The 57,161-nt window shown below is 66.4% G+C and carries 48 protein-coding genes (1 of these 48 running past the window's edge); 17 read left to right on the top strand and 31 right to left on the bottom strand.

What is annotated here, in order from left to right:
* From HV798_RS27745 to flhD, 6 genes are all read right to left on the bottom strand, one after another.
* Window positions 1-819 (bottom strand): Hpt domain-containing protein (locus HV798_RS27745; protein ID WP_175216603.1); only part of this gene is annotated, 819 nt, incomplete at its 3' end.
* 29 nt (window positions 820-848) lie between these two features.
* Window positions 849-1,229: a response regulator gene (locus HV798_RS27750; protein ID WP_175193820.1), complete on the bottom strand. Its 381-nt coding sequence runs from the start codon at window positions 1,227-1,229 to the stop codon at window positions 849-851.
* A 2-nt stretch (window positions 1,230-1,231) separates the two neighbouring features.
* Window positions 1,232-2,221 (bottom strand): flagellar motor protein MotB, encoded by a 990-nt coding sequence (gene motB, locus HV798_RS27755; RefSeq protein WP_175193821.1) that lies wholly within the window; start codon window positions 2,219-2,221, stop codon window positions 1,232-1,234.
* Window positions 2,222-2,232: 11 nt separating this feature from the next.
* Window positions 2,233-3,102 (bottom strand): flagellar motor stator protein MotA, encoded by an 870-nt coding sequence (motA, locus tag HV798_RS27760; protein WP_025138911.1) that lies wholly within the window; start codon window positions 3,100-3,102, stop codon window positions 2,233-2,235.
* 117 nt (window positions 3,103-3,219) lie between these two features.
* Window positions 3,220-3,801, bottom strand: coding sequence for a flagellar transcriptional regulator FlhC (flhC, locus tag HV798_RS27765; RefSeq protein WP_025138912.1), 582 nt, complete (start codon window positions 3,799-3,801; stop codon window positions 3,220-3,222).
* A 30-nt stretch (window positions 3,802-3,831) separates the two neighbouring features.
* Entirely contained in the window at window positions 3,832-4,155 is a 324-nt protein-coding gene (gene flhD / locus HV798_RS27770; protein WP_006219025.1) for a flagellar transcriptional regulator FlhD, read from the bottom strand.
* A gap of 430 nt (window positions 4,156-4,585) precedes the next feature.
* Here flhD and HV798_RS27775 point away from each other — a divergent pair, with 430 nt between their 5' ends.
* The 5 genes from HV798_RS27775 to HV798_RS27795 all read left to right on the top strand — a co-directional run bounded on the left by HV798_RS27775 (window position 4,586) and on the right by HV798_RS27795 (window position 10,468).
* A complete protein-coding gene (locus HV798_RS27775) occupies window positions 4,586-5,341 on the top strand; it encodes an RNA polymerase sigma factor FliA (RefSeq protein WP_025138913.1) in 756 nt (251 codons plus the stop codon).
* A gap of 170 nt (window positions 5,342-5,511) precedes the next feature.
* Window positions 5,512-7,110 (top strand): class I SAM-dependent methyltransferase, encoded by a 1,599-nt coding sequence (locus HV798_RS27780; RefSeq protein WP_175193822.1) that lies wholly within the window; start codon window positions 5,512-5,514, stop codon window positions 7,108-7,110.
* 227 nt (window positions 7,111-7,337) lie between these two features.
* Complete coding sequence (locus tag HV798_RS27785) at window positions 7,338-9,011, top strand: flagellin N-terminal helical domain-containing protein (protein WP_175193823.1); 1,674 nt, start codon at window positions 7,338-7,340, stop codon at window positions 9,009-9,011.
* 275 nt (window positions 9,012-9,286) lie between these two features.
* Window positions 9,287-10,162 carry a hypothetical protein gene (locus HV798_RS27790; protein WP_175193824.1) on the top strand — a complete coding sequence of 292 codons (876 nt, stop codon included), beginning with the start codon at window positions 9,287-9,289 and terminating at the stop codon, window positions 10,160-10,162.
* A gap of 111 nt (window positions 10,163-10,273) precedes the next feature.
* Window positions 10,274-10,468 carry a putative motility protein gene (locus HV798_RS27795; RefSeq protein ID WP_025138917.1) on the top strand — a complete coding sequence of 65 codons (195 nt, stop codon included), beginning with the start codon at window positions 10,274-10,276 and terminating at the stop codon, window positions 10,466-10,468.
* A gap of 108 nt (window positions 10,469-10,576) precedes the next feature.
* On the opposite strand, the gene HV798_RS27800 is transcribed toward HV798_RS27795, so the two are convergent.
* The 5 genes from HV798_RS27800 to aceE all read right to left on the bottom strand — a co-directional run bounded on the left by HV798_RS27800 (window position 10,577) and on the right by aceE (window position 18,709).
* Window positions 10,577-11,473 (bottom strand): LysR family transcriptional regulator, encoded by an 897-nt coding sequence (locus HV798_RS27800; RefSeq protein WP_175193825.1) that lies wholly within the window; start codon window positions 11,471-11,473, stop codon window positions 10,577-10,579.
* 82 nt (window positions 11,474-11,555) lie between these two features.
* Window positions 11,556-12,329 (bottom strand): SDR family oxidoreductase, encoded by a 774-nt coding sequence (locus tag HV798_RS27805; protein ID WP_175193826.1) that lies wholly within the window; start codon window positions 12,327-12,329, stop codon window positions 11,556-11,558.
* Between the two features lie 185 nt (window positions 12,330-12,514).
* Entirely contained in the window at window positions 12,515-14,296 is a 1,782-nt protein-coding gene (gene lpdA, locus HV798_RS27810; RefSeq protein ID WP_175193827.1) for a dihydrolipoyl dehydrogenase, read from the bottom strand.
* Between the two features lie 12 nt (window positions 14,297-14,308).
* The gene (aceF, locus tag HV798_RS27815) at window positions 14,309-15,988 is read right to left on the bottom strand and encodes a dihydrolipoyllysine-residue acetyltransferase (RefSeq protein WP_175193828.1); all 1,680 of its coding nucleotides are present in this window, start codon (window positions 15,986-15,988) and stop codon (window positions 14,309-14,311) included.
* 12 nt (window positions 15,989-16,000) lie between these two features.
* Window positions 16,001-18,709 carry a pyruvate dehydrogenase (acetyl-transferring), homodimeric type gene (gene aceE, locus HV798_RS27820; RefSeq protein ID WP_175193829.1) on the bottom strand — a complete coding sequence of 903 codons (2,709 nt, stop codon included), beginning with the start codon at window positions 18,707-18,709 and terminating at the stop codon, window positions 16,001-16,003.
* A 361-nt stretch (window positions 18,710-19,070) separates the two neighbouring features.
* Here aceE and HV798_RS27825 point away from each other — a divergent pair, with 361 nt between their 5' ends.
* The 4 genes from HV798_RS27825 (at window position 19,071) to HV798_RS27840 (ending at window position 24,594) form a co-directional block, all read left to right on the top strand.
* Entirely contained in the window at window positions 19,071-20,825 is a 1,755-nt protein-coding gene (locus tag HV798_RS27825) for a PAS domain-containing sensor histidine kinase (protein WP_020927319.1), read from the top strand.
* Entirely contained in the window at window positions 20,822-21,448 is a 627-nt protein-coding gene (locus HV798_RS27830; protein ID WP_006219003.1) for a response regulator transcription factor, read from the top strand. Before HV798_RS27825 ends, HV798_RS27830 begins: the two co-directional genes overlap by 4 nt.
* On the top strand, window positions 21,445-22,296 hold the full coding sequence (folD, locus tag HV798_RS27835; protein ID WP_175193830.1) for a bifunctional methylenetetrahydrofolate dehydrogenase/methenyltetrahydrofolate cyclohydrolase FolD: 852 nt from the start codon (window positions 21,445-21,447) through the stop codon (window positions 22,294-22,296). The genes HV798_RS27830 and folD overlap by 4 nt, the downstream gene beginning before the upstream one ends.
* Before the next feature lie 231 nt (window positions 22,297-22,527).
* A complete protein-coding gene (locus tag HV798_RS27840; protein WP_175193831.1) occupies window positions 22,528-24,594 on the top strand; it encodes a M3 family metallopeptidase in 2,067 nt (688 codons plus the stop codon).
* Between the two features lie 15 nt (window positions 24,595-24,609).
* Here the strand turns inward: HV798_RS27840 and HV798_RS27845 are convergent, their stop codons facing one another.
* On the bottom strand, window positions 24,610-25,353 hold the full coding sequence (locus tag HV798_RS27845) for a class I SAM-dependent methyltransferase (protein ID WP_175193832.1): 744 nt from the start codon (window positions 25,351-25,353) through the stop codon (window positions 24,610-24,612).
* Between the two features lie 215 nt (window positions 25,354-25,568).
* On the opposite strand from HV798_RS27845, the gene HV798_RS27850 reads away from it, so the two are divergent.
* The gene (locus tag HV798_RS27850; protein ID WP_025138927.1) at window positions 25,569-26,183 is read left to right on the top strand and encodes an SCO family protein; all 615 of its coding nucleotides are present in this window, start codon (window positions 25,569-25,571) and stop codon (window positions 26,181-26,183) included.
* A 145-nt stretch (window positions 26,184-26,328) separates the two neighbouring features.
* Window positions 26,329-26,580 carry a GlsB/YeaQ/YmgE family stress response membrane protein gene (locus tag HV798_RS27855; RefSeq protein WP_175193833.1) on the top strand — a complete coding sequence of 84 codons (252 nt, stop codon included), beginning with the start codon at window positions 26,329-26,331 and terminating at the stop codon, window positions 26,578-26,580.
* A 106-nt stretch (window positions 26,581-26,686) separates the two neighbouring features.
* On the opposite strand, the gene adeC is transcribed toward HV798_RS27855, so the two are convergent.
* Genes adeC through HV798_RS27870 form a run of 3 tightly spaced genes read right to left on the bottom strand, consistent with a single transcriptional unit; the run spans window position 26,687 to window position 32,573 of the window.
* Entirely contained in the window at window positions 26,687-28,186 is a 1,500-nt protein-coding gene (adeC, locus tag HV798_RS27860) for an AdeC/AdeK/OprM family multidrug efflux complex outer membrane factor (protein WP_175193834.1), read from the bottom strand.
* A complete protein-coding gene (locus HV798_RS27865; protein ID WP_175193835.1) occupies window positions 28,183-31,365 on the bottom strand; it encodes an efflux RND transporter permease subunit in 3,183 nt (1,060 codons plus the stop codon). The genes adeC and HV798_RS27865 overlap by 4 nt, the downstream gene beginning before the upstream one ends.
* 14 nt (window positions 31,366-31,379) lie before the next feature.
* On the bottom strand, window positions 31,380-32,573 hold the full coding sequence (locus HV798_RS27870; RefSeq protein ID WP_025138931.1) for an efflux RND transporter periplasmic adaptor subunit: 1,194 nt from the start codon (window positions 32,571-32,573) through the stop codon (window positions 31,380-31,382).
* A gap of 336 nt (window positions 32,574-32,909) precedes the next feature.
* On the opposite strand from HV798_RS27870, the gene HV798_RS27875 reads away from it, so the two are divergent.
* Window positions 32,910-33,815, top strand: coding sequence for a LysR family transcriptional regulator (locus HV798_RS27875; RefSeq protein WP_025138932.1), 906 nt, complete (start codon window positions 32,910-32,912; stop codon window positions 33,813-33,815).
* An 83-nt stretch (window positions 33,816-33,898) separates the two neighbouring features.
* Here the strand turns inward: HV798_RS27875 and HV798_RS27880 are convergent, their stop codons facing one another.
* A complete protein-coding gene (locus tag HV798_RS27880) occupies window positions 33,899-34,630 on the bottom strand; it encodes a pseudouridine synthase (RefSeq protein WP_175193836.1) in 732 nt (243 codons plus the stop codon).
* Between the two features lie 126 nt (window positions 34,631-34,756).
* Between HV798_RS27880 and HV798_RS27885 the strand changes: the two genes are divergently transcribed.
* A complete protein-coding gene (locus HV798_RS27885; protein ID WP_246289245.1) occupies window positions 34,757-35,377 on the top strand; it encodes a chorismate--pyruvate lyase family protein in 621 nt (206 codons plus the stop codon).
* 31 nt (window positions 35,378-35,408) lie between these two features.
* On the opposite strand, the gene HV798_RS27890 is transcribed toward HV798_RS27885, so the two are convergent.
* The 4 genes from HV798_RS27890 to HV798_RS27905 form a co-directional block, all read right to left on the bottom strand.
* Window positions 35,409-36,827, bottom strand: a complete 1,419-nt coding sequence (locus tag HV798_RS27890; RefSeq protein ID WP_175193838.1) for a DHA2 family efflux MFS transporter permease subunit — start codon at window positions 36,825-36,827, stop codon at window positions 35,409-35,411.
* A 24-nt stretch (window positions 36,828-36,851) separates the two neighbouring features.
* A complete protein-coding gene (locus HV798_RS27895) occupies window positions 36,852-37,550 on the bottom strand; it encodes an SDR family oxidoreductase (RefSeq protein WP_175193839.1) in 699 nt (232 codons plus the stop codon).
* A 120-nt stretch (window positions 37,551-37,670) separates the two neighbouring features.
* A complete protein-coding gene (locus HV798_RS27900; protein WP_175193840.1) occupies window positions 37,671-38,270 on the bottom strand; it encodes a TetR/AcrR family transcriptional regulator in 600 nt (199 codons plus the stop codon).
* 143 nt (window positions 38,271-38,413) lie between these two features.
* Complete coding sequence (locus tag HV798_RS27905; RefSeq protein ID WP_175193841.1) at window positions 38,414-38,965, bottom strand: TetR/AcrR family transcriptional regulator; 552 nt, start codon at window positions 38,963-38,965, stop codon at window positions 38,414-38,416.
* Window positions 38,966-39,091: 126 nt separating this feature from the next.
* On the opposite strand from HV798_RS27905, the gene HV798_RS27910 reads away from it, so the two are divergent.
* The gene (locus HV798_RS27910; protein ID WP_175193842.1) at window positions 39,092-39,943 is read left to right on the top strand and encodes an oxidoreductase; all 852 of its coding nucleotides are present in this window, start codon (window positions 39,092-39,094) and stop codon (window positions 39,941-39,943) included.
* A gap of 10 nt (window positions 39,944-39,953) precedes the next feature.
* Window positions 39,954-40,625: a Rossmann-fold NAD(P)-binding domain-containing protein gene (locus tag HV798_RS27915; RefSeq protein ID WP_175193843.1), complete on the top strand. Its 672-nt coding sequence runs from the start codon at window positions 39,954-39,956 to the stop codon at window positions 40,623-40,625.
* Between the two features lie 15 nt (window positions 40,626-40,640).
* Here the strand turns inward: HV798_RS27915 and HV798_RS27920 are convergent, their stop codons facing one another.
* The gene (locus HV798_RS27920; RefSeq protein ID WP_175193844.1) at window positions 40,641-41,177 is read right to left on the bottom strand and encodes a YaeQ family protein; all 537 of its coding nucleotides are present in this window, start codon (window positions 41,175-41,177) and stop codon (window positions 40,641-40,643) included.
* 151 nt (window positions 41,178-41,328) lie between these two features.
* Here HV798_RS27920 and HV798_RS27925 point away from each other — a divergent pair, with 151 nt between their 5' ends.
* Entirely contained in the window at window positions 41,329-41,979 is a 651-nt protein-coding gene (locus HV798_RS27925) for a LysE family translocator (protein WP_175193845.1), read from the top strand.
* Between the two features lie 60 nt (window positions 41,980-42,039).
* Here HV798_RS27925 and HV798_RS27930 read toward each other — a convergent pair whose 3' ends face one another.
* From HV798_RS27930 to ggt, 6 genes are all read right to left on the bottom strand, one after another.
* Window positions 42,040-43,023: a Bug family tripartite tricarboxylate transporter substrate binding protein gene (locus HV798_RS27930; protein WP_175193846.1), complete on the bottom strand. Its 984-nt coding sequence runs from the start codon at window positions 43,021-43,023 to the stop codon at window positions 42,040-42,042.
* A 198-nt stretch (window positions 43,024-43,221) separates the two neighbouring features.
* The gene (locus HV798_RS27935; protein WP_175193895.1) at window positions 43,222-45,081 is read right to left on the bottom strand and encodes a dipeptide ABC transporter ATP-binding protein; all 1,860 of its coding nucleotides are present in this window, start codon (window positions 45,079-45,081) and stop codon (window positions 43,222-43,224) included.
* A 14-nt stretch (window positions 45,082-45,095) separates the two neighbouring features.
* Window positions 45,096-45,974, bottom strand: coding sequence for a nickel transporter permease (nikC, locus tag HV798_RS27940; protein WP_025138945.1), 879 nt, complete (start codon window positions 45,972-45,974; stop codon window positions 45,096-45,098).
* Complete coding sequence (locus HV798_RS27945; RefSeq protein ID WP_025138946.1) at window positions 45,971-46,915, bottom strand: ABC transporter permease; 945 nt, start codon at window positions 46,913-46,915, stop codon at window positions 45,971-45,973. The genes nikC and HV798_RS27945 overlap by 4 nt, the downstream gene beginning before the upstream one ends.
* Window positions 46,916-47,047: 132 nt before the next feature.
* Complete coding sequence (locus tag HV798_RS27950) at window positions 47,048-48,562, bottom strand: ABC transporter substrate-binding protein (RefSeq protein ID WP_175193847.1); 1,515 nt, start codon at window positions 48,560-48,562, stop codon at window positions 47,048-47,050.
* Window positions 48,563-48,597: 35 nt separating this feature from the next.
* Entirely contained in the window at window positions 48,598-50,226 is a 1,629-nt protein-coding gene (gene ggt / locus HV798_RS27955; protein ID WP_025138948.1) for a gamma-glutamyltransferase, read from the bottom strand.
* 154 nt (window positions 50,227-50,380) lie between these two features.
* Between ggt and HV798_RS27960 the strand changes: the two genes are divergently transcribed.
* Entirely contained in the window at window positions 50,381-51,289 is a 909-nt protein-coding gene (locus tag HV798_RS27960; RefSeq protein ID WP_025138949.1) for a LysR family transcriptional regulator, read from the top strand.
* Window positions 51,290-51,392: 103 nt separating this feature from the next.
* Here the strand turns inward: HV798_RS27960 and HV798_RS27965 are convergent, their stop codons facing one another.
* From HV798_RS27965 to HV798_RS27980, 4 genes are all read right to left on the bottom strand, one after another.
* Window positions 51,393-53,567 (bottom strand): phosphocholine-specific phospholipase C, encoded by a 2,175-nt coding sequence (locus HV798_RS27965; RefSeq protein ID WP_175193848.1) that lies wholly within the window; start codon window positions 53,565-53,567, stop codon window positions 51,393-51,395.
* A gap of 37 nt (window positions 53,568-53,604) precedes the next feature.
* Window positions 53,605-53,793 carry a hypothetical protein gene (locus HV798_RS27970; RefSeq protein WP_175193849.1) on the bottom strand — a complete coding sequence of 63 codons (189 nt, stop codon included), beginning with the start codon at window positions 53,791-53,793 and terminating at the stop codon, window positions 53,605-53,607.
* A 21-nt stretch (window positions 53,794-53,814) separates the two neighbouring features.
* Window positions 53,815-55,812: a LamG-like jellyroll fold domain-containing protein gene (locus HV798_RS27975; protein WP_175193850.1), complete on the bottom strand. Its 1,998-nt coding sequence runs from the start codon at window positions 55,810-55,812 to the stop codon at window positions 53,815-53,817.
* A gap of 230 nt (window positions 55,813-56,042) precedes the next feature.
* Window positions 56,043-57,161 carry the 3' portion of a PhoX family protein gene (locus HV798_RS27980; RefSeq protein WP_175193851.1) on the bottom strand. The gene runs 837 nt beyond the window's last position, so 1,119 of the gene's 1,956 nt are visible here — the last part of the coding sequence; the start codon falls outside the window, past its right edge — the gene reads right to left on this strand; the stop codon is at window positions 56,043-56,045.

Raw genomic sequence — 57,161 nt, forward strand, 5'->3', positions numbered from 1 at the left:
CGCCGCCACCGGGGCGGCCGCGGCCGGCTCGGCCGCTGCCGGCGCCGCTGCAGCAGGCGCGGCTTCACGGGCGATGTTCAGCTGGTCGGCGTCGACGATGAAGCAGCACACCGCTTCGATATCGTCCGGCGTGCAGGTGCTGTCCACCCACACGGTCAGCACGCCGTTGGCGCGCTCACTGGCCTTGACCTGGCCCAGGTTGCCCATTTCTTCCAGCAACGACGCGGCGTCCTTGTCGGACACCTTGGTGATGCGCACGCGCAGCGGCAGGCCGGCGCTGTCGGCGGCCGGCGCAGCCGGGGCGGCTTCAGCCACCGGTTCGGGCGCAGCCTGCACCGGCGCGGGTGCGGGCGCCACAACGGGGGCCGCAACCGGCGCGGCAACGGGGGCCGGAGCGGGCGCCGCGGCGGCGGGGTCCTTTTGCTCCAGGGCGAGCTGCCTCAAGACCGCGCAGATGCGTTCAAACACGGCTTCATCGGGCTCTTCGGAGGCCCGGTAGGCATCCAGTTGGCTTTTGAGCACGTCTTTCGTTTCCAAGAAAATATCAATCATGTCCGTGCGCAGCGCCATTTCGCCGCGACGGATCGCGTCCAGAAGGTTTTCCAGCAGATGGGTCGTGCCCGCCAGCTGCGTGAAGCAGCCGAACGTGGCCGCGCCGCCCTTGATCGAGTGGGCCGCGCGGAAAATGGCATTGAGCTGCTCGATGTCGGGCGCGCCCACGTCGAGCTCGAGCAGAAGCTGCTCCATTTGCGCGAGCAGCTCATCTGCCTCGTCGAAAAAGGTCTCGTAAAACTGACTGAGGTCCAAACCAGAACTCATGACCCGTACGCCTTCATAAATGAACTTGCTTACGCGCCGGACTGCTCGTCGAGCAATTCGGACGCCAATTCCACCAGCACATCGGGGTCGACCGGCTTGGAAAGCCAGCCACAAACGCCCAGATCCCGAGCGGCCATCTTGCTATCCACATCGTCTTCGGTGGTCAGCACCAGCACCGGCACATCCAGGTACTGGTCCTGCTCACGCAAACCCTGGATCAGCTCCAGGCCGCCCATCACAGGCATGTTCCAGTCGCTGACCACCAGGTCCACCGGATGGCTCTTGGCCATCTCCAGCGCTTCCTGGCCGTTGCCGGCCGTCAGCACTTTCCACCCCGCGCCCGTCAGCGTCGCCTGCACGATCATTCTCATCGTCGCCGAGTCGTCCGCCACCAGAATCGTTGCCGCCATTGCTATCGAGCCCCTTCGGCTTGCGGCGTTGCCGCCGTTTCGCCCTGCTTGGTTGCCGTCGTGGCCTGGGCGGCGGCTTGCGCCGCCTCCACGGCCGTTCCAACCTCGCGGGCATCCTTGGCGCTCACGTCCGCTGCGGCGGCGTTCTCGTTTTCGATGCGCCGCTGGGTGCTCTGGTTGAGCACCACTAGGCTGATACGTCTATTAACGGCCGCATACGGATCATCTTTAACCAGACTCATGCTGGAAGACAGACCCTGGATGCGCATGACCTTGCTTTCGTTCATGCCGCCGGCCACCAATTCCTGGCGCGACGCGTTGGCGCGGTCGGCCGAGAGCTCCCAGTTGCTGTAGGCGCGCTCACCCCGGGCGTACTGTGACGCGTCCGTGTGACCGGAGATGCTGACCTTGTTGGGCAGCTCGTTCAGAACCGGCCCCAATTCGCGCAGGATGTCGCGCATATAGGGCTGCACCTCGGCGCGGCCGGTGGCGAACATCGGGCGATTCTGGTTGTCGATGATCTGGATGCGCAGGCCTTCGGTGGTCAGGTCGATCAGCAGCTGCGGCCGGAAACTCTTCAGGACCGGGCTGTTCTCGATGACGTTTTCCAGGCGCTTCTTGAGGTTTTCCAGGCGGTGCTGGTCGCGCCGCTCGGCGTCGCCCATGGGCTGGGCCTCGACCCGGTTGCCCTGGGCACGGCGCACGTCGCCGTCGTTGCGCAAAGGGTCGCGCCCGCCGCCGGGCACCGCGCTGGTCTCGGCCGAACTGCTGGGGCCGCCGGTCAACGCCACGCGCAGCGGCATGCGGAAGTATTCCGCGATGCCCTTCAGTTCTTCGCGCGGCACGATGCTGATCAGCCACATCACCAGGAAAAACGCCATCATCGCGGTGATGAAGTCGGCGTAGGCAATCTTCCAGCTGCCGCCGTGGTGTCCGCCGCCGTGGACCTTCTTGCGGCGGATCACCACACGGTGGTTGTTTACCGTGCTCATGGCCCGCTCCGTCAGGCCTTGGCGGTCGACTTGGTCTGCCGGACGTGCTCTTCCAGCTCACCGAAGGTCGGACGCACGGACGAGAACAGCACCTTGCGGCCGAATTCCACCGCCAGTTGCGGCGGGTAGCCGTTCATGCTGGCCAGCAGCGTGGTCTTGATGCATTCCAGCACTTTCATGGCTTCGTCCGAACGGCGTTCGACGCGCGAGGCCATCGGGCCGACAAAGCCGTACGCCAGCAAAATGCCCAGGAAGGTGCCGACCATGGCCTTGGAGATCAGGTCGCCCAGGATGGCGGGCGGCTGGTCCACGGCGGCCAGCGCCTTGATCACGCCCAGCACCGCGGCCACGATGCCGAAGGCCGGCAGGCCGTCGGCCATCTGCTTGAGCGCATTGGCAGGCACTTCGCGCTCGTGGCGGTAGGTCTCGATTTCCTCGTCCATGAGCGTTTCGATTTCGAACGAGCTCATGTTGCCGCTGATCATGATGCGCAGGTAGTCCGTGATGAACTCCATGAGCTTGGCGTCTTTGGCGATACGAGGGTATTCACTGAAGATCGGGCTGGACGCCGGATCCTCGATATGCGATTCGATGGCCATCAGGCCTTCGCGCCGCGCCTTGTTCAGCAGCACGTACAGGAGCGCCATCAGCTCCATGTAGACGTCCTTGCCGTAGCGCGAGCTTTTCAGCATGTCGGGCAGCGCGCTCTTGACCAGCATCAAGGACTTCTTGCTGTTGCTGGCCAGGAAGGCGCCGAAGGCGGCGCCAAAGATCAGCGTGAGTTCGAACGGCTGGTAAAGCGCGCCCAAGTGGCCGCCCAGCGCTATGAAGCTGCCGACGACCGACACGATCACCACGAGAAAACCGATAACAATCAACACATCAGGCCCCTGCCAACGAAGTCTAAAACCGGCGTCAATGATCCCCTGTTCCCCCCGACCCAAAAAGGCGGGTTACGGGGAGTTTTCCAGGGCTTTTGATGTATTTGGACACGCCGCTCAGGAGCGGGCGGCGTCCACGGCGGGTGCGGGACGGCTGCCGGCGCGGGCTTTGGCCGCGGCGCGGGTCTTGCCCGCCCGGGGTGGCGGGCGGCAGATCGCGCACACGAAATCCGACTGCGGATCATGGGCGTGCGCAATGAAATGGCCGCCGCACTGGCGGCAGGCGGACAGCTGCAGCATGCCGCTGTCGAAAAAGCGCACCAGCATCCATGCACGCGTGAAGCTCAGCACGGGTTCGGCGGATTCGGCGTTGTCCACGCCGGCGTTTTCGAGGTACAGGCGATACGCGTCGATGATGGCGCGGATGCCTTTGCTGCTGGTGCGTGCATTCAGGAACGAATACACGTTATAGAAGAGCGAGGAATGGATGTTCGGCAGCCAGGTCATGAACCAGTCGACCGAAAACGGCAGCATGCCCTTCGGTGGCGAGCAGCCGCGTATTTCGCGGTACAGGCGTGCCAGGCGGTCGTGGCTCAGGCTGGTTTCAGCCTCGAGCACCTGCAGCCGCGCCCCCAGAGTGATCATGGAGCTGGCAAGCAGGATGTCATCCGCTTCCTGCGAAACGCTCTTGGTGGCCATTACACGTGTCCCAGTGGGGTCGACAGGCCGTCAGGCCAGTTCTTCAACAGGTTGCTTGGCCAGCAGGATCGTCGCGTGCGCTTGCTGCAGCGCGCCGCCCAGCACATCGTGCGTCAGTGCGGACAGCAGGCTGTAGTCGTCGAAACGGAAACGGCACAGGAGCGAACTGGAGCTGGCCAGCTTCACCAGCTGAGCCGGAGAAAGACGCATCAGGATATCGGCAACTTCGTTGCTGAAACCCAAGCGGAACATCGATGCAGCATAGTCATCGCGCAGCATGCGCTGTGCGAGCAATAGATAAGACAGATTCACTTCGCGAATATCTGCCAGCAAAGAATTTTCGACTTGTTGCACGCCCGACTCCCTATTCCCTATCCCACCGAAGGGGCTTGATAACCAAGGACAATTCGCAACATTGTTGCGCCCTGCCCGCTGCATCCTGTTTTAATGCGAAATGTATCATTTGTTCGCAATTTAAGTAAAATTTACCACAGGTCATGTCATTTTCTATGACTTATATGACAAATCTTTGTTGATATTGCGCAACTCGTGACTTTCGATACACCTTGACATAGAAATCCCTGACAAATCTACGTCAATTTGCCAAATAAGCATTCAAAACGTTGCGTACTTTAAGGAATGAAATAACGGCTTTTGCCGACAATGACACCTTGCCGATCACAGAATCTTGCTAGCTTTAGCGTAGCCGCGCGTTTGTCGACAATGTCGCAAATTGACAACAACCGACGATGCGTCACGATGGACACCGCCTGACATTCCCGCAATGCCCCACGCAGATGACAGCTTGGTCGAATATGCCCCGCTAGTGCGGAAGCTGGCCCTGCAATTGCTCGCCCGGCTGCCGGCCAGCGTCGAACTGGACGACCTGATCCAAGCCGGCATGATCGGCCTTCTGGACGCCGTGCGGCGTTACCAGGAAACCGCCGACGCGCAGTTCGAAACCTACGCCACCACCCGCATCCGCGGCGCCATGCTCGACGAGCTGCGCGGCCAGGACTGGCTGCCGCGCAGCGTGCGCGCCAAGGCCCGCAAGATCGAACAGGCCATCCAGCAACTGGAACAGCGCCTGATGCGTGCGCCCACCGAGGCCGAGATCGCGCAGCAGCTGGATATGCCGTTGAACGAATACCAGACGCTGCTGCACGACGCCCAGGGCGTGCAGATCGTGCATTACGAAGATTTCGCCACCGAGCCCGACGCCGCCTCGGGCCAGACCGACTGGACCGCCACGCTGAACCACGGCTCGGCCGGCGGCAATCCGCTGGATTCGCTCCTGGCGGGCGATTTCCGCCAGGCGCTCATCCACGCCATCGACACCCTGCCCGACCGCGAAAAGCTGCTCTTGTCGCTCTGCTACGAGCAGGGCCTGAACCTGAAGGAAATCGGCGCGATCATGAACGTGACCGAGGCCCGCGTCTGCCAGCTGCGCTCGCAGGCCACCGCCCGCATCCGCGCCAAGCTGCGCGAGCAGGCCTGGCAGGATTTGCCCCAGGAAGGGCAGATCGCGCAGATCATCTAGCGCGCGGCCTGGCTGGCGCCGTCGCGGCAACCCACCAAAACCCCGGCACTTTCCGCCCCTTTTCAAGCCTTCCGGGCCCTGGGCCCGCTGGTAGGCTGTTTGCCTACACTTGACCCCTTTCGCACGGCAAAAGAAGCCAGGCATGCGATTGCCTAGACATGGACCACGAGATGACTGAACCCGATCTGCTGAATCAGGCGATTTCCGATACCTACGACGAAACCCCCTACACGTCCAACGCTTTCGCACAAACCGCCCCGGGCCACCTGCGAGCCGTGGCTCACCTGTACGGCCTGGACTCCGCGCCGCTGGAGCAAGCGCGCGTCCTGGAGTTGGGCAGCGCGGCAGGGGGCAACCTGATTCCCTTTGCCGCCGCCTATCCTGACGCGGATGTGGTCGGTATCGACTTGTCGCCGGAACAGATTGCTGCGGGACAGAAAATCGTGCAACAACTGGGCCTGCGCAACCTGGACCTGCGCGCGCTGAGCATCACGGACATTGACGACAGCCTGGGCAAGTTCGACTACATCATCTGCCACGGCGTCTTCAGTTGGGTCCCGCCTGTCGTGCGCGACGCCATCCTGCGCGTATGCCGCGACAATCTCGCCCCGAACGGCATTGCCTACATCAGTTACAACACCTACCCCGGCTGGAAGGCGTCGGACGTGCTGCGCGATGCAATGCAGTTGAACAGCTTCGCGGCCACCACTCCCGCCGAAAAGCTGAAAAAAGCCAGGGAAATGCTGCAGTTGATGGAATTCGGCCTTGCGCCGAGCAATCCCATGCGTGAAGCCCTGCGGCAAGCGGCAAACAAACTCAGCCCGCACCCGGACCACTACCTGTTTCACGAATACCTGGAAACGATCAACTCGCCCTGCTATTTCCTGGAATTCATCGCCAATATTCAGCAGGCCGGTCTGGCTTACGTCAGCGACGCCCAACCAGAGGGCTCTTTCGCCTCCAACTACGGCACAGCCACTGCGGCGATGCTTTCGTCCATGTCCGCCGATGCCGACCGGACGATGCGCGAGCAATATCTGGATTTTGCGGTTGGCCGGCAATTTCGCCAGAGTTTGCTGGTGCATGCCGAGCGCGCGCCGCAAATCCTGGACCGTCCGGAAGCCAATCATTTCGGCGCAATGCATTTTGCCGCGCAACTGGTCACGGAGCCGGAGCGCGACCAGGCCAACCCCGGGCACCGCCACTTCCGCGCGCCGTCCGGAGTGGGCCTGGCCACCCATGACGCCTCCATGGTCGCCCTGATCGAAGCGCTGCAGCACGCCTGGCCGGCACCCGTCACATTCGACGAGGCCCGCACGATCACCGGCACCAAATCGCCGCACACTGGCGACGAGCTGGAACACACTACCCTTCTGCATCTGGTCACGCTGCTGAACTGCGGCGCACTACGTTACCGCCGCGAATCCGTCGGCTACACCGACAGCCCCGCCAAACCCAAGCTGATTCCCGCAGCCCGGGAACTGATCGAGGCTGCCGGCCAGCAATCCTTGCAAGTCGGGCACTCCAACCTCTGGCACCAGATGGTGAACGTCAGCGCAGATCCGGCCGCCCGCTATGTCGCCGTGCTGCTGGACGGCTCCCTGACCCAAGCGGAACTACGCACCAGATTGCGCGACGCCCTGACGTCTGGTCATCTCCCCCATCCGGACGGCCTGGCGCTCAAAGGAGCCCGCAACGCCGACCCGGTGGCGCAAGCCTTGCTGGTCCGCATCCTGGCCGCCCTGCGCGTCGGCGGCCTTCTGATGTAACCCCTTGCTCCCGTTTCCGCCCCTTATATCCAGTGCATCTGTATATACAAGGCGGCGGAAACGGAAAAAAGTACGACTTTCGCGAATTAGCCCTAAAGATTGATTTGGCAATGCCGTAATCCTGGCAACGGACGAACTTGAAAGCAACAAAGTCAGTTCTTCACGTTACAGTTGGGCGGCTCAGCTGCCCGGTTTGAAGAAGCCTTTCTCTCCTTGGGAGCTTAAACATGGCTGCAGTTATCAATACCAACTACTTGTCGCTCGTTGCTCAGAACAACCTGAACAAGTCCCAATCCGCCCTGGGTACCGCCATCGAGCGTCTGTCGTCCGGCCTGCGCATCAACAGCGCCAAGGATGACGCCGCCGGTATGGCCATTGCCAACCGCTTCACCGCCAACGTGAAGGGTCTGACCCAAGCCGCCCGCAACGCCAACGACGGCATCTCGCTGGCCCAGACGACGGAAGGCGCCGCCTCCGAAATCAACACCCACCTGCAGCGCGTTCGCGAACTGTCGGTGCAAGCCGGTAACGGCAACTACTCGCAAGAGCAGTTGAACTCGATGCAAGATGAAATCAAGCAACGCTTGGACGACATCAACCGCATCTCCGAACAAACCGACTTCAACGGCGTGAAGGTTCTGTCGGGCAACGCCAAGCCGCTGACGCTGCAAGTCGGCGCCAACGACGGCGAAACGATCACCCTGAACCTGTCGGAAATCAGCGTCAAGACGCTGGGTCTGGACGGCTTCAACGTGAACGGCACCGGCGTGACCAACAACCGCACCGCCACCGTGTCCGACCTGCAAGCTGCTGGCGGCACCGCTGCTGGCAACGACTGGACCGTGACGACGAAGTTCGGCGCCGCGACCGCTGAGCAAGCCTTCGCCAAGCTGGAAACCGGCAACCAAGTCAACGTCCAAGCCGGCAACAGCTACACGTACGACGCCACCAACGGCAACTTCACGTTCACCAACAAGGCTGTCGGCACCGCCGGCACCGACGCGCTGGCCACCAGCCTGACCCCGGCTTCGGGCACCGTCACCGGTACCTACGCCAACAAGGGCGCCGCCTCGACCACGTTTGAAGTGGACGCGACGGGCAAGGTCACGATCGGCGGCAAGGACGCCTTCCTGACCGCCGCTGGCGAACTGACCACCAACAACGCTGGCGCCGCTACCGCCGCCGACCTGAAGGGCGTGCTGGCTCAAGCCGCCAAGGCCGCTGCCGCAGGCGATGCTTCCGTGTCGATCGGTGGCAAGACCTACAACAGCAGCGGCACCGCCGGTACCCTGACGTTCACCGACACCAAGAGCAAGGACGCTGTCCTGGCCGAGTTCAAGGCCGGCGCTGCTGGCAGCACCGTGGTCCTGGGCCAAGGCATCACCAGCGCCACGCTGGCGTTCACCACCGGCGCTTCGACCGACACGTACGTTGACGACGCTGGCAAGTTCACCAAGATCGCTGGCGGCACGTTCACCACGACCTACACCGTTGACCCCAACACGGGCAAGGCTACGGTCAAGAGCGGCACGGGCACGGGCGACTACGCTGCGAAGGTCGGTTCGACCGCCTACGTGAGCAGCGGTGGCAAGCTGACGACCGAAACGACCAGCAAGGGCGACAAGACTGTCGATCCGCTGAAGACGCTGGACGCTGCCTTCACGAAGCTGGACAAGCTGACCGGCGAACTGGGCGCCGTGCAAAACCGCCTGGAATCGACCGTTGCCAACCTGAACAACATCGTGAACAACCTGTCGTCGGCCCGCTCGCGCATTCAAGACGCGGACTACGCCACGGAAGTGTCGAACATGTCGAAGGCTCAGATCCTGCAACAGGCTGGTACCTCGGTTCTGGCGCAAGCCAACCAAGTGCCGCAAACCGTTCTGTCGCTGCTGCGTTAATCACGCCGCAACGTCCGACGGTCGGGTCGGACAGGCCGCAAGGCCTGCTCCACCCACCTTCGCACCAGGTCCTTCGCACCTGGTCGCAACCCAAGCCGGCGCAAGCCGGCTTGTTTTTTTGCGCGAGACCGTCGCGGCGTTTCGCCAGCGCGCCCGCCTCCTCCCGGCGAATCAACGCCAAGCCCCCCTTTTTCCCAGCTATTCGTGATTTGCCTGCCTTGGCACTTCCCGCATAATTGCCGTCGCACGCCTTTTGTATCCATATCTTTCGCAACATGACCGCCACGCCTCCCGATCCACTCGCTACGCAGCACGACACGACGGATCCCCGCGACGCGGAGCCGGAGGATGCGCAGACTCAGCAGTTGCGCGAAGAAAACCGCGCGCTGCGCGAGCTGCTGGCGGCGCAAGTGCAGGCCTCACTGCCACGCCCCAGCCTGGCCAAGCGCCTGGCCTGGTGGCTGATCAGCGCCCCGGGCGCCGCCCTGGTCGGCTGGCGCAGCCTGCTGGGCCGGGAAGATGCCGAGCCCATGACGGGCAAACGGGTGGGTTACGCCACATTGACGGTTCTGTACACGCTGGCGATCTACGGCGCCCTGGTGCTGCTGGTGGTGTCCTGGAGCACGCCCAACGCCGCGCGCTCCGGCGTGAACGCGGCCGGCCCCGTGCGGGTGCCGCTGCAATCGCCCCCTGCGCCCGGCGCGGACGCTGCGCCCAAACCGTCCGATCCGGCAGAGACCCGCGAACCGGCGCCGGTGGCCGGTGCCGTGGATGATCGCTTAAAGACGGAAACCCCAACGGAAACCCCGACCGAGCCCGCCGCCGCCCCGCCCACCTCGGCCCCCACCGATACGAGAGATACCGAAGCCCCGGCGACGACGGACACGCCCGCGGCGGACGCCCCCGCCGCCACCCCACGCGAACCGGCTGCGGCGCCCGCCGCCGCCACGGCCCCGAAATCGACACTGCGCATCACCGAGATTCCCGCCGAGAACCCCCACGCCTGGGTCGACAACCTGAAGGCGGAACTGGCGCGCTGCGCCACGCTGGGCTTTTTCGAGCGGCCGGATTGCGCCTGGGCCGCACGCAAGCAGTTCTGCGGCGCGAACCAGGGCTGGGGCGCGATCAAGGAATGCCCGATCCAGCAATGAAACCGCCTGACGGCGTGCGGTAAAACGTTGCCCCGCCCGCACGAAGCAGGCGATAATCGACTCACCCTTGCCGGCCCCCGCCCGGCATGCTTGCCACCAGGACACCCCGCCATGGATCTTTCCGTCAACAACACCGTCAACACCGGCCTGGCCATGCGCGACGCGCAACTGATGGCGGAAATCCAGGCGCGCGTCACCAAGAAAGCCATCAACGCGCAGGCCGACACCGTCGCCACGCTGATGCAATCGCTGCCGGTGGTCGCCATCGACGGCACGCTGGGCACGCGCATCAACACCCAGGCGTAATACCCGCCGCGCTCGCCGCCACGCGGCGACGCCCACGCGCTCGACAGGCGCAGCTCGCCTTCCTACAGCCTGCCTCGCAGGCTTTTCTGCCCTGCATTCCGTCCGCCCTCAGGCGTCCAGGTGCTTGCGCATCAGTTCCTCGAACCATTCCAGAAATACCGCCAAGCGGCGTGAGCGCTGCCGCCGGTGCGGATACAGCAGCGTCACCGGCATGGCCGCGGCGCGGTGGGCCGGCATGACGTCGACCAATTCCCCCGCGTCCAGCAGGTGCTGCACGTCGAAGCGCGGGATCTGGATCAGCCCCAGGCCCGCCAGGCAGCAGGCGATATAGCTTTCGGCGTTGTTCACCACCACCCGGCTGGGCAGTGCGACGGCCTGCCCGGCCGCGATTTCCCAAGGCAGTTCGCGGCCCGTCGTGGGCGACGCATAGCCCACCATCCAGTGTCCCTGCGCCAGGTCCTCGGGCGTGAGCGGCACGCCCTGTTCGCGCAAGTAAGCCGGGCTGGCGCAATTGACCAGGGCAATGCGGCCCAGCGGCCGCGACACCAGGCTGCTGTCGTGCAGCGCGCCGATGCGCACCGCGCAGTCGACGCCTTCCTGGATCAGGTCGATGGCGCGGTCACTGGACCCCAGCGCCAACTGCAAGCGGGGATGGCGGCGCAGCAGCCCCGGCAGCGCCGGGGCCACCAGTCGCCGGGCGATGCGGCTGGGCACGTCCACATTCAGGCGTCCGGCCACCTGGCGCGCGCTCTGCTGGAACAGGTGGTCGATCTCTTCCACCTCGGCCAGCAGCGGTCGCAGGCGTTCCAGCAACTGGGCGCCGTCGGCGGTCAGGCGCACCTGGCGCGTGGTCCGGTGCAGCAGCCGCACGCCCACCTGGGTTTCCAATTGCTGGATGGCCGCCGATACGGAGGCGCGCGCCAGTTCCAGCGCATTGGCGGCCTTGATGAAACTGCCCATCTCCGCCACCTGCGCGAAGACGCGGTACTGTTCGAATCTGTCCATACCCGTTCCGGCGTGTTCCGGCGGCACGGCGCCGCCGGGCCCAGCATAGCCGGTCCGTCTGCCGGCCCGCTGCCCCCGCCGCTTACTTGGTGGTGTAGCCGCCGTTGATCAGGATGGTCTGCCCCGTGATCCACCAGCCGTCGCTGACCAGGTGGCGGATGAACGGCACCACGTCTTCGATGTCGGTCAGACCGGTCTTGGAAAATGGCGACAGCGCGGCCGCGGTCTTGTGATACGCGACCGCATCGGCGCCTTCTGCCGGATAGAAGAACGGCGTGTCCATCGGGCCCGGGCCCACCGCCGTCACCGAGATGCCGCGGGCGCCGAACTCCTTGGCCGCGGCGCGGGTGTAGTGCTCGACCGGCGCCTTGCTGCCGGCATAGGCCGCGTAGAACGGCGTGAAGGCGCCCAGCAGGGATGTCACCAGGGTGCAGACCTTGCCGTTGTCATTCACATGCCGGCCCGCCTCTTTCAGGAAGAAGAACGCCGACTTGGCGTTGACGGCGGCCATCTCGTCGTACTCGGCCTCGCTGATCTCGGCCAGCGGCTTCTTGAGCACCTTGCCGACCGTGTTGATGGCGATGTCGGGGCGGCCCACCACGGCCACGGCATCGGCAAACAGCTTTTCGACGGCGCCCGCCGTGCTCAGGTCGGCCTGCAACGCCACCGCCTTGGCCCCGGCGGCCTCGATGGCGGCCACCGTGGCGTCGGCGTCCGGCTTGGATGCGGCGCTGTTGTAGTGGATGACGACGGCGCGGGCGCCTTGCGTAGCCAGGTCGCGGGCGATCAGACCGCCCAGGTTCTTGGCGCCGCCGGCGATCAGCGCGACTTTGCCTTTGATGGAATGGTCTGCCATGGAAACTCTCCTGCATCGGTAAGGGGAGATTCGATTCTAGGCAGCCGCTACGTCAGAATCAGCCCGCTGGAGCGGGATGGATTATCCAGAAAAACGTCCCAATGAAAACAGCCCGACGGGGGAAGACCCCCATCGGGCTGCGCGGCCTTGGCCAGGCCGGACCGACGTCCGGCACACGCCGCGGCTTACTTCTTTTTCATGGGTGGCAGGTCGGTGCAGACGCCTTCGGCCACTTCGGCCGCCATGCCCACCGATTCACCCAGCGTCGGATGCGGGTGGATGGTCTTGGCGATGTCGATGACGTCGGCGCCCATTTCCACGGCCAGCGCCACTTCGCTGATCAGGTCGCCGGCGTGGGTACCCACGATGCCGCCGCCCAGGATGCGATGCGACTCGGCGTCGAACAGCAGCTTGGTGAAGCCTTCGTCGCGGCCGTTGGCGATGGCGCGGCCCGAGGCGGCCCACGGGAACACGCCCTTCTCGACCTTGATGCCCTGCTTCTTGGCTTCGTCTTCGGTCAGGCCGACCCACGCCACTTCCGGATCGGTGTAGGCCACCGACGGAATCACGCGGGCGTCGAAGAACGACTTCTGGCCGGCGGCGGCTTCGGCCGCCACGTGGCCTTCATGCACGGCCTTGTGCGCCAGCATGGGCTGGCCGACGATGTCGCCGATGGCGAAGATGTGCGGCACGTTGGTGCGCATCTGGCGATCGACTTCGATGAAGCCGCGGTCGGTCACCACGATGCCTGCCTTGTCGGCGCCGATCTTCTTGCCGTTGGGGCTGCGGCCCACGGCCTGCAGCACCAGGTCGTAGCGCTGCGGCTCTTTCGGCGCGCCCTCGCCTTCGAAGGTGACGTAGATGCCGTCTTTCTTGGCCTCTGCGCCGACCGTCTTGGTCTTGAGCATGATGTTGTCGAAACGGCCGACGTTCTTTTTCTGCCAGACCTTGACCAGGTCGCGGTCGGCGCCCTGCATCAGGCCGTCCAGCATTTCCACGACGTCCAGGCGCGCGCCCAGCGTGGAATACACCGTGCCCATTTCCAGACCGATGATGCCGCCGCCGATGATCAGCATCTTCTTGGGGATTTCACGCAGCAGCAAGGCGCCGGTGGAATCGACGATGCGCTCGTCGGCGGGCAGGAACGGCAGCTTCACCGACTGGCTGCCGGCGGCGATGATGGCCTGCTTGAAGCGGATGGTCTGCGACTTGCCGTCGGCGCCCTTGACCGCCAGGTGGTTGGCGTCGGCGAACTCGCCCACGCCCGTCACCACGGTGACCTTGCGGGCCTTGGCCATGCCGGCCAGGCCGCCGGTCAGCTTGGCGACCACGCTGTCCTTGTAGCCGCGCAGCTTGTCCAGGTCGATCTTGGGCTCGCCGAAGCTGATGCCGTGGGCCGCCAGCTCGCGCGCTTCGTCGATGATGGCGGCGTTATGCAGCAGTGCCTTGGACGGAATGCAGCCCACGTTCAGGCACACGCCGCCCAGCGTCGAATAGCGCTCGACCAGCACCACGGACAGGCCCAGGTCGGCGGCGCGGAAGGCGGCCGAATAGCCGCCGGGGCCGGCGCCCAGCACCAGCACGTCGCATTCGGAATCGGCCGAACCCTTGAAGCTGGCGGCAGCGGGAGCCGCTGCGGCAGCCTTGGGGGCCTCGGCTTTCGCGTCGGCCTTCGGGGCTTCTGCCTTGGGCGCGTCGGCCTTGGCAGCCGGCGCGGCGGCGGCGTCCGAGGCTTCGACCTCGAGCACCACGGCGCCCTCGGCGACCTTGTCGCCCACCTTCACGGCGATCGACTTGACCACGCCACCCTGCGAGGCCGGGATTTCCATCGAGGCCTTGTCGGATTCGACGGTGATCAGGCTTTGCTCGGCCTTGATCGTATCGCCCACGGCGACCAGCACTTCGATGACTTCGACTTCCTTGAAGTCACCGATGTCCGGCACTTTGATTTGAACGGTATTGCTCATAGGGCTCCCCGTTTACAGCGCGATGCGGCGGAAGTCGGCCAGCAAGGCGCCCAGATAGGCGTTGAAGCGGGCAGCGGCGGCGCCGTCGATGACGCGGTGGTCATAGGACAGCGACAGCGGCACGATCAGGCGCGGCACGAACTGCTTGCCGTCCCAGACGGGCTTGTGCGACGAACGCGACACGCCCAGGATGGCCACTTCGGGCGCGTTGATGATCGGCGTGAACGAGGTGCCGCCGATGCCGCCCAGCGACGAGATCGAGAAGCAGCCGCCCTGCATGTCGGCGGGCGAGATCTTGCCGTCGCGCGCCTTCTTGGACAGGTCGGTCATTTCCTGGGCGATCTGCAAAATGCCCTTCTTGTCGGCATCGCGGATCACCGGCACCACCAGCCCGTTGGGCGTATCGGCGGCGAAACCGATGTGGTAGTACTGCTTGAGCACCAGATTGTCGCCATCCAGCGAGGCGTTGAACTCGGGGAACTTCTTCAGGGCCGCAACCACGGCCTTGATCAGGAAAGCCAGCATCGTGACCTTGATGCCCGACTTCTCGTTTTCCTTGTTCAGCGTGACGCGCAGCGCTTCCAGGTCGGTGATGTCCGCTTCGTCGTTGTTGGTGACGTGCGGGATCATGACCCAGTTGCGGTGCAGGTTCGCACCGGAAATCTTCTTGATGCGCGACAAGGGCTTGGCTTCGACCGGACCGAACTTGGTGAAGTCGACCTTGGGCCACGGCAACAGACCCAGCGCGGCGCCGTCGGCCGAACCGCCGGCGGCAGCAGGCGCGGCCGAAGACGACAGGGCCTGCTTGACGAAGGCGCGCACGTCCTCGGCGGTGATGCGGTCTTTGGGACCGGAACCCTTGACCTTGCTGAGGTTCACCCCCAGTTCACGGGCGAACTTGCGCACCGACGGCGATGCGTGCGGCAGTTGGCCGGGCTTGAGGTTGGCGTCTTCCAGCGCGGCGGCCGGGGCCGGGCGCGAGGCGGGCGCGGCCGGGGCGGCTTCCGACTTGGCTTCGGCCTTCGGCGCGGCGGCGGCTTCGGTCTTGGTAGCAGAAGCGGTGGCAGCGGCAGCGGCCGGCGCGGCGGCAGGCGCGCTGCCTTCCACCACGACCACGATCGAGCCCTTGGCGACCTTGTCGCCGACCTTGACCTTCACTTCCTTGACCACGCCGCCTTGCGAGGCGGGGATTTCCATCGAGGCTTTGTCGGACTCGACGGTGATGAGGCTTTGCTCGGCCTTGATGGTGTCGCCGACGGCGACCATGACTTCGATGACTTCCACTTCCTTGAAGTCGCCGATGTCCGGCACTTCGATCTCGATCGGGCCGCTGGCGGCGGCCGGCGCAGCCGCTTCCGCCTTGGCGACGGGCGCGGCGGCGGCAGCCTGCTTGGGCGCTTCCTTGGCTTCGGCCTTGGGGGCTTCTTCCTTGGCGGCCGGTGCGGCGGCGTCTGCCGCTTCCACTTCGAGCACTACGGCGCCTTCGGCGACCTTGTCGCCGACCTTGACAGTGATCGACTTCACCACCCCGCCCTGCGAGGCGGGGATTTCCATCGAAGCCTTGTCGGATTCGACGGTAATCAGGCTCTGCTCGGCCTTGATCGTGTCGCCCACCGCCACCAGCACTTCAATGACTTCCACTTCCTTGAAGTCGCCGATGTCGGGAACCTTGATTTGCACGACGTTGCTCATGTCTCTTTACCCTCAGGCGTATTGCGGGTTGGCTTTGTTCGGATTGATGCCGTACTTCTTGATGGCTTCGGCCACCTTGGCAACCGGCACCTTGCCTTCGTCGGCCAGCGCGCGCAGCGCGGCGACCACGACGAAGTGGCGATCCACTTCGAAGTGCTCACGCAGCTTGGCACGGAAATCCGAGCGGCCGAAACCGTCGGTGCCCAGCACCTTGTATTCGCGGCCCTTGGGCACGAACGGGCGGATCTGGTCGGCGAACAGCTTCATGTAGTCGGTCGACGCGATGATCGGGCCTTCCGTCTTGGCCAGCTGCTCGGTGACGTAGGCCACCTGGGGCTTCTTCTCGTCGGGGTGCAGCATGTTGTGGCGCTCGGCGTCCAGGCCGTTGCGGCGCAGCTCGGTGAAGCTGGTGACGCTCCAGAGGTCGGATGCCACGCCCCAATCGGCTTCCAGCAGCTCTTGCGCGGCCATGACTTCGCGCAGGATCGTGCCCGAACCCATCAGTTGCACGCGGTTCTTGCCCTTGCCGTGCGACTTGAGCTTGTACATGCCCTTGATGATGCCTTCCTCGTCGCCCTGGGTCAGACCGGGCTGCGGGTAGTTTTCGTTCATCACCGTCAGGTAGTAGTAGACGTTTTCCTGGTCTTCCACCATGCGCTTCAGGCCATGCTGGATGATGACGGCCAGTTCATGGCCGAACGTCGGGTCGTACGAGACGCAGTTGGGGATGGTCGAGGCCAGGATATGGCTGTGGCCGTCTTCGTGCTGCAAGCCTTCGCCGTTCAGCGTGGTGCGGCCCGCGGTGCCGCCCAGGAGGAAGCCGCGCGCCTGCATGTCGCCGGCAGCCCAGGCCAGGTCGCCGATGCGCTGGAACCCGAACATCGAGTAGTAGATGAAGAACGGGATCATGATGCGGTTGTTCGAGGAGTACGACGTGGCCGCCGCAATCCACGAGCTCATCGCGCCCGCTTCGTTGATGCCTTCCTGCAGGAGCTGGCCGTCGGCCGCTTCCTTGTAGTACATGACCTGGTCCTTGTCGACCGGGGTGTACTTCTGGCCTTCCGGCGCGTAGATGCCGATCTGGCGGAACAGGCCTTCCATGCCGAAGGTACGCGATTCGTCGGCCAGGATCGGCACGACGCGCGGACCCAGTTCCTTGTCGCGCAGCACCTGGTTCAGGATGCGCACGAAAGCCTGGGTGGTGGAGATCTCACGGCCTTCGGCGGTGGGTTCCAGCACGGCCTTGAAGGCTTCCAGGGCAGGCGCCTTCAGTTGCTCGTCGGCCTTGGCGCGGCGGCGCGGCAGGTAGCCGCCCAGCGCGGCGCGGCGCTCGTGCAGGTACTTCATTTCGGGCGAATCTTCGGCCGGCTTGAAGTACGGCAGGTCGGCCAGCTGGTCGTCCGGGATGGGGATGCCGAAGCGGTCGCGGAATTCGCGGATCGAGTCCAGTTCCAGCTTCTTTTGCTGGTGGGTCGGGTTCTTGGCCTGGCCCACGTGGCCCATGCCGTAGCCCTTGATGGTCTTGGCCAGGATGACGGTCGGCTGGCCGGTGTGGCTGGTCGCGGCGTCGAACGCGGCGTAGACCTTGTGGGGATCGTGGCCGCCGCGGTTCAGGCGCCAGATGTCTTCGTCGCTCATGCGCGACACGGCTTCAAGCAGCTTGGGGTGCTTGCCGAAGAAGTGCTCGCGCACGAACTTGCCGTCGTTGGCCTTGTACGCCTGGTACTCGCCGTCGACGGTTTCTTCCATGATCTTGCGCAGGATGCCTTCCTTGTCGTGCGCCAGCAGCGGGTCCCAGTAGCCGCCCCAGATCAGCTTGATGACGTTCCAGCCCGAACCGCGGAAGTCGCCTTCGAGTTCCTGGATGATCTTGCCGTTGCCGCGCACCGGGCCGTCCAGGCGCTGCAGGTTGCAGTTGACGACGAAGATCAGGTTGTCGAGCTTTTCGCGGGCCGCCAGGGCGATGGCGCCCAGCGACTCGGGTTCGTCCATTTCGCCGTCGCCGCAGAACACCCAGACCTTGCGGTTGCTGGTGTCGGCGATCCCGCGGGCGTGCAGGTACTTCAGGAAACGGGCCTGGTAGATGGCCATCAGCGGGCCCAGGCCCATCGACACCGTGGGGAACTGCCAGAAGTCGGGCATCAGCTTCGGATGCGGGTACGACGACAGGCCCTTGCCGTCCACTTCCTGGCGGAAGTGGTTCAGCTGTTCTTCGGTCAGGCGGCCTTCGAGGTAGGCGCGGCCGTACATGCCGGGCGAGGTGTGGCCCTGGAAGTAGACCAGGTCGCCGCCGTGGCCTTCGTCTTCGGCGTGCCAGAAGTGATTCTGGCCGCAGCCGATCATGGTGGCCAGCGAGGCGAACGACGCGATGTGGCCGCCCAGGTCGCCGCCGTCCGGCGGGTTGTGCTTGTTGGCCTTGACCACCATGGCCATGGCGTTCCAGCGCACGTACGAGCGGATGCGCGATTCCAGTTCCAGGTTGCCCGGATGCGCGGGCTCCAGGCCCGGGGGAATCGTGTTGACGTAAGCGGTATTCGGCGAGAACGGGATGTGGGCGCCGGAACGACGGGCTTCGTCGATCAGGCGTTCCAGCAGGTAATGTGCGCGCTGCGGTCCTTCGCGATCAAGGACTGCCGCCAGGGCTTCGAGCCACTCCTGGGTTTCAAGGGTGTCTTCGTCGTTGGCAGCCTGCACGGCGCCAGCCTGGGCGAAAGAGGACATCGTGTGTCTCCTGTTGGGGTTCGTTCGTGACCACACCCGCTTATTTGATCTACTCGCGGACACGCCATGGTAGCTGGGATCAACCGGGCTACCCTGCCATGCATGGGTCGGGGTGTTGTGCTAGAGACCGGCTACTGGATGAGCGGTATCTCTCTATCAGCCGGCATTCTAAGAAAGAAGATTAACCGGTCGCAAGGAAAATTTCATGTTGCGGTACGGCATTTCATAATGCGAAAATATGAATGCAAGCTGAAAAGGATGAGAGCCACTTTTTTAGCCGATCTCCTTGTTCGCGGGCTTGATTCCCGGCAATTCCGTTCCGACACGCACTAAAATGCCGGGTCTATCCGGCCCGAATTCCATGTCCAGCGCGCCCAAGTCCAATATACCCACGCCGTTCCACGACCACGCCCGCACGCGCCGCCGCGGGGTGTACTGGGTCACGCCCGCGATGGTGCTGATCCTCTATATCTGTGTGATGGGGGTGTTCTTCTGGTTGCAGCGCATCCATGACGACAGCGTCATGTTCGTGACCATCGACCAGGAAATGCGGCAGCAGCGCCTGATCTGGGTGGTGCTGGCGCTGTCCTGCGTGATCGTCATCAGCCTCCTGATGCTGTGGCGCTATACCCGTTTTCGCTCGGCGGCCGAGGCCGCGCTCATCGCCGAAACGGGTTTTCGCCGCGCCATGGAAAACTCCATGTCCACCGGCATGCGGGTGCTCGACATGGAAGGCCGCATCGCCTACGTCAACCCGGCGTTCTGCCGCATGATCGGCTGGAACGAAGCCGACCTGATCGGCCGCAGCCCGCCCTTCCCATATTGGGTGCCCGGCCGCCACGAGCAGCACCAGCACACGCTGGACGTGCTGATGTCCGGCAAGACGCCCAGCAGCGGCCTGGAAGTCGAGGCCCAGCGGCGCGACGGCTCGCGCTTCACGGCGCGCATGTACGTGTCGCCCCTGCTGGACCCCAACGGCAACCAGATCGGCTGGATGACGTCCATGACCGACATCACCGAGCCCAAGCGCATCCGCGAGGCCCTGACGGCCGCGCACGAACGCTTCATGACGGTGCTGGAAGGCCTGGATGACGCCATCTCGGTCACGGCCGATACCCACGACGGGCTTGAGCTGCTGTTCGCCAACCGCACTTACCGCCGCGTGTTCGGCGCCCAGACGGGCGGCCACGACGAACTGCTGGCCGGCCGCCGCGGCCGCTTCACCGATGAGTCCGTCGAAGTGTTCGCGCCGTCGGTGCAGCGCTGGTTCGAAGTGCACCACCGCATGCTGGCCTGGACCGACGGGCGCCGCGTGCGCATGCAGGTGGCGCGCGACATCACCGAGCGCCGCACCCACGAAGAAGCCTCGCGCGTGCAGCAGGAAAAGATCCAGCTGACCAGCCGCCTGACCACCATGGGCGAAATGGCCTCGTCGCTGGCGCACGAGCTGAACCAGCCCCTGACCGCCATCGCCAACTACAGCATGGGCGCCGTGGCCCTGGTCAAGGCCGGCCACACCAGCCCCAACATGCTGTTGCCCGCCCTGGAAAAGGCCGCCTCGCAGGCCGAGCGCGCCGGCAAGATCATCAGCCGCATCCGCGAATTCGTGAAGCGCAGCGAGCCGCGCCGCCAGCGCGTGGCCATCGGCCGCATTGTCGACAATGCCATCGGCTTTGCCGAAATCGACGCCCGCAAGCGCCGCATCCGCATCGACAGTTTCGTGCCGTCCAACGCCCCCGACGTGCTGGCTGACCCCATCCTGATCGAACAGGTGCTGCTCAATTTGCTCAAGAATGGCCTGGAAGCCATGGAAAAGAGCGAGTCCGACGAGCTCAAGGTGGCGGTCATCCTGCACGAACAGCACATCGAAGTGGCGGTGGTCGACCGCGGCCACGGCCTGGCCGAGCCGGAACGCCTGTTCGAACCCTTCTTCAGCACCAAGACCCAGGGCCTGGGCATGGGACTGAATATCTGCCGTACCATTATCGAATCGCACCACGGCCGCCTTTGGGCGGACCCCAATCCCGCCGGCGGTACTATTTTCCGCTTTACCCTGCCCTGCGCTGCGTCTCAGACGCAGGCTCAGAATGATCAGTCCGAGGAGTTGCACGCATGAACACGCCCCACCTGTCGAGCACGGTATTCATTGTTGATGACGACGAAGCGGTCCGCGATTCGCTGCGCTGGCTGCTGGAAGCCAACGGCTATCGCGTCCGCGCCTACGCCAGCGGCGAATCCTTCCTGGAAGACTACGACGCCAGCCAGATCGGGGTGCTGATCGCCGACGTGCGCATGCCCGGCATGAGCGGCCTGGAACTGCAAGAGCAGCTCATCGCCCGCAACGCCCCGCTGCCCATCGTCTTCATCACCGGCCACGGCGACGTGCCCATGGCCGTGTCGACCATGAAGAAAGGCGCCGTCGACTTCCTCGAAAAGCCGTTCAACGAATCCGACCTGCGCGAAATCGTGGCGCGCATGCTTGAGCAGGCCACGCAACGCGTGAGCAAGCACCAGGCCCAGAAGGACCACGAAGCCATGCTGGCGCGCCTGACCGCGCGCGAGCAGCAGGTGCTGGAGCGCATCGTCGCCGGCCGCTTGAACAAGCAGATCGCCGACGACCTGGGCATCAGCATCAAGACCGTCGAGGCGCACCGCGCCAACATCATGGAAAAACTTGAAGTGACCACCGTTGCTGATTTGATGAAAGTGGCTTTGGCCAAACCCGAGGCACACGCATGACCGCTAGGATTATCGACGGCGCTGCCCTGTCGCAGCGCATTCGCGAAGAAGTCGCCCAACGCGTCGCCGCCCTGGCCGCCAAGGGCACGCGCCCCGGGCTGGCCGTGGTGCTGGTCGGCGAAGACCCGGCGTCGCAAGTGTATGTCCGCAACAAGGTCGCGGCCTGCGAAAAGGCCGGACTGCACTCCGTGAAAGAGCAGTACCCCGCCGACATGACCGAGGCCGACCTGCTGGCCCGCATCGACAAGCTGAACCGCGATCCGTCCATCCACGGCATCCTGGTGCAGCTGCCGCTGCCCAAGCACATGGACTCCCACAAGGTCATCGAAGCCATCGCGGCCGAAAAGGACGTGGACGGCTTTCACATCAGCAACGCCGGCCTGCTCATGACGGGCCAGCCGCTGTTCCGTCCCTGCACGCCCTACGGCGTGATGAAGATGCTGGAATCCGAAGGCGTGGCCCTGCGCGGCGCCGAAGCCGTCATCGTGGGCGCCAGCAACATCGTGGGCAAGCCCATGGCCATGCTGCTGCTGGCCGCCGGCGCCACCATCACGATCTGCAATTCCAAGACGCGCGACCTGGCGGCCCAGACCCGCCGCGCCGACGTCCTGGTGGTCGCCACCGGCAAGCCCGGCATGATCGACGGCTCGATGGTCAAGCCCGGCGCCGTCGTCATCGACGTCGGCATCAACCGCGGCGCCGACGGCAAGCTGTGCGGCGACGTGGACTTCGCATCCGCCAGCCAGGTGGCCGGCGCCATCACGCCCGTGCCGGGCGGCGTAGGCCCCATGACCATCGCCATGCTGCTGGTCAACACCGTCGAAGCGGCGGAACGGGCCGCCGCCTGAAACCGGCCGTCCGCCCCACTGCGGCGCCCCTGTGGGTTTGCCCCGCGCCCTTTCGAGGGACGGGGGGCAAACCCATAATCGTTTCTGGGCGCGGCCAGCGTCACCCGCCGCGGCCCGCGCGCCTGCCGCAAGCGACGCCCTTGCTTTTCGGCGCGCCGCCCCAACCTGATCCTTATGTTTGCCGGTGCGCTCGCGTGCTGCCCGCCCCCCTCTTACGCAATTGGTAACGCCATGACCCAGAATCCCCTGCTCGCCCCCGTCTCCGAACTGGTCGATTACCAGGCGGTCAAGCCCGCCCACGTGGTGCCGGCCATCGAAGAACTGCTGGGCATCGCCCGCCAGGCCGTGGACCGCGCCGCCGACCCGGCGCTGGCGCCCACCTGGGAAGCCGTGGTCGAGCCGCTGGATACGGCGTCCGAACGCTTGTGGCGCGCCTGGTCGGTGGCCGGCCACCTGAACGCCGTGGTCAACACGCCCGAACTGCGCGAGGCCTACAACGCCGCCCTGCCGCTGGTGACGGAATTTTCCACCTGGGTCGGCCTGCACGAAGGCTTGTACCAGCAGTACCAGCGCCTGGCCGCCGCGCCCGATTTCGCATCGTGGACGCCGGTGCGCCGCCGCATCGTGGAAATGGCCCTGCGCGACTTCCGCCTGAGCGGCGTCGAGCTGCGCGGCGCCGACCGCGAGCGCTATGCCGCGATTTCCGACCGCGAAGCCCAGGCCTCGCAGAAATTCTCTGAAAACGTGCTGGATGCCATCGACGCGTGGTCGCTGGTGGTCGAGGACGAATCCCGCCTGAAGGGCATCCCGGCCGACGTGCTGGCCGCCGCCCGCGCCGCCGCCGACGAAGACGGCAAGACCGGCTGGAAGCTGACGCTGAAGATGCCCTGCTACCTGCCGGTGATGCAATACGCGCAGGACCGCACGCTGCGCGAAGCGCTGTACCGCGGCTACGGCACGGTGGCCTCTGAACAGGGCGATGCCCAGTTCGACAATTCCCCGCTGATCGAAGAACTGCTGTCGCTGCGCGCCGAAGAATCCAACCTGCTGGGGTTGGGCACGTTCGCCGCGCTGCGCCTGCAGACCCGCATGGCGCGCGACGCCGCCGAAGTCACCGGTTTCCTGCGCGACCTGGCCGCGCGCGCCAAGCCCTACGCCGAACGCGACCTGGCCGAACTGAAGGCCTACGCCGCCGCCGAACTCGGCCTGGCCGACCTGCAACCTTGGGACGTGGGCTATGCGTCCGAACGCCTGCGCGAATCGCGCTACGCGTACTCGGAAGACGAGGTCAAGCAGTACTTCACCGAGCCGCGCGTGCTGGCCGGCCTGTTCGAGGTCATCGAAACGCTGTTCGACGTGCGCCTGGCCGAAACCCCGGTGTCGTCCTGGCATGCAGACGTGCGCGGCGTGCGCGTCGAAAGCCCCAAGGGCGACCTGATCGGCTATCTGTACCTGGACCTGTACGCCCGCTCGGGCAAGCAAAGCGGCGCCTGGGTCGACAGCGAGCGCACCCGCCGCGTCGTGGCCGGCCGCGTGCAGACGCCCATCGCCTACCTGACCTGCAATTTCTCGCGCCCCAACGGCGACCGCGCCGCCGTGCTGACGCACGATGACGTCATCACCCTGTTCCACGAAACCGGCCACGCCCTGCACGCGCTCTTGTCCGAAGTGGACGAGCCCGGCGCCGCCGCCTTCGCCAGCGTCGAATGGGACGCCATCGAGCTGCCCTCGCAGTTCATGGAAAACTTCTGCTGGGAATGGGCCGTGGTGCAAAAGCTGTCGGCCCACGTCGATACCGGCGAACCGCTGCCGCGCGCGCTCTACGACCGTCTGGTCGCCGCCCGCAACTACCAGAGCGGCATGCAGACCGTGCGCCAGATCGAATTCGCGCTGTTCGACATGCTGATGCACGACCGCGCCAAGGGCGCGTCCATCGACGAAGTGCTGGCCCTGCTGCAGCAGGTGCGCAGCGAGGTCGCGGTGCTGTTCCCGCCGGCCTGGCACCGCCTGCCGCACGCGTTCTCGCACCTGTTCGCAGGCGGCTACGGCGCGGGCTACTACAGCTACAAGTGGGCCGAGGTGCTGTCCGCCGACGCTTACGAGGCCTTTGAAGAAGCGGCCGCTGGCCAGGCAGGCAACGCCCTGGGCACGCTGGACCCGGCCACCGGCGCGCGTTTCCGCCGCGAAGTGCTGGCCGTGGGCGGATCGCGTCCGGCCGCCGAATCGTTCGCCGCGTTCCGTGGCCGTGCGCCGCGCATCGACGCCTTGCTGCGTCACAGCGGCATGCAGCCGGCCTGAGGCCTGCGCACAGCGTTACTGCCCGCCGGGCCGGCGCGCTGACACCACCAGCCAGCGCCCGTGCAGCGATGAATCCGACCCAGCCTGCCGCCAGAAGTGGCGGCTGGGTTCGTCCTGGGCGCGTTTGAGGCGGGCTTGGCAATCGCGCCGCGCCGGCCACGCCAGCAGCCGGTCAAGCCAGGGGCCCTGGCCGGCTTCGACCACATTGTGCAGGGTGATGTCGGCAAAGCCCTGGTCCGCCAGCAGCCGATGCAATTGCACGAAGCCCCAGGGCAACGGCATCGCACTCGCGGTGCCGCCGGGCGGGCTCGATTGCGCCGAGGAACCGGCCTGGAACCCACGCTTGAGCGCCTGAAGCCGGGCACGCACATCGGCCGCATTCGGCGCGGTCAGCACCAGCGTGCCGCCGGGGCGCAACGCTTGGCGCAACGCCTGGACCAGCAGGCCGGGATCGGCCGCCTGATGGATGGCTTCGCTGCAGACGACCGCGTCGTACGGTGCCTGCACGGGCAGCGGCGATTCCAGGTCGTGCACCGTCAGCCGGCGATAGCCATTGGCCGATTCGGGCAAGCCGGCCGGGCCGATGCCGTCCACCTCGACGTCGCGCCCCGTGGCCGGGCGCGCCATGTCGCCCAGCCAACCGCGGTTGCACGGGGCATCCAGCACGCTGTCCGCCCGCCGGCTGCGCAGGATGTCCAGCACTACCGGGTAATACGGAAAATAGGGATAGCCCAGCGCATGGGTGGCCGCAGTATTCATGGATGACGCCTCGCCGGTTCGGTTACTGACACGGCCCTGAATGTATGCGCTGCCGCGCGCCGCGGGGGCCGTTTTGGCAGAAGGCCAACAATATTCAGACAAAGCTTCACAAGTGCCCTTTGCGCCAGGACAAGTCCGCGTCTGCCGGCCCGCCGGCCGCCCCCACCCAAGCAGGTAGAATCGACGGGTTTATCCCCCAACCGGCGATGGAACTCATGCGACACCTGAACACCGGCCGCGCCTGGCGCGGCCTGCTGCTGGCCCTGTGCGTACTGCTCGCCGCGTGCGGCGACCGCAACGTCGACTGGAAGCTGTACAACGTCCGCGGCCACCTGCCCGACCTGAAGTTCTCGTTGCCGGGCGCCGGCGGCAAGACCGTCAGCAGCGACGACCTGAAGGGCAAGACGGTGCTGCTGTTCTTCGGCTATGCCAGCTGCCCCGACATCTGCCCCACCACCATGGCGCAGCTGTCGGCCGTGTTGCAGAACCTGGGCGACAAGGCCCGCGATGTACGCATCCTGTTCGTCAGCGTCGATCCGCACCGGGACACGCCCGACATCCTGCAGGCCTACGTCAACGCCTTCAACAACAACGCCATCGGCGTGACCGGCAACGAAAAGCAGGTGGCCGACCTGGCGCGGCGCTACCGCGTGGCCTACCAGATCGAAAAGCCCAGGCCGGGCGACGATGCCGACCAGTACGAAGTCACGCACAGCCGCGGCGTGTATATATTCGACAAGGAAGGCCGCGCGCGGCTGCTGGCCTCGGACACCGACAGCATCGAGACGCTGACCCACGACCTGCGCCAGCTGATCGATCTGACGTCCTGACGATTGCTTCACCCGCACGACACCGGCGCGATGCGGCGCAGCATGTTGCGCCCTCGCCCCACATACCAGTTGTTACAGCCCCTGCGCGGCGCGCGTGAGTAATATCAGGACGCATCGCCCCTTTACCCTCGCAAGGAGTACGCGCATGAGCATCATCATCATGATCATCGTCGGGTTCATCGTGGGCCTGATCGCCCGCGCGATCATGCCCGGAGACCAGAACATGGGGATCATCATGACCACCATCCTGGGCATCATCGGCGCCGTCGTGGCCGGTTTCCTGGGCCAGAACCTGGGCTGGTACGCCCCGGGCGAACCGGCAGGCTGGATCGGTTCGATCGTCGGCGCCATCATCGTCCTGTTCGTGGTGGGCCTGGTCACCAAGAAACGCGGCTGACGCTCCGTCGCGCACGCCAGAAACAAAGCGGGCCGATCTTTCGATCGGCCCGCTTTTTTTTGCGCCGCCCCGTGCTGCGAGGCGGTGCACCATGCCGGATGCAGCGTCAGCCGGGCTGCGCCTGGCCCGCCGCCGGCGCGGCCGCGCCATCGGCCGGCTGCGCCGCGGTGACGGTGCGCTCGGTCCAGCCGCCGCCCAGCACCTTGTACAAGGTCACCAGGTTCGACAGGCGCGTCAGGCGCGTGTTCACCAGCGTCTGCTGGGCGTTGTACAGCGAACGCTGCGAGTCCAGCACCGTCAGGTAGTCGTCGATACCCTGGCGAAAACGCTGGTCGGACAGGTCGTAGGCGCGCTGGTTGGCGGACACCAGCAACTGTTGCGCCTGGATCTGCTCGTCCAGCGTGCCGCGCCCGGCCAGGGCGTCGGCGACCTCGCGAAAGCCCGTCTGGATGGACTTTTCGTACTGCGCGACCTGGATGTTCTTCTGCACCTTGGCCAGGTCCAGATTCGCCAGCAGCGAGCCGCCCGCGAAGATCGGCACGGTGATCTGGGGCACGAAGCTCCAGGCGCCGGAACCGCCGTCGAACAGGCCGCCCAGGCTGGCGCTGGCCGTGCCGGCGTTGCCGGTCAGGCTGATGGTCGGGAAGAACGCGGCGCGCGCCGCGCCGATGTTGGCGTTGGCGCCCTTCAACTGGTGCTCGGCCGCGCGGATGTCCGGGCGGCGCGCCAGCAGTTCGGACGGCAGCCCGGCCGGCAAGGCGGTGGGCAGCATGCCGTCGTCCAGCTTGACGGCGTTGTCCAGCGCCGCCGTCATGTCCGGCGACAGCGGCTGGCCCACCAGCAGTACCAGCGCGTTGCGGTCCTGCGCGGCCTGGCGTGTGTATTGCGACAGGTTGCTCTGCGCGGTGCGCAGCGACACTTCGGCCTGGCTCAGGTCCAGCGCCGTGGACAGGCCCTGGTCGAAGCTTTGCTTGGTGAGCTTGTACGAATCGTCCTGGCTCTTGAAGGTGTCGCGGGTCAGGTTCAGCAGTTCCTGGTCGGCGCGCAGCGTCAAGTAGGCGTTGGCCACTTCGGCGATCAGCGTCAACTGGGTCGCCGTGCGGGTTTCGTCCAGCGCCAGGTAGGATTCCAGCGCCTTGTCGCTCAGGCTGCGGATGCGGCCGAACAGGTCCAGTTCCCACGACGACAGCGCGGCGCCCACCTGGTAGCTATGGCTGGTGGTGGCCTGGCCGCTGGCCGACAGGTCGGCCGGCGTGCGCTGCGCGGTTTCCTTGCCGGCGATGCCCACGCTGGGCAGCAGGTCGGCGCGCTGGATGCGGTATTGCGCCCGGGCGGCCTCGACGTTCAGGGCCGCCACGCGCAGGTCGCGGTTGTTGGCCAGCGACTGCTCGATCAGTTGCTGCAGCAGCGGATCGGTGAAGAAGTCGCGCCACCCGATGTCGGCAGTTGCCACGCCGGTGCCGGCCGCGTCCGCCTTGTAGGACGGACCGGTCGGGTACGACGAGGACACCGGCGCATCGGGCCGTTCGTAGGTCGGGGCCAGCGAGCAGCCCGCCAGGGCCGCCGCCAGGGAAACAGACAGCAAGGTTCTCATCTGAAGCTTCATTGCGGTTTTCCTTCGACGGACACGTCCTGCGCATCGTTGGCGCTGGGGTCGTGCTTGTCGCGCCGCGCGCTCATGCGTTCCACCTTGAACAGGCGCAGCATGATCACGAAGAACGCGGGGACGAAGAAGATGGCCAGGAAGGTCGCGGTCAGCATGCCGCCGATCACGCCGGTACCGATGGCGTTCTGGCTGCCCGAACCGGCGCCCGACGAGATCGCGAGCGGCACCACGCCCAGGATGAACGCCAGCGACGTCATCAGGATGGGGCGCAGACGCTGGCGAGCCGCGTGGATGGCCGATTCGGTCAGGCTGGCGCCGGCCTCGTAGTGCTCTTTGGCGAACTCCACGATCAGGATGGCGTTTTTGGCCGCCAGCCCGATTGTCGTCAACAAGCCCACCTGGAAGTACACGTCGTTGGACAGGCCGCGCAGCAGCGTGGCCGCCAGCGCGCCGATGATCCCCAGCGGCACCACCAGCATGACCGCCGTCGGGATGCTCCAGCTTTCATACAGTGCCGCCAGGCACAGGAACACCACGATCAGCGAAATCGCGTACAGCGCGGGAGCCTGGGCGCCCGACAGCCGTTCTTCGTACGACATGCCGGTCCATTCGAAACCGACGCCCACCGGCAGCTTGCTGGCGATGCGTTCCATTTCGTTCATGGCCGCGCCCGAGCTGTAGCCCGGCGCCGCCTGGCCCTGGATGTTGAAGGACGGCACGCCGTTGTAGCGGTTCAGCTTTTGCGGGCCGAAGCTCCAGGTGGCCTTGGCGAACGCCGAGAAAGGCACCATGTCGCCGTTGTTGTTGCGCACGTACCATTTGTCCAGGTCGTCGGGCAGCATGCGCGAGGACGCTTCGCCCTGTGCGAACACCTTCTTGACCCGGCCGCGATCGATGAAGTCGTTGACGTACGACGAGCCCCACGCGGTCGACAGCGTGCTGTTGATGTCCGACACGGACACGCCCAGCGCACGCGCCTTTTCACGGTCGATATCCAGCTGGTACTGCGGCGCGTCTTCGATGCCGTTGGGGCGCACGCCCTGCAGGATCTTGCTTTGCGCGGCTTCGCCCAGCAACTGGTTGCGCGCGGCCAGCAGCTTGTCATGGCCCACGCCGGCGCGGTCCATCAGCTGGAAGTCGAAACCGTCGACGTTGCCCAGTTCCATCACCGAGGGCGGCGGCACCACGAACAGCTGGGCGTCGCGCTGGGTCTTCCTGAAGTGGGCGTTGGCGCGCGCCGCCACGGCGGCCGCCTTCAACTTGGCGTCGCCGCGCTCTTCCCAGTCACGCAGCTTGATGAACAGGATCGAGGCGTTCTGGCCCCGGCCGCCGAAATTGAAGCCGTTGACGGCGAACACGGAGGTGACGGCGTCTTTTTCCTCGGTCAGGAGGTAGTTGGTGGCTTCGTCGATGACGGCCTTGGTGCGTTCGGCGGTGGCGCCGGCCGGGGTCTGGATCTGGGCGAACAGAATGCCCTGGTCTTCGCCCGGCAGGAACGCGGTCGGGATGCGGGTGAACATCCAGCCCATCGCGATGACGATGGCCAGGTACACCACCATCAGGCGCTTGGTGCGGCCCAGGCCGCGCGCCACGGTGTTGGCGTAGCCGTTGCTGCTGCGCTCGAACGTGCGGTTGAACCAGCCGAAGAAGCCGCGCTTGGTGCCGTGGTGGCCCTTGGGAATGGGCTTGAGCAGCGTGGCGCACAAGGCCGGCGTGAAGACGATGGCCACGATCACCGACAGCACCATCGAGGACACGATGGTGATGGAGAACTGGCGGTAGATCACGCCCGTGGAGCCGCCAAAGAACGCCATCGGGATGAACACGGCGGCCAGCACCATGGCGATGCCGATCAGCGCGCCGGTGATCTGGCCCATGGATTTACGCGTGGCCTGCTTGGGCGTCAGGCCCTCTTCGGCCATCACCCGTTCCACGTTTTCCACCACCACGATGGCATCGTCCACCAACAGGCCGATGGCCAGCACCATGCCGAACATTGTCAAGGTATTGATGGAATAGCCGAACGCGGCCAACACGCCGAACGTACCCAGCAGCACCACCGGCACCGCCAGCGTCGGAATCAACGTGGCGCGGAAGTTCTGCAGGAACAGGTACATCACCAGGAAGACCAGGATGATGGCTTCGATCAGCGTCTTGAACACTTCCTCGATGGACAGGCTGACGAACGGCGTCGTGTCGTACGGATAGACGACGTCCATGCCCGGCGGGAAGTACGGCTTCAGGTTGTTGATGGTGTCGCGCACCGCCTGGGCCGTATCCAGCGCGTTGGCGCCCGGGGCCAGCTTGATCGCCAGGCCCGAAGCGGGCTTGCCGTTGAAGTAGCTGTCGATGGCGTAGGTCTGGCCGCCCAGTTCGATGCGGGCGACGTTGGCCAGGCGCACCTGGGAACCATCGGGATTGACCTTGAGCAGGATGCGGCCGAAGTCTTCCGGCTTTTCCAGGCGCGAGGGGCCGATGATGGTGGCGTTCAGTTGCTGGCCGCGCACGGCGGGCAGGCCGCCGAGCTGGCCGGACGACACCTGGACGTTCTGCTCTTTGATGGCGTTGACCACGTCGACCGTGGTCAGGCCATAGTTCACCAGCTTGGCCGGATCGAGCCAGATGCGCATGGCGTACTGCGAGCCGAACAGCTGGAAGTCACCCACGCCCTCGGTACGGCTGATGGGGTCCTGGACGTACGAGGCGACGTAGTCGGCCAGGTCGTCCTTGGTCATCGTGCCGTCGGTGGACACGAAGCCCGCCACGATCAGGAAGTTCTTGGTGGCCTTGGTGACGCGAATGCCCTGCTGCTGCACTTCCTGCGGCAAGAGCGGTTGCGCCAGCGACAGCTTGTTCTGCACCTGCACCTGGGCGGTGTCGGGGTTGGTGCCCTGGCGGAACGTCAGCGTGATGGACATGCTGCCGTCGGAGTTGCTTTCCGAGGAAATGTACTCCAGGCCGTCAAGGCCGTTCATCTGCTGCTCGATCACCTGCACCACGGTGTCCTGCACGGTCTGCGCGGACGCGCCCGGGTAGGTCACCGCGATGCCGATGGCCGGCGGCGCGATATTCGGATATTGCGAAACCGGCAGTTTCAGAATGGACAACGCGCCGGCCATCATCAGCACGATCGCGATCACCCATGCGAAAACCGGTCTTTCGATAAAAAACTTTGCCATGCAAGGCTCCCTGACTACTGCTTGGCGGCCGCGGCGCCCGCTTGCGGCTGCTGCGGCGACTTGGCGCCGGCTTCGGTGGCAACCACCTCAACGCCCGGACGCACCATCTGCACGCCTTCCACGATGACCTTTTCGCCGGCCTTCAGGCCGTCGGTAACCAGCCACTGGTCGCCGATGGCGCGATCGGTCTTGAGTTCACGCAGTTCGACTTTGTTCTCGGCGTTCACCACCAGGGCCGTCGGCAGGCCGCGCTGGTTGCGCGTCACGCCACGTTGCGGCACCAGCAGGCCATCGGCCGCCACGCCATCGACCAGGCGGGCACGCACGAACATGCCCGGCAGCAGCCGGCGATCGGGGTTGGGGAACACGGCGCGCAGCGTGACCGAGCCCGTGCCCTGGTCCACCGTCACTTCCGAGAACTGCAGCTTGCCTTGCTGGGTGTATTGCGAACCGTCTTCCAGCGTCAGCGTCACCAGCGCGGCCTGCTCGCCTTCGGCCTTTTTCAGCTGGCCGCTGGCCAGCGCATTCTGCAGGCGCAGCAGCTGGACGCTGGATTGGGTGAGGTCGACGTACATCGGGTCGATCTGCTGGACCGCGGCCAGGGCCGTGGCCTGGTTGGCCGTGACCAGCGCGCCTTCGGTGACGGCCGAGCGGCCGATGATGCCGTCGATGGGCGACAGCACCTTGGTGTAGACCAGGTTGATGCGCGCGGTGTCCAGCGCGGCCTTGGCCGACAGCACGTCGGCAACGGCCTGGTCGCGCGAGGCGACGGCGTTGTCGTAGGTCTGTTGGCTGACGGCGCGGGTGGCGACCAGCGGCTTGTAGCGTTCGGCCAGCAGGGCGGCGGTCTTTTGCTGCGCCTGGGCGCGCGCCAGGGCGGCCTTCTGGCTGTCGAAGCTGGCCTGGTAGAGCGCGGGGTCGATCTGGTAGAGCTGCTCGTTCGCCTTGACCTCGCCGCCTTCGGTGAACAGGCGCTTTTGCACGATGCCGTTGACCTGCGGGCGGACTTCAGCCACGCGGAAAGGCGAGGTGCGGCCAGGCAATTCGGTGGTCAGGGAAACCGGCTTGGTGGTCAGCGTCACCACCGTCACCTGCGGCTTGCCCGCCTGGGGCGCGTCCTGCTTCTTGCCGCAAGCGGCCAACGTCAGAGCCGATGCCGTCAGCGTGACCACCGCCGCGCTGCGCCACATAGCGCTTTTCTTGTTCATAGATTGCATTCCCGATTTCCAACTAAAAAGGTAGCCCTCGCGCCCGCCCATCAGGGGCTGATCGCCCGCTGGAAGGCCCCGGTCGCCGCGGGAGTCGCGGCGGCATCGGCGGCACGTCCCGGACCGCGCGGCGGTCGGGATCGCGAGGATTGACTGGGGTGGTGTTGCCTCAGGCATCAGGCGGGGCTTAGACGCAATGCTGCATTGCAGAAATTGCATTTTGCGTTATCCCGCTCCAGAAACAAAGGGGCATATGGAGAAAACATCATTCCAGATATGGGACAATCTTTCGTCCCAACGTGTGACAGAATCGCTTTCATGAAACGCTTACAAGGCATGGAACTCTTCGTCGAGGTCGCCAAGACGCGTAGTTTTAGCCGCGCCGCGGCCGCGCTGGGTGTCCCGAAATCCACGTTGTCTCGCCAGGTGGCCGAACTTGAACGTTCGGTCGGCCTGCGCCTGCTCAGCCGCACCACCCGCAAGGTCGAGTTGACGGACGCCGGCCGGCTGTACTTCGAACGCTGCCAGCGCATCGTGGCCGAGGCCCAGATCGCCCATGAAGAGCTGCAGAAGCTGGTCGACACGCCGTCGGGGCCGCTGCGGGTGAACATGCCGGCGGATTTCGGCACGGACTTCCTGGCTGAATCGTTCATGGAATTCTCGCGCCGCTACCCCGACGTCACCTTTTTCCTGGACCTTGCCAATCCCGACCACGCGCAGCGCGTGTTCCAGACCTGCGATATTTCCATCGAAATCGGCGATCTGCCCGATTCGACGCAGATTGCGAGGCTGCTGGGCATGCTGCCGGCCCATCTGTACGCCTCGCGCGAATACCTGGAGAAACATGGCGAACCCACGCACCCCAGCGACTTGACCCGCCACGAGTGCATCGAGTTCCGCGCCGAAGGCGCCGGCCGGGTGACCCGCTGGCCGCTGAACAGCGGCGACCAGCACATTCAGTTCACGCCGGGCAACCGGTTTTCCGTGAATGGCGTGGCGATGGCCCGGCGCCTGGCGATGCTGGGCGCGGGAATCACCGTGCTGGTCGGCGGCCAGACCGCCGAACAGAAATCGGGCCAGTTGCGGCGTGTGCTGCCCGATTGGCAGCTGGGCCCGTTTCCGGTGTATGCCGTCACGGAAACACGATTGCTGCCCGCCAAGACCCGGATTTTCATCGAATTCCTGATGGAACGCCTGGGCGGCGACGGGCAGGCGAAGGATACCGCGCCCTTCATGAAATGAAGGCGGTTTGGAAACAGACTGAAAAATTTGTGGCGCGGCGGCCAGGCCCCGCGCCGCGCTGAGCGGCGCGCGGGCGCCGGCCCCTAGAAGCGTTCGTCTTCGCGCAGGTAGCGCCATTGCCCCAGCGGCAGGTCGCCCAGCGACACGCGGCCGATGCGCACGCGCTTGAGTCCCACCACCTTCAGCCCGACCAGTTCGCACATGCGGCGAATCTGGCGCTTCTTGCCTTCGCGCAGCACGAAGCGCAGCTGGTCGTGGTTCTGCCAGCGCACCTGCGCAGGCTTGAGCGCCTTGCCGTCCAGCGACAGGCCATGGTTGAGCAGCGCCAGGCCATGGTCGGACAGGTCGCCCTGCACCCGCACCAGGTATTCCTTGTCGACGCTGGAATCCTCGCCGATCAGGTGCTTGGCGATGCGGCCGTCTTGCGTCAGCACCAACAGGCCCTGCGAATCGATGTCCAGCCGCCCGGCCACGGCCAGGCCGTCCAGGTGGCCGCGTTCGAAGCGCTGCGGGCTGCGGCAGCCCTCGAAGCGTGAGCGCGCGTCGATCAGCGCGACGGCGGGCGTGTAGCCTTTCTCGGCCTGGCCTGACACGTAGCCCACCGGCTTGTTGATGAGGATGGTGACGCGCGAGGTCTGGCGCGCCTGCGCCGCGCGTTCCAGTGTGATGACCTGGTCGGGATAGGCCTTGGCGCCCAGTTCGGACACCACTTCGCCGTCGACCCGGACCCAGCCGCGTTCGATATAGCTGTCGGCCTCGCGGCGCGAACAGAGTCCACGCTCGGACATGAGCTTGGAGATTCGTACTTTTTCCATGGGCGGTATTGTATGCGGAGCCCGGCGCGCGGCCGGTGCCGCGCCTTGCCCGGCGCCCCTGCGGCAATCGGACACAGGGCGCGGGCGCGAATCCGCCCGCGGCCCTTGGCATAATACGCAGCCATGATGAACCTAGCCGTAGCACATCACCCTCCCCTGGCAACGGGCTGGCTGGCCAGCGCCCCGCCCGTGCTGACCCTGGCCCAGCGCCATTGGCTGTTCCGTCCCGGCGCCCTGACCGCCGGCCTGCGCCAGGTCGGCCAGGTACGCCTGCGGGTGCTGGCCGAATACGCCGACGGCGCCCCCGCCGACGAGGCGCGCGCCATGCGCATCGCCCCCGGTTCGCCAGTGTGGGTGCGCGAAGTGCTGATGTCGGTCAATGGCGTGGACAGCGTGCCGGCGCGCAGCCTGACGCCGCTGCGCGCCTCGCACGGCGCCTGGCAAGGCATGCGCCGCCTGTTGACGCGGCCGCTGGCCGACATGCTGTACCACGACAGCACCGTCATCCGTTCGCCGTTCGCGTGCCGGCGCCTGGCCTCGCCCGTGCCGTTCCATGCCACCGCCACCACGGCGCTGGCGCAAGGCGGCCGGCCGCAGGATGCCGACCGCGTCTGGGCGCGCCGCTCGGTGTTCTGGCGCCAGGGCCAGCCGCTGCTGGTGGCCGAATGCTTCCTGCCGGGCTTCTGGGAACAAGTGGCGGGCCGCCAGGCGCCGCCCCTGGTGCCGCACCAGCGCACCCCGCGCTGATCGTTGCGCGCGGCGCGCCCTGCCCGCGCGCTCAGGCATGCGCGGGCCGCGGCCGGGTATCCACCGCCAGGCACAACAGCGCCGTCAGCAGCGCCAGGCCCACGTGGCCGATGTACAGCGGATCGAAATCCGCATGGCTCAGCGAACCCTTGCCCAGCAGCAGCACGGTCAGCGCCACGCCCAGCACCGCGCCGATCTGCCGCGTCGCCTGGTTGACGGCGCTGCCCACCGCATAGTGCTGCGGCGGCAAGCGATTCACGGCGGCGCCGGCCAGTGACGGCAGCACCATGCCCACGCCCAGGCCGCTCAGGATCAGGCCCGGCAGCCACTGCGTCAGATACGCAGGCTCGGCGCCCGGCACCAGCAGGAACCACAGGCCGCTGGCCGCATACACCAGCGCCCCGCCCACCAGGAAGGGCCGATGGCCCCTGCGCGCGGCCAGCTTGCCCGTGATGATGGCCGTGGGCATCACCAGCAGCGGCCCCGGTGTGACGGCTAGGCCGGCGCGCGGCAGGCTGTAGTGCCAGACCCCCGTCATGTAGAAGAAGAAGGCGAAGAACATCATCGCGAACGCAATGCCGAAGCTGAGCGTGGCCAGGTTCACGTAGCGGTAGGTGCGATGCTTGAACAATGACAGGTCCACCAGCGGATGCGGCGTGGTGCGGGCCCAACCCACGAAGGCCGCCAGCGAGACCAGCCCCACGGCCGCCACCATCCACAGCTCGCCGCGCGTCCAGGTGGGCGACTCGGACTGCACGATGGACAACGCCACCGCGCCCACGCCCACCATCAGCAGCGCCATGCCCACGCCATCGACGCGGCGGCGCGCTTCGGGCCGCACCGATTCCACCAGCCGGCTGGCGCCGAACCACAGCGACAGCGCGCCCAGAGGCAGGTTGATGTAGAACGCCCAGGGCCAGCCGGCGGCGTCCACTACGAAGGCGCCCAGGCTGGGGCCGACCGCCGCCGCCAAGCCCGCGACGGCGCCCCACAGGCTGACCGCCACCGAACGCTGCGATGCCGGAAAGGCGGCCAGCACGATGGACAGCGACGCGGGCGTCAGCAGCGCGGCGCCGACCGCCTGCGCCACGCGCGCGGCGATCAGCCAGCCCACATTGCCGGCCAGCCCGCAGGCCGCCGACGCCGCCAGGAACAGCAGCACGCCGACCATGAACATGCGCTTGCGGCCATGCGTGTCGGCCAGGCCGCCCGACGGGATCAGCATCGCCGCGTAGACCACGGTGTAGCCATTGAGCACCCACGACATGTCGGCGGCCGAGGCCTCGGGAAAGCCGGCGCGCATGGCGCTGAACGCGGCGTAGAGCATGGTCGCGTCCAGCGAGACCAGGAAGACGGCGACGCTGGCGATCCAGAAGATGGGCCAGGGCGACGCGGCCGCGTGCGGCACGGCGGCGGGCTGGGCCGCCGCGGAAGTTGCAGGGGAGGACATGATGGTCGGACTCGAAAGGGGATATCAGGCTTGCAGGTAGGACGCCTGTTCGGCGGACAGGCCTTGCTTGACCTGGCGGGTCGCATCGTCGGCCAGCACTTCTTCGGAGCCGGCTTCCAGCGCATCGAACGCCGCCTTGACCACCGCGTCGGGGCTGAGCTTGGGCGCATCCAGGTCGCGGGTCAGGTCGGTATCGACAAAGCCCATGTGCAGCCCCAGCACCTGCGTGCCCTGCTCGCGCAGTTCGTGGCGCAGGCCGTTGGTCAGCGCCCAGGCGGCCGACTTGCTCATGCCGTACACGCCCAGGCGCGGGCGGTTGATCCAGCTGGCGATGGACAGCACGTTGAGCAGCGCGCCGCCGCCGTTGGCGGCCAGCCCCGGAGCGAAAGCCTGCGCCACGCGCAAGGAACCAATCAGGTTGGTTTCCAGATGGCGGCGGGTCGATTCGATGGCGTCTTCGGCCAGGAAACCGCCGATGGCCGCAATGCCCGCGTTGTTGATGACCAGCGTCACGTCGCCGGCCTGCGCAGCCGCCGCGGCCACGTCGTCGTCGCGGGTGACGTCCAGCTTGATCGGCACGACGCCAGGCAGCGTGACGCTGGCCGGGTCGCGGGCCCCGGCGTAGACCTTGCGGGCGCCGCGCGCCAGGGCCTCGCGGGCAAAGGCCAGGCCGATGCCGCGATTGGCGCCGGTGATCAGTACGGTTGCGTTCTTCAGTTGCATGATGGGTTCCTTCGGGTTCGCAGCAGTGGCCCTGATGGCGGGGCCGGTTATATAAATATGATGATCATCATATTAAGGGGGTGAAAAAAAGCCGCGCACGGCGGCCGGCGATGACGGGCATCAATGGGAAGCTTGCCCGCCTTCGGTGTCGTATTGATCCAGGATGGACTGGCGCGCCGCGGCCAGCATGGCCCTGCCCTCGGCGTTGTCGCCCAAGGCGCGCGCCAGTTGCATGGCGCCCACCAGGTTCGCGGTGATGGCCATGGCCGCGTGCTCGCCCGCATCGGCCGGCAGCGCCTGCTGCACCGCCCTGACCAGCCCCTGCACCCGTGCGGCGGAGGCTTCGCGCACCTCGACCGATTGGCGCGGCATCTCCGAGGCCAGCGCCGATATCGGGCAACCCGTTTCGCAGCTGACCAGCATTTTCTCGGACAGGTAGCTCTCGACCATGGCGCGCAGCGGGCTGGCGCCTTCGGCCTGGCGGCGGGCCATGCCTTGCGCCATGCGGGCGGCGCCGTCGCGGCCGGCACGTTCCATCGCGGCGGCCAGCATGGCATCGCGCGACGGGAAATGGGCATAGAAGCCGCCGTGGGTCAGACCGGCTTCCTTCATGACGTCGGCCACGCCCACGCCGGCATACCCTTCACGCCGGATCGCGCGCGCGGCCGCTTCCACGATGCGCTCGTGGGATAGCTCTTTGCGGGAGACGGGGCCGGCCATGATCGGGATTCCTCAAATATGATGGTCGTAATATAAATCCGCCCAAAGAACTTTGCACGTTCTTTTTTGTTGCGGCGCAGTATTCATTCTGGAATGGGCGTCGGCCCAGGGGACGGCAGGTTGCCGCCCCACCCTCGCCCGCGTCAGGGCTCGATCAGGCGAGCCACCGCGTCGGCGATGGCCTGGCGCGAATCGGCCGGCGGCACCATGCCGCTGTGGGCCTCGGGGCTGTCAGGCGCGCCCATCCGGGTCAGGGTCAGCACCAGCAGCAGCAGGATCTCGGGGCTGAAGCGCTTGCTGACACGGCCGGCCTCTTGCGCCTGGCGCACGGCGTCGATCTTGTGCCCCATGGACGCCATGGCGGCCGGCGGCAGCGGCTTGCCTTCCAGCTGGTACCAGCCGGCCAGCCGCAGGGTTTCGGGATGCGCCTGGTAGCGGTCGAACAGGCGCACCGCGTAGCCCGGCAGGTCAAAGGCATCGATGGGCACGCTTTCCAGGATGTCTTCGACCATGGCGTCCAGCACGGCGTCGCACAGGCCGTCCTTGCTGCCGTAATAGGCGTAGATCGCCTGCTTGTTGCAGCGGGCAGCGTCGGCGATGCGGTCGACCCGGGCGCCGGCAATGCCATAGGCGGCGAATTCGGCGGCGGCGGCTTCGAGCAGGCGCTTGCGGGTGTCTTCTGAATTTCTGGCCATGGCGAATTATAACCAACCGGTTGGTTGACAACGGAACGACTCGGGTCGTACATTGATGAAACCAACCAGTTGGTTGGAAACTTTGCCGTTCCCCGCAACCCCCGCCTTGCCGACCGGATCTTCCTCATGACCACCCCTCTTACCCAACGCGTCGCCCTGGTGACGGGCGCCTCTTCCGGCATCGGCGAAGCCATTGCCCTGCGATTCGCCTCGATGGGCATCACCACTTACGCCGCCGCGCGCCGCGTCGACCGCATGGCGGCGCTGCGCCAGCACGGCATCCACGTGCTGCCGCTGGACTTGACCGACGCCGCGTCCATCGACGACTGCGTGGCGCAGATCACCGCCCGCCATGGCGGCGTGGACATCCTGGTCAACAACGCCGGCTACGGCGCCTACGGCTCGGTCGAGGAAATGCCCATGGACGAAGCGCGCCGCCAGGTCGAAGTGAACCTGTTCGGCCTGGCGGCGATCACCCGCCGCGTCATCCCGCACATGCGCGAGCAGCGCTGGGGCAAGATCCTGAACATCACGTCCATCGGCGGCGTGCAGGCCGCGCCCTACGGCGGCTGGTACCACGCCACCAAATTCGCGGTCGAAGGGCTGTCGTCGTCGCTGCGCCAGGAACTTGCGCCGTTCGACGTGGACGTGGTGCTGATCCGCCCGGGCGCGATCCGCTCGGAGTGGGCCGACATCGCGGCCGGCCACATGCAGGAGGTGTCCGGCGCCGGCCCCTACGGCGCGGCGGTCGGCGCGCTGCATGCCCTGTTCACCAGCGAACGCCTGCAGAAGATGGCGGGCGACCCGGCCGTGATTGCCGACGTGGCCCAGCGCGCCATTTCGGCGGTGCGGCCGAAATCGGCCTATACCGCGCCGCGCGCCGCGCGTGTCATGCTGTGGGTAGGCAAGCTGCTGGGCAGCGACCGCCTGCGTGACTGGTCCACCCGGGCCTTCATGGGCCTGCCGGCCAAAATGTAAGGAGCACGCCATGAAAGTGATGCTGTTCGGCGCCAGCGGCATGGTGGGGCAAGGCGCGCTGCGCGCGGCCCTGCAGGCCGACGACGTGACCGAGGTGCTGGCCGTGGGCCGGGGGCCGTCGGGGCTGCAGCACGCAAAGCTGCGCGACCTGGTGCTGCCGGACCTGTTCGGCTTTGCCGCCGCCCAGCCGCTGCCCACGGGCTACGACGCCTGCTTTTTCTGCCTGGGCGTGTCGTCAGGCGGCATGGCCGAAGCCGACTACCAGCGATTGACCTACGACCTGACGCTTGCCATCGCCACCGCGCTGGCGCCCGCCAATCCGGGCATGACCTTCATTTATGTATCGGGCGCCGGCACTGACAGCAGCGAGCAGGGGCGCACGATGTGGGCGCGGGTGAAGGGCCGTACCGAAAACGCGCTGTTGCGGCTGCCGTTCAAGGCGGTGTACCTGATGCGGCCGGGCATGATCCAGCCGCTGGACGGCATTCAGTCCAAGACGCCCGCCTACCGCTGGATGTACCGGGTGATCGGCCCGCTGCTGACGCCGCTGCGCCGGCTGTTGCCGCGCCATATCCTGACCACGCGCAGCGTGGGCCAGGCCATGCTGGCGGCGGCGCGCCACGGGGCGCCGTCGGCGGTGCTGGAAACGGCGGATATCCAGGCGCTGGCCGCACGCGGCTAGCGCCTGCGAGGCGCCTTAACGCCAGGCTTCGGGTTCGACGCTGACTTCGCCCTTGTCGGCCGAGAAATACACCACGCCGTCGGAAATATTGGCGTTCAGCTGCATGGTGCGTTCGGCCAGCTTGGCCAGCGCGCGGGTCTGGTCCGACGGCAGGTTGACCACCTTGAGGTTGCGCGTGCGTTCGAGCTTGTTGCGCACGCCGTCCCACCAGATCTTGCTGGCCGAGCCGCCGTAGCAATACACGATGACTTCGTCGGCGCGGCCACAGGCGCGCAGGATGCGGCGTTCTTCGGGCTGGCCCACTTCGATCCACAGCTTGACTGCGCCGGTCAGGTCCTTGACCCACAGGTCCGGCTCGTCGGTGTCGCTCAGGCCCTTGGTGAAGGCCAGTTCTTCCTGCGCGTGCAGCGCGTACGCGACCAGGCGCACCATCATGCGCTCATCGGTTTCGGACGGGTGGCGGGCGACGGTCAGCGAGTGGCTGCCGTAGTAGTGCCGATCGGTGTCGGCGACGTTGAGCTCGGCCTTGTAGATGGTGGCGCGCAGGGCCATGGCGAAAAATCCGTTCAGAAAGCAAATTGTCGAAGGCCGCCATGATACCGCCTGCACGCCCGGCGCTACACTGACGCCCTCGGCCAGGCCGTCGCTGGCCGGCTTTCCCCCCGGTCTGCTTGCAGCCGGTTTCCCTTCAAGGCAGACCCTCATGACCGCCACCGCCGCCCTGCTCGCCTTCACCCTGGCCGCCGCCATCCTGACCATCACACCGGGGCTGGACACCGCCCTGGTGCTGCGCACCGCCGCGGTCGAAGGCGGACGCCGCGCCTTCATGGCGGGCCTGGGCATCTGCGCGGGCTGCCTGGTATGGGGCGCCATCGCGGCGCTGGGGCTGGGTTCGCTGCTGGCGGTATCGACGCTGGCCTACGATGTGCTGCGCCTGTGCGCGGCCGTGTACCTGTTCTACCTGGGCGCCAAGCTGCTGTGGCGCACCCTGCCCGGCCGCCGCGCGGCAACGGGCGCCAGCGATGCCCCGGCAGCGGTCGCGCCCACCAGCGCCAGCGCGGCCGGCTGGTTCGCACGCGGTTGCCTGACCAACGCGCTCAATCCCAAGGTGGGCGTGTTCTACATCACCTTCCTGCCGCAGTTCATTCCCGCGGGCGCGGACGTGCTGCGCTTCAGCCTGCTGCTGGCCGGCATCCACGCCCTGCTGGGCGTGCTGTGGTTTGCGCTGCTGGTGGCGGCGACCCGGCCGCTGGCGCGCTGGTTGTCGCGCCCCGCCGTGATGCGCGGGCTGGATCGCATGACTGGCGCCGTGTTCATCGCCTTCGGCATCCGGCTGGCGCTGGAAAAGCGCTGACGCCCGCGCGGCGCCCGGCCGGCGTCGGTGTGCCGGCGCGTCGCGCCGGGCACACTGCCGTCACTGCACCGGCAGCTTGGCCGCACGCACCACGGCGGCCCATTTGACGGTTTCCTTTTCGGCGTAATCCGCCAACGCCTGCGGCGCGCCGCCCACGATTTCATCGTTGCCCAGCGCCACCAGCCGGTCGCGCACGGCCGGATCGGCCAGCACTTCATTGAAACAGCGGTTCAGGCGGTCGACGATGGCGGCCGGCGTGCCCGGCGGCGCCACGATGCCGCCCCAGGCCACGCCTTCGAAGCCGGGCAAGACGCCTTCGGCGACGGTCGGCAGGTCGGGAAATTGCGGCGAGCGCGCCAGGCCCGTCGAGGCCAGCGCCCGCAGCTTGCCCGAGCGGATGTAGGGCGTGATGCTGATGGTGTTGTCGAAGATGGCATCCACTTGCCCTCCGATCACGTCGGTGGTGGCCGCGGGGCTGCCGCGATACGGCACGTGGATCATCCGCAACGTCGACGCCTGCGCCAGCATTTCGCCGGTCAGGTGGCCGGACGTGCCCTGGCCGGGCGACGCGAAGGTGACCTTGTCGGGATGCTGGCGCACGTATTCGACGAATTCGGGCAGGGTCTTGACCGGCATGTCCGGATTGACCGCCAGCACGTTGGCGACCTTGAGCACGAAGATCACGGGCGTGAGCTTTTGCGGATCGTAGGGCAGCTGGCTGAAGGTGCTGCGGTTGATCGCCAGCGTGACGTTGTTGGCGTAGCCCAGCGTGTAGCCATCGGGCGCGGCGCGATACACGTCCAGCATGCCGGCGATGCCGGACGAACCCGGCTTGTTCTCGACCACCAGCGTCTGGCCCAGCCGCTTGCCGGCTTCCTGCGCCACCAGGCGCATCACCGTGTCGGGCGAGCCGCCCGCCGCCGACGGCACCACCAGCCGGATCGGCCGCGATGGATATTCCTGCGCGTGGCTGGCCTGGGCCAGCAAACACGCCGCGCCCGCGGACAGCAGCGCGGCGCCACGTTTCAAGACTCGGTGCAACATGGTTTTCCCCTGGATCTTCTTTGGCCGGGAGACGGCCCGGCTCAGGCAGTCATCGTAGGCGCTTATGAAACGTTTGATCCATTAATGATTACCCCGATATAAATGTTTCACAATCGGACCAAAAGAAGCGCGGCCGGACAAGGTCGGGCCGCGCTTCTTTTGGTCCAGGCCGCCTCGCGGCGGCAGGCGTCTACCGCATCAATACACGCCGATAGCGTGCCGCGCGACGTAGTGCCCTTCGCCCACCTGCACCAGCGGCTCGACCAGGGGGTCGTCGCCCAGTTTGCGCATCGGGCTGGGGATCTCGTCGACCAGCAGCGAACGCTCGCGGTGGCGCCGCTGCGGATCGGCAATGGGTACCGCCGCCATCAGCTTCCTGGTGTAGGGATGCTGCGGATTCTCGAAGATGGCGCGGCGCGGGCCGATCTCGACGATCTGGCCCAGGTACATCACCGCCACGCGGTGGCTGACGCGTTCGACCACCGCCATGTCGTGCGAGATGAACAGGAACGACACGCCCAGTTCGCGTTGCAGGTCCAGCAGCAGGTTCACGATCTGCGCCTGGATCGACACGTCCAGCGCCGACACGGATTCATCGGCGATCACGACCTTGGGGTTCAGCGCCAGGGCGCGCGCAATGCAGATGCGCTGGCGCTGGCCGCCCGAGAATTCGTGCGGATAGCGGTCGATCATTTCGGGCGCCAGGCCGCATTTGTCCATCAGCCAGCGCACCCGTTCCTGGGCCTCGCGGCCACGCGCCACGTTGTGGATCAGCAGCGGTTCCATGATGGAATAGCCCACCGTCATGCGCGGATCGAGCGAGGCGAACGGGTCCTGGAAGATGAACTGGATGTGCCGGCGCAGCGTCTGCATGGCGCTGCCGCGCAGCGCGCCGATGTTCTGGCCGTCGAATTCGATCGAGCCGCCCTGGCTCTTGACCAGCTGCAGCAGCGACCGGCCGGTGGTGGTCTTGCCGCAACCCGACTCGCCCACCAGCGACAGGGTTTCGCCGGGATAGAGGTCGAAGCTGACCTTTTCCACGGCGTGCACGCGCTTTTGCACCCGGCCCAGGATGCCGCCGGTGATGTCGAAACTGGTGGTCAGGTCGCGCACCTTCAGCACCGGGCCGTTTTCGCGGCGCACGGTGGAAGGAGCCGCCACGGGGGCCTGGTCCGGCAGGGGCTTGTGGGCCGCTTCCTCGACCTTCAGCAAGGGGAACGGCGCGGGCTCGTCGGTGCCGTGCATGGCGCCCAGGCGCGGCACGGCCGACAGCAAGGCGCGGGTGTAGGCATGCTGCGGCCGCGCGAAGACTTCGTCGGAACCGCCCTCTTCGACCTTGTCGCCGCGGTACATGACCAGCACGCGGTCGGCCACTTCCGCCACCACGCCCATGTCGTGCGTGATGAAAATGACGCCCATGTCCATTTCTTCCTGCAGCTGGCGGATCAGCTGGAGGATCTGGGCCTGGATGGTGACGTCCAGGGCCGTGGTGGGCTCGTCGGCGATCAGCAGCTGCGGCTTGCACGACAGCGCCATCGCGATCATGACGCGCTGGCGCATGCCGCCGGACAGCTGGTGCGGATAGCGGTCGAGAATGGCGCGGGCCTCGGGAATGCGCACGCGTTCCAGCATGCGCAGCGTTTCGGCGCGCGCGGCCGCGGCGTCCAGCCCCTGGTGCAGCTGCAAGGCCTCGGCGATCTGGTTGCCGGCCGTGAAGCTGGGGTTGAGCGAGGTCATGGGCTCCTGGAAGATCATGGCCACGTCAGCGCCGCGCACGCGTTGCAGCGTGCTGTCGGGCGCGTTGACCAGGTCCAGCACATCACCATTGCGACGGCGCAGCAGCATGCCGCCGTTGACGATCTTGCCGCCGCCATATTCCACCAGGCGCATCAGCGCCAGCGACGTCACCGACTTGCCCGAGCCGGACTCGCCCACGATCGCCAGCGTTTCGCCGCGATCGACGTGGAACGACACATTGCGCACGGCCTCGACCGTGCGTTCGGGGGTCTTGAAGCGTACGGTCAGGTCGTTGACCTGGACGACGCGTTTGGGATCCATTGTTGCCATGGTGATCATTTTTCCTGACGGGGATCCAGCGCGTCGCGCAGCCCGTCGCCCAGCAGATTGAAGCCCAGCACCACCAGGAAAATGGCCGATCCGGGGAAGATCGACATCCAGGGCGCCTGGGTCATGAAGTTCTTGGCGGTGTTCAGCATCGAGCCCCACGACGGGTTCGGCGGCTGCAGCCCCAGGCCCAGGAACGACAGGCTGGCCTCGGCGATGATGGCCGTGGCGATGGTGATGGTGGCCTGCACGATCAGCGGCGGCATGACGTTGGGAAACACGTGCCGGGCGATGATGCGCAGGTCGGACGCGCCCAGCGCGCGGGCGCTCTGGACGTAGTCTTCGTTCTTCACGGCCAGCACCTGGCCGCGCGTCAGGCGCACGAACTTGGGCGCGGCCGACACGCCGATGGCGATCATGGCGTTGATCAGGCTGGGCCCCAGGAAGGCCGCCAGCGCAATGGCCAGGATCAGGAACGGAATCGCCAGCAGGGCTTCGGTGGCGCGGGAAATGACGCTGTCGGTCCACCCGCCGAAGTAGCCGGCGGCCAGGCCGAACGGCACGCCGACCGCCAGCGCGATCAGCACCGACACCAGGCCGGCCATGAGCGAGGCGCGCGCGCCATAGACCATGCGGCTGAAGATGTCGCGGCCCAGTTCATCGGTGCCCAGCCAGTACGAGGCCGACGGCGCCTTGCGGATGGTGGTGAAGCTGGTCTGGAACGGATCGTGGTTGGCGATCAGCGGCGCCAGGAGGGCCAGCAGCACGAAGAACAGCACGATGGCCAGGCCCAGCATGGCCACGTGGTTGCGTTTGAATTTGCCCCAGGCGCGGTTGCGGCTGCGGGGCGGCGTGACGGCAGCGGCCGTTGCAGGAAGTGCGCTCATGAGTGCCTCAGGCGGGGATTGACCAGGATGTACAGGATGTCGGCCAGCAGGTTCATCAGGATGAAGCCCACTGCAACGCAGAGCACCACGCCCTGCACCACCGCGTAGTCGCGCGTGAACACCGCGTCGACCACCAGCTTGCCGAACCCCGGGATCGTGAAGACCTGCTCGGTCAGCACGGCGCCCGCCAGCAATTCACCAAACAGCAGCGTCACCAGGGTGACGATGGGCATCAACGCATTGCGCAGCGCGTGGCGCAGCACCACCCGGCGCGGCGACACGCCCTTGGCGCGCGCGGTGCGCACGTAGTCGGCCGACAGCGCTTCGAGCATGGCCGAACGGGTGTGGCGCATCAGGTAGGCGGCGATGGCCGTGGACAGCACCAGCGCCGGCATCAGCATGGTCTTGATCGACAGCCAGAAGTCTTCGGCCGGCGACACATAGCCCGACGCCGGCAACAGCTTCCATTGCACGGACACCACCATGATGAGGATGATGCCAAGCCAGAAATTGGGGATGGACATGCCGGACAGCGCCGCGATGTTGGCGCCCATTTCGATGGGCTTGCCCTTGCGCACCGCGGCCAGGATGCCCATGGGTATGCCCACCAGCAACGCGAAGAACATGGCCATGGCCGCCAGTTGCAGGGTCACGGGCAGCTTCTGGGCGATCAGCGTGGTGACCGGCACGTCGGTGCGCAGCGACTTGCCCAGATCGCCCTGCACCACCTGGGTGGCCCAGGCGACGTACTGCATCGGCAAGGGATCGTTCAGGCGGTATTTTTCGCGCAGGTAATCCAGCACGGCTGGGTCGCGCTCTTCGCCGGCCATGGTCAGCACCGCGTCGCCGGGCAGGATTTTCTGCAGCATGAAGACGATCATCGACACCAGTATCAGTGTCGGTATCGCGACGATCACGCGGCGCAAGATAAGTTTAAGCATGTGGGAAAACCGTAGAACAAAAGCGGTGGACGGAGCCGGGCCGGTCAGGCTTGGCGCACGGCCACCGCGGGAAACAAGCGGCCGCGCGAAACGCGCGGCCGGCGGGCGCGGCGGCAAGCCGCCGCATCCCGTTTACTTCTGTGCGAACGTCACGCCCTTCAGGCGGATCATGCCGTCCGGGTACGGCACGAAGCCCTTGACCTTCTTGCCCAGCGCGAACGGCCACGGCTGGTAGTAGTTGTACACCCCGGGCAGTTCGTCCTGGATGATCGCCTGGGCCTGGTCGTAGATGGCGCGGCGCTTGGTTTCATCCGGCACCGTGCGGGCCTCGTTGAGCAGCTTGTCGACTTCCGGGTTGCAATAGTGGCCGTCGTTCAGGGCACCCTTGCAGGTCACGAAGGTGTGGATGTTGCCGTCCGGATCGACCCGGCCCGACCAGCCCAGCATCACGACCTGGAAGTTGCCGCCGGCCGATTCCTTTTGCAGCGCGGCGTATTCCGTGGGCCGCAGCGACAGGTCGAAGCCGGCTTCGGAGGCCATCGCCTGCACCATTTCGGCCACCGACGAGGTGGTGGTGTTGTTGCCGAACATGACTTCGGCCTTGACGCGGTCAAAACCGGCCTGCTTGAGCAGCGCGCGCGCCTTGGCGACGTCGCGCTTGGTCACGGGGAACTTGTCGCTGTGGTAGGGGCTGGCGGGCGGGAACGGCTGCTGCGCCGGTTCGAAGATGCCGCCGCCGGCCACGTCGTTGATGGCGTTGCGGTCGATGGACAGCTGGAACGCCTGGCGCACCAGCTTGTTCTTGAACGGGTTGTCTTCGGCGCGCTTGCCGTTGCCCACGTTGAACATGAACTGCTGGAAGCCCAGGCCGGCCACCGGTGCGAAGGTCAGGCTGGCGTCGGTCTTGACCTGCGGCGCGTCGGACGGGTTCAGGCGTTCGAGCATGTCCAGGTCGCCGGCGCGCAGGTTCGACAGGCGCACGGTGGTGTCCGGGATGGGCAGGAAGGTGATGCGCTTGAAGGCGTAGTCCTTGGCGTCGTAGTACTGGTCGAATTTCTCGAGCACGACGCGGTCGTTCTGGATGCGTTCGACGAACTTGTACGGGCCCGAGCAGATGGGCTTGCGACCCACCGAGGCGACGTCGGGATCGGCGAAGGTCTTGGGCGACAGCATCATGCCGGCGCGGTCGGACAGCTGCGCCAGCAGCGTGGCGTCGGGCTGCTTGAGCGTCAGCACCAGCGTGGTGGCGTCGGGCGCGTCGACCTTCTCGACCGAGGCCAGTTCGCCCTTGCGCAGGCTGTCGGGCAGCGTCATGGCGCGGTCCAGGTTGGCCTTGGCGGCCGCGGCATCGAACTTGCTGCCGTCGTGGAACAGCGCGTCTTCGCGCAGCTTGAAGGTCAGCACCTTGTTGTCGGGGCTGAACGACCACGAGGTGGCCAGCTGCGGCACGAAGTGCAGCTTGGGATCGATGTCCACCAGCTTGTCGCACAGCGAGGTGAAGACGATGCGGCCGACGTAGGTGCGGGCGCGGTGCGGGTCCAGGACGTCGGGATCTTCCTGCAGGCCGATCCGGATGTTCTGGGCGCAGGCGGCGCCGGCGGCCAGCGCCAGCACGCTGGCGCCGAAGGTCATGGTCAAGCGTTTCATTGTGTTTTTTCCCCTTGAGGCTGCACTGCCGAGTATCAGAAGCCGACGGCCTGGCCATCGCGGCGGCTGTCGCTGGCGGCGACGTAGCCCAGCTCGTTGTCGCTTTCGGACATGCGCCAGATGAATTGGCCGGCGCCGAAGTCCATGTAAGGATCGTCCACCGACTTCAAAGCATGCCCGAGGTCTTTCAGGCCCGCAATAGTGGAAGCCTTCATATTGGTCTCGATATCCAGCGTGAAATCGCGGTTGACCTTCCAGCGCGGCGCGCAGCAGGCGGCCTGCGGGTTCTGGTGATAGTCGATCATGCGCACGACGGTCTGCATGTGGCCCTGGGGCTGCATGTCGCCGCCCATCACGCCAAAGCTCATGACCGGCTTGCCGCCACGGGTCAAGAAGCCCGGGATGATGGTGTGGAACGGGCGCTTGCCGCCTTCGACCACGTTGGCCGACTTGGGATTCATCGAGAAGCCCACGCCGCGGTTCTGCATGCTGATGCCGGTGCCCGGCACCACCACGCCCGAGCCGAAGCCCATGTAGTTGGACTGGATGAACGAGATCATCATGCCGTTTTCGTCGGCGGCGGTCAGGTAGACGGTGCCGCCGGCATGCGGACGGCCGGCTTCGAAGTGGGTGGCGCCGTCCAGGCGGATCAGCTTGGCGCGGCTGTCCAGATAGTCGTCGGACAGCATCTGCTCGGGCGTGACTTCCATCGAGCGCGGGTCGGCCACGTACTTGTACAGGTCGGCGAAGGCCAGCTTCATGGCTTCGATCTGCACGTGCTGCGACTGCACCGAATCGACCGGCAGGCTGGCCATGTCGAAGCGTTCGACGATGCCCAGCGCGATCAGCGCGGCGATGCCCTGCCCGTTCGGCGGAATTTCATGCAGCTCGTAGCCGCGGTACGACTTGGAGATCGGCTTGACCCATTCCGGGCGGTAGCCGCGCAGGTCTTCCAGCGTCATCGCGCCGCCGCCTTCCTTGGCGAAAGCGGCGATGCGCTCGGCCAGTTCACCTTCATAGAAGTCGCGGCCATGCGATTCGGCGATGCGGCGCAGCGTGTTGGCGGCGTCCGGGAAGCGGAAGTGTTCGCCGACCTTGGGCGCGCGGCCTTCCGGCATGAACGCCTGGGCGTAGCCCGGCTGATTGCTCAGTTCCTTGGCGGCGGCGGCCCACTTGTGCGCCACCACCGGCGGCACGGCATAGCCGCGCTCGGCGATTTCGATGGCGGGCTCGAACAGTTGTTCGAACGGCAGCTTGCCCAGCTTTTCGTGCAGGGCCGACCAGCCGGCGACCACGCCCGGCACCGTCACCGAGTCCCAGCCGCGCTTGGGCTGGATGGCCAGGCCGTCGGGGCCCGTGCCGTACTTGCGCTTGAAGTATTCGACGTTCCAGGCGGCCGGGGCCACGCCCGACGAGTTCAGGCCATGCAGTTCCTTGCCGTCCCAGACGATGGCGAAGCAATCGCCGCCCAGGCCGCACGACACCGGTTCGACCAGCACGATGGTGGCGGCCGCGGCGATGGCGGCGTCCACGGCGTTGCCGCCCTTGAGCAGCATGCGCAGGCCTGCCTGGGCCGCCAGCGGGTGCGACGTGGACACCACGTTGCGGGCGAACAGCGGGATGCGGACGGAGGGGTAAGGGTTGACCCAGTCGAAGGATTTCATGGCGCGTGTCTCAGATAGGTAAGCCCGCGAAGGTACTCCCGTGATCTAATTAAATCAATTTGATTTTTTGTTCGCTCATAAAAGAAATTTTTGTGAGTCAACGGGGGCTTTTCCTGCACAGATCGCCCCTGGATTCAACCCCGGAATCACCCTGATGAGCACCATCCGCTTCTTGCGCACGTTCCTGGCCGTGGCCCACCACGGTTCGTTTTCCGAGGCTGCCGAGCAGGTCGCCCTGACCCAGGCCGCCGTCAGCTTCCAGATGCGCTCGCTGGAAGCCGAGCTGGGGCGTGAATTGTTCGACCGCAGCGGGCGTCTTGCCATTCTTAACGCAGCCGGCCGAGAATTGCTACCGGAAATCAAGCACTTGCTGGATTTATACGACCGCATGCGGCTGCCGCGCACCGTGCCGGGTGAACTGGCGGGGTCGGTGTCGGTGGGCAGCATCGTGTCGTGCATGGGCACGCTGTCCAAGGTCGTGTCGGGCATGAAAAAGGCCCATCCCAAGCTGGACGTGCGGATTCTGTCGGGCAAGGCCAGTGAACTGGCCGGCAAGGTCGAAGACGGCGAGCTGGATGCGGCATTCCTGGTGGAAGCCGGCCGCAAGATGGCCAGCACGCGCTGGGTGCCGCTGTATGAAGAACCGCTGGTGGTGATCGCCTCGCCGTCCGCTGCGGGCCGCGATGCCCGCCAGGTGCTGGCGGGCAACCCCTTCTTGCGGTTCGACCGGACCCAGCGCACCGGGCTGCAGATCGACCGGCTGCTGCGGCGCCTGGCGGTGCCGCTGAACGAATTCCTGGAACTGAACGCGATCGAGACCCTGGTCGAGCTGGTGCGCCAGGAGGTCGGCGTGACGCTGTTGCCGCTGATCAACGGCTCGAACTGGCACGCCAGTCCGGAACTGCGCATCCTGCCCCTGCCCGCCGACCTTGGCCCGATGTCGCGGGCCATCGGCATGCTGGAACGGCGTGAACACGCCCGCCAGGGCATCACCGCGGCCATCTGCGAGGCCTGCGCCGCGGCATTCCGGGCACGCGAACCCCAAGGGGCCGCCCCGGCCTGACGGCGACGCCAGGCCGGGGCGGCAGCGCCCGGGGGCCAGCTGAAACAGAACGGCCCCGGACCTGCCCAGAGATGACAGGTTCCGGGGCGCGCGGGGCCGTGCCTTACGTACCCATCGCCGGGTCGGTCACCGTCGGCTTGCCCGTTTCCACGCGGCCGGCAAAGCGGCGCAGGTAGGCGGGGTCTTCGTTCAGGCGCACCGAGAAGTCGTACCAGGCGCCGCTGGCCTTCAGGGCCCACGACTGTTCCACCTGACTGCCCGCCGGCACCGTGAACGACCACTTCTCGTTATTGGTGTAGTAGGCGTTGGGCGTAACGACGAACGTGACCGGCTTCGTGCCGCTGTTGATGAAGCTGGCGTAGACGTCGCCGTTGGCCACGTCGTAGCAGACGCGGATCTCGGCATCGAGCTGCTCGCTGCGGGCCAGGGCCAGGTCACCGGCAAAATGGCGCAGGTAGCCGTTCGGACCCATCACCCACAGGTCGTACTTGCCGCCGTCGGCGGCCGTGTCCCAGCTGCCTTCCAATTGCTTGTTCGGCTCGACCGTATAGCGGCGCGGCAGGCGGTCCAGGTGCAGGCGGTCATAGACGTGGAACACGCCCGTGGCCGTGCCGGTGTTGGCAAACACCAGCCACATGGCGCTGGTGCCCGGCTGGGCTCGGCCGCTGGTGTGCAGTTCGTAAGGCAGCGGACGCGAGAAGCGCACGCCGGTTTCCTGCACGGGCTTGGCCTGCGTGGTGGTGTCGGGCAAGGCCACCTGGGGCAGCGCCTGCTGGTCGGCACGGGTCTGGTCCGCCTGGGCCTTGGTCAGCAAGCTCAGGTCGGGCAGCTTTTCGTTGTTGGGCGTGGCGAAATTGAAGGCCGACGTCAGGTCGCCCAGCACGGCGCGGCGCCACGGGCTGATGTTCTTTTCCGCCACGCCGAAACGCGCTTCCAGGAAACGCAGCACCGAGGTGTGGTCGAACGCCTGCGAGTTGACCCAGCCGCCGCGGCTCCAGGGCGACACGATGTACATCGGCACGCGCGGACCGGGGCCATAGACGCGGTTGTCGGCCGCATCCTGGGCGGAAGGCCGAGTGTGGCGTTCCAGGTCGGTGTTGACGGTGGATGCGCCCGCCATCGAGCCGTCCGGGTTGATCGACGGCGCGGCCGGCGACGGCACGTGGTCGAAGAAGCCGTCGTTCTCGTCGAAGTTGACCAGCAGCACGGTCTTGCTCCAGACGTCCGGGTTGGCCGTCAGGGCGTTCAGCGTTTCCTGGATGTACCAGGCGCCCTGCACCGGGCTCGACGGGCCGGGGTGCTCGGAATAGTTCGCGGGCGCGACGATCCAGGACACCTGCGGCAGGTTGCCGTTCATCACGTCATCGCGCAGGGCTTGCAGCAGGCCGCCGTCCGGCATCGTGTTGGCGGTGCCTTTGTACAGCGGGTTGGTCGCGTCCGACGCGGGCGTCCAGGCCGGCGGGTTGGGCGTGACGGTGGGGTCGTTGCCCGACAGTTCGTAGGCCTTGCGGAACTGGCGGAAACCGGCCAGCGGGTTGTCGGTGAAGTTGTCGGGCAGGTTCTGGTAGACCTTCCAGGTCACGCCGTTTTCCTGCAGGCGCTCGGGGTAGGTCTTCCAGGTCCAGCCGATGGTCGAGGCGCCCAGGCCGTCCCACTGGTTGCGGGTGGACGGGCCGTTGCCCTGGGCCAGCGGATCGTTCGTGCCGGTCCAGTGGAACAGGCGGTTGGTGTTGGTGCCGCCGTGCGAGGCGCAGTGATAGGCATCGCACAACGTGAAGGCCTCGGCCAGCGCGAACTGGAAGCCCAGCTCTTGCCGGGTGTAGTAGCCCATGGACTGGTTCTGCTTGTAGCGCGGCCACTGATACAGGCGGCCACCGTCCCAGGCGTTCTGCGCGTCCAGGTAATCGTGCGGCGTGCCGGACACGCGCTGGGCGTTGCCCTTGGTGCTGTCCAGGTGATACGGCAGCACCACGCGGGTGCCGTTGGTCTGTTCCCAGACCGAGCGGTTCTGCGGCAGCGGCACGGTGATGCGGTCGCCAAAGCCGCGCACGCCCTTGAACGTGCCGAAGTACATGTCGAACGAACGGTTTTCCTGCATCAGGATGACCACGTGCTCGACGTCGTTGATGGTGCCGGTGCGGTTGTTGGCGGGAATCGCCAGCGCGCGGCGGATGGCCGGCGGGAACATCGACAAGGCGGTCAGGCCGGCGGTCGAGGCGGCGGCGTTGCGCAGGAAGCGGCGCTTGCCGGCGTGGATCGGGTCTTTTTCGGACGTCACAGGTGCTATTCCTTGAATTCTGATTGGGGCGCCGCTGTCAGGGCGCGCAACGCAATTGGGGCTTGACGGGCTGGGTCGGCTGGGTCGGCGTCTCGGGGTTGCCGCCGCCGGGGGTGCCGCTGTCGCTGTCGTCGTCCTTGTCGCCGCCGCAGGCGGTCAGGGTGGCGGCGATCATCAGCACCGCGCCCAGGCGCAGGAACGCGCGCAAGATCGGGGAAGTATTCATGTTGTATCTATCCTTGGGACATCAGGGGATCAGTTCGGAAACGGACTTGCCGGACAGGGCCAGCGACTTGACCTCGGCTTCGGTCAGCGCGCGCGACCAGAAGGCCAGGTCGTCGAAATACATCGTGTAGGGGCCCTTGGTGCCGGCGCAGCACACGCCGTAGGTGCCCTTGCCGTCTTCATTGAGGCCCAGGTGCGGGCCGAACAGGCCGGCGATCTTGGTCAGGTCGACCGCGGCGGTGGGCGTGGAACGGCTGGTGAAGCCCAGTTCCGGGTCGTAGACGTAGGCCGACATGGTCTTGGCGGTCTTGTCCACGGACATGGCCACGTACACGGGTTTGTTGGGCGTGAACTTCACGCCGTTGATGTCGACCCGCGTACCGCCAGCCAGGTTGAAGCGCAACTCGGGGCCGGCCCACTGGGCGATGGTGATGCCGGGGTTGCCGCCCGAGTTGTAGTCCTTGTTGCCCAGGATGGAGCGGTCGTTGGCGGTGCCGTCCGACTGGTACCAGAAGCCGATGGTGAAGGCATTGACGGTGTCCAGCAGGCCCGCCGGATAGTCCAGCTTGAAGGCGCCGATGGGGTCGCCGGTACGCACGTTCTGGAACATCTTGCCGAACACGCCCTTGTCGGCGAACACCGGCGTCTGCGTGCCGTCGTAGGGGGTGATCGCCCCGCCGCCGGCGGCCTTGTCGGTCAGGTTGCCTTCGAACGGGAACAGCATCGTCAGGCCGGTCCGCAGCGACGGCAGCAGCGGCACCGGCGCCGTGTACACCACCGTGGCGCGCACTGCCGTCACGGCATTGCCCACCGAGATGGTGTAGTTCAGCTCGTGCATGCCTTCGGTCGTGAACGAGAACGCGGTGTCGACATAGTCGGTCGCCGTGCCGGGCAGGCGGGCGATTTCGGCGCCGTCACGCGCAATCACGATGTCGCCGGTCGGGATGCCGACGCGGGTCCAGTTCAGCGACACGCTCTTGTTGTCCATCGACGTGCGGCTGGCGGCGCGGCGCAGGGCCACCGACTCGGTCAGGGCAGCGCCCGCCATGTCGTACTGGCCGGCCGCCGGCAAGGCGCCCAGGTGCGCCAGCACGGTGGGCGCGGCGTCGGCGGCGCTGGGCAAGGCGTACCAGGCGCTGTTCCAGACGCCGTCGAACGACGCGTCGTCGGCGCTGCCGCCCAGCAACTGCGGCCGGTTCATCGCCAGCAGCGTGGTCTTGTTGAGCGAGAGCTGCAGGCCGTCGCTGCCGCCCGTGCGGTCCAGGCCATGGCTGGACGCCACCACCACCAGCCAGTTCTCTTCCGGATGGTCGGCGCGGCGGCCGGCCACCTGGGCCAGCAAGGCGCCGATGGCGCTGTCGGTCTGGCGCAGGGTGGCCTGGTAGCCGGCGCCGAAGCCGGCGGCCAGGGCCGCGGTCTCGGGCGCGCCGAACTGCGCCACCACGACGTCGTAGCCTTCGGTGATGCGATCGCGCGCCTGGCTGGCCACGCAAGTGTCCACGCCCGCACAGTCGGTCAGGCTTTGCAGGTAGCCGGCGGCGCGGTCATTGCCCGCCAGGCTGGCCAGCAACGTCGCATTGAAGGCCGCTGCCGTGCGCGCGGCGGGCTTGGCCGTCTTGACGCGCTGGAACAGCGTCGGCGTCTTGGGCGCCTGGCCCGGTGCGTTGCTGCGCACGCCATGCTGGTCGGCCCACTGGCCGGTCAGGAGCGTGGTCCAGCCCGGCACCAGCAGCGTGGGTTGCTGCGTCACGCCGCCCGTCACGCCGCCGGTCCAGCTGCGCGTCACGGTCAGTTGCGCCAGGCTGGGCAGGGACTTGTCCGCCACGCTCTGGCGATAGGCGTCGTACGTCAGGCCGTCCACGCCAATGAAAAGCACCTTGTTGGCCGCAGACGCGGCAGGCGGCTGCGTCGCCGGCGGCGTCGCCTCGTCGTCGTTCTTGTCGTCGCTGCCGCCGCATCCGGCCAGCGCGCCCAGGGCGGCCAGTGCCGCGCACCAGCGCTTCCACTTCATTACCTGCATGTTCTTTCCCTTTCGAAACCCGCTTTGTGGGTGGCCCACATAGTGGCTTCGCAAGGTGAACGACGCATGAAGCAAAGAAAGGAATCGCTGATCGACGGATCAGGATTTTTTTCTGATGCGACACAGACGGAAACAAAGCGAAGGGACCGGCACGCCGGTCCCTTCGAGGTCTCACGCGGGCGGACGCGGCGTTTTGCGCGCTGCCTCCGCCCTGTTCGGCGCCAGGCCGATCAGTTGCCGATCTTCACGCCGGTCAGGTAGCCCACCGACGCGCCGAAGCCGTCCTTGTAGTTGGCCTTGACCAGCGGTTCCAGCGTGGGCCGCACCTTGGCGTGCACGCTGCCCCAGTCGGCGGCGTGCTGGAAGTTGCTGGTGATGTAGGTCCAGCCGTTGATCTCGTCCACCGCCTGCAGGCCGGTGGATTCAGCCGCCACCGGGCACGACAACAGGCGCGACAGCGCCTTGGTGTCGACGTTGTAGGCCCACAGGAAGTTGTTGACGTGGCCGCCGCTATCCTCGCCCACGAACAGCGTGCGCAGCTTTTCCGAGAACTTCAGGTTGTCGGGGTTGGAGATCTTGTCGGCATTGTGGGTGTTGCCCAGTTCGTCGACCGGCGAGATCGGCGCGCCGACCAGTTCGGCCACGGCCGCCATGTCCACGGGCACCCATTCGCTGTCGATCGCCTGGCCGTTGGTGTCGACCTGGCCGGCCTTCATGTGCAGCTGGTAGACGGCGCCGGCCGAGTTGGCCGTGACCTTCATGCCGGCCACGGTGCCGTCGACCATCGAGCTTTCGATGCGCGACATGGCGCTGTAGGCGATCTTGTCCTTGACGTTGACCGTGGTGCCTTCCATCTTGGTAAAGCCCAGCGTGCCGCCGACCAGCGCGGCGTAGCGGTGGGTCTCCAGGAAGGCGGCGGCCTGGCGGCGGCCCGGCATCAGCTTGACCCAGTTGTCGCCGCCGCTGAAGCGGATCTTGGTGAAGGTGTTGTCGGCGGGGTCCGTCTTGCGCACGTCCATGATGTCGGCGGCGGTCAGCTGGTCGGCCAGTTCCTTGACTTCGGCGCTGGTAGCGTGGCCCAGGTTGATCCAGGTCAGCGTGCCGGCGCCCGGGCCGGTGCCCGAGGTCTGCGTCCACTTGGCCACGTACAGCGAGCCCGACGACAGGTCGGCCTTGCGGTCGGCCACGAACATGAACAGGCCGCCGTTGGTGGCGTCATCGCCCATCAGCGCGGTGCGCTGGTCGGGCATGATCTGGACCAGCTCGTGCGAGATGCGGCCCATGCAGTAGTGCTTCTTGATGCTGCCGGTGCCGTCCGGGTTCACCGTCACTTCCGGCATGTGGCCGTA

The sequence above is a fragment of the Achromobacter deleyi genome (assembly GCF_902859705.1).
GTDB classification, from domain to species: Bacteria; Pseudomonadota; Gammaproteobacteria; order Burkholderiales; family Burkholderiaceae_B; genus Achromobacter; species Achromobacter deleyi.

Excerpts from the sequence above, each read along its gene's own strand:
- HV798_RS27845 (WP_175193832.1), bottom strand. The coding sequence starts at position 25,353 with ATGAATACTGCGGCCACCCATGCGCTGGGCTATCCCTATTTTCCGTAT.
- HV798_RS27870 (WP_025138931.1), bottom strand. The coding sequence starts at position 32,573 with ATGAACAAGAAAAGCGCTATGTGGCGCAGCGCGGCGGTGGTCACGCTG.
- HV798_RS27775 (WP_025138913.1), top strand. The coding sequence starts at position 4,586 with ATGCCCCACGCAGATGACAGCTTGGTCGAATATGCCCCGCTAGTGCGG.
- HV798_RS27915 (WP_175193843.1), top strand. The coding sequence starts at position 39,954 with ATGAAAGTGATGCTGTTCGGCGCCAGCGGCATGGTGGGGCAAGGCGCG.
- HV798_RS27950 (WP_175193847.1), bottom strand. The coding sequence starts at position 48,562 with ATGAAACGCTTGACCATGACCTTCGGCGCCAGCGTGCTGGCGCTGGCC.
- HV798_RS27805 (WP_175193826.1), bottom strand. The coding sequence starts at position 12,329 with ATGGCAGACCATTCCATCAAAGGCAAAGTCGCGCTGATCGCCGGCGGC.
- HV798_RS27880 (WP_175193836.1), bottom strand. The coding sequence starts at position 34,630 with ATGGAAAAAGTACGAATCTCCAAGCTCATGTCCGAGCGTGGACTCTGT.
- HV798_RS27925 (WP_175193845.1), top strand. The coding sequence starts at position 41,329 with ATGACCGCCACCGCCGCCCTGCTCGCCTTCACCCTGGCCGCCGCCATC.
- HV798_RS27945 (WP_025138946.1), bottom strand. The coding sequence starts at position 46,915 with ATGCTTAAACTTATCTTGCGCCGCGTGATCGTCGCGATACCGACACTG.
- HV798_RS27795 (WP_025138917.1), top strand. The coding sequence starts at position 10,274 with ATGGATCTTTCCGTCAACAACACCGTCAACACCGGCCTGGCCATGCGC.
- motB (WP_175193821.1), bottom strand. The coding sequence starts at position 2,221 with ATGAGCACGGTAAACAACCACCGTGTGGTGATCCGCCGCAAGAAGGTC.
- ggt (WP_025138948.1), bottom strand. The coding sequence starts at position 50,226 with ATGAAATCCTTCGACTGGGTCAACCCTTACCCCTCCGTCCGCATCCCG.
- HV798_RS27825 (WP_020927319.1), top strand. The coding sequence starts at position 19,071 with ATGTCCAGCGCGCCCAAGTCCAATATACCCACGCCGTTCCACGACCAC.
- HV798_RS27840 (WP_175193831.1), top strand. The coding sequence starts at position 22,528 with ATGACCCAGAATCCCCTGCTCGCCCCCGTCTCCGAACTGGTCGATTAC.
- HV798_RS27800 (WP_175193825.1), bottom strand. The coding sequence starts at position 11,473 with ATGGACAGATTCGAACAGTACCGCGTCTTCGCGCAGGTGGCGGAGATG.
- HV798_RS27750 (WP_175193820.1), bottom strand. The coding sequence starts at position 1,229 with ATGGCGGCAACGATTCTGGTGGCGGACGACTCGGCGACGATGAGAATG.
- HV798_RS27930 (WP_175193846.1), bottom strand. The coding sequence starts at position 43,023 with ATGTTGCACCGAGTCTTGAAACGTGGCGCCGCGCTGCTGTCCGCGGGC.
- flhC (WP_025138912.1), bottom strand. The coding sequence starts at position 3,801 with ATGGCCACCAAGAGCGTTTCGCAGGAAGCGGATGACATCCTGCTTGCC.
- aceE (WP_175193829.1), bottom strand. The coding sequence starts at position 18,709 with ATGTCCTCTTTCGCCCAGGCTGGCGCCGTGCAGGCTGCCAACGACGAA.
- HV798_RS27895 (WP_175193839.1), bottom strand. The coding sequence starts at position 37,550 with ATGCAACTGAAGAACGCAACCGTACTGATCACCGGCGCCAATCGCGGC.
- HV798_RS27885 (WP_246289245.1), top strand. The coding sequence starts at position 34,757 with ATGAACCTAGCCGTAGCACATCACCCTCCCCTGGCAACGGGCTGGCTG.
- HV798_RS27920 (WP_175193844.1), bottom strand. The coding sequence starts at position 41,177 with ATGGCCCTGCGCGCCACCATCTACAAGGCCGAGCTCAACGTCGCCGAC.
- lpdA (WP_175193827.1), bottom strand. The coding sequence starts at position 14,296 with ATGAGCAATACCGTTCAAATCAAAGTGCCGGACATCGGTGACTTCAAG.
- HV798_RS27935 (WP_175193895.1), bottom strand. The coding sequence starts at position 45,081 with ATGGATCCCAAACGCGTCGTCCAGGTCAACGACCTGACCGTACGCTTC.
- HV798_RS27780 (WP_175193822.1), top strand. The coding sequence starts at position 5,512 with ATGACTGAACCCGATCTGCTGAATCAGGCGATTTCCGATACCTACGAC.
- HV798_RS27905 (WP_175193841.1), bottom strand. The coding sequence starts at position 38,965 with ATGGCCAGAAATTCAGAAGACACCCGCAAGCGCCTGCTCGAAGCCGCC.
- HV798_RS27790 (WP_175193824.1), top strand. The coding sequence starts at position 9,287 with ATGACCGCCACGCCTCCCGATCCACTCGCTACGCAGCACGACACGACG.
- folD (WP_175193830.1), top strand. The coding sequence starts at position 21,445 with ATGACCGCTAGGATTATCGACGGCGCTGCCCTGTCGCAGCGCATTCGC.
- adeC (WP_175193834.1), bottom strand. The coding sequence starts at position 28,186 with ATGAAGCTTCAGATGAGAACCTTGCTGTCTGTTTCCCTGGCGGCGGCC.
- HV798_RS27875 (WP_025138932.1), top strand. The coding sequence starts at position 32,910 with ATGGAACTCTTCGTCGAGGTCGCCAAGACGCGTAGTTTTAGCCGCGCC.
- HV798_RS27910 (WP_175193842.1), top strand. The coding sequence starts at position 39,092 with ATGACCACCCCTCTTACCCAACGCGTCGCCCTGGTGACGGGCGCCTCT.
- HV798_RS27865 (WP_175193835.1), bottom strand. The coding sequence starts at position 31,365 with ATGGCAAAGTTTTTTATCGAAAGACCGGTTTTCGCATGGGTGATCGCG.
- nikC (WP_025138945.1), bottom strand. The coding sequence starts at position 45,974 with ATGAGCGCACTTCCTGCAACGGCCGCTGCCGTCACGCCGCCCCGCAGC.
- aceF (WP_175193828.1), bottom strand. The coding sequence starts at position 15,988 with ATGAGCAACGTCGTGCAAATCAAGGTTCCCGACATCGGCGACTTCAAG.
- HV798_RS27975 (WP_175193850.1), bottom strand. The coding sequence starts at position 55,812 with ATGCAGGTAATGAAGTGGAAGCGCTGGTGCGCGGCACTGGCCGCCCTG.
- HV798_RS27960 (WP_025138949.1), top strand. The coding sequence starts at position 50,381 with ATGAGCACCATCCGCTTCTTGCGCACGTTCCTGGCCGTGGCCCACCAC.
- HV798_RS27900 (WP_175193840.1), bottom strand. The coding sequence starts at position 38,270 with ATGGCCGGCCCCGTCTCCCGCAAAGAGCTATCCCACGAGCGCATCGTG.
- HV798_RS27970 (WP_175193849.1), bottom strand. The coding sequence starts at position 53,793 with ATGAATACTTCCCCGATCTTGCGCGCGTTCCTGCGCCTGGGCGCGGTG.
- HV798_RS27830 (WP_006219003.1), top strand. The coding sequence starts at position 20,822 with ATGAACACGCCCCACCTGTCGAGCACGGTATTCATTGTTGATGACGAC.
- HV798_RS27850 (WP_025138927.1), top strand. The coding sequence starts at position 25,569 with ATGCGACACCTGAACACCGGCCGCGCCTGGCGCGGCCTGCTGCTGGCC.
- HV798_RS27855 (WP_175193833.1), top strand. The coding sequence starts at position 26,329 with ATGAGCATCATCATCATGATCATCGTCGGGTTCATCGTGGGCCTGATC.
- HV798_RS27785 (WP_175193823.1), top strand. The coding sequence starts at position 7,338 with ATGGCTGCAGTTATCAATACCAACTACTTGTCGCTCGTTGCTCAGAAC.
- HV798_RS27890 (WP_175193838.1), bottom strand. The coding sequence starts at position 36,827 with ATGTCCTCCCCTGCAACTTCCGCGGCGGCCCAGCCCGCCGCCGTGCCG.